This window comes from Nonomuraea wenchangensis (assembly GCF_900111685.1).
GTDB classification, from domain to species: domain Bacteria; phylum Actinomycetota; class Actinomycetes; order Streptosporangiales; family Streptosporangiaceae; genus Nonomuraea; species Nonomuraea wenchangensis.
In genome coordinates, this window is record NZ_FOHX01000015.1 from 1 (window position 1) to 54,614 (window position 54,614).

The 54,614-nt window shown below is 69.3% G+C and carries 67 protein-coding genes (1 of these 67 running past the window's edge); 57 read left to right on the forward strand and 10 right to left on the reverse strand.

From position 1 onward, the window contains the following. The 40 genes from rpoB to truA all read left to right on the forward strand — a co-directional run. Positions 1–2,933 (forward strand): DNA-directed RNA polymerase subunit beta (gene rpoB, locus BMW85_RS34580; RefSeq protein ID WP_091090088.1); only part of this gene is annotated, 2,933 nt, incomplete at its 5' end. A 17-nt stretch (positions 2,934–2,950) separates the two neighbouring features. After that, positions 2,951–6,826, forward strand: coding sequence for a DNA-directed RNA polymerase subunit beta' (locus tag BMW85_RS34585; protein WP_091090089.1), 3,876 nt, complete (start codon positions 2,951–2,953; stop codon positions 6,824–6,826). 504 nt (positions 6,827–7,330) lie between these two features. Next, positions 7,331–7,705 (forward strand): 30S ribosomal protein S12, encoded by a 375-nt coding sequence (rpsL, locus tag BMW85_RS34590; protein ID WP_020542315.1) that lies wholly within the window; start codon positions 7,331–7,333, stop codon positions 7,703–7,705. Positions 7,706–7,707: 2 nt separating this feature from the next. Then, on the forward strand, positions 7,708–8,178 hold the full coding sequence (gene rpsG, locus BMW85_RS34595; RefSeq protein WP_020542314.1) for a 30S ribosomal protein S7: 471 nt from the start codon (positions 7,708–7,710) through the stop codon (positions 8,176–8,178). 91 nt (positions 8,179–8,269) lie between these two features. Next, positions 8,270–10,318: an elongation factor G gene (gene fusA, locus BMW85_RS34600; protein WP_245775238.1), complete on the forward strand. Its 2,049-nt coding sequence runs from the start codon at positions 8,270–8,272 to the stop codon at positions 10,316–10,318. Between the two features lie 110 nt (positions 10,319–10,428). Continuing rightward, positions 10,429–11,622, forward strand: a complete 1,194-nt coding sequence (tuf, locus tag BMW85_RS34605) for an elongation factor Tu (protein ID WP_091090095.1) — start codon at positions 10,429–10,431, stop codon at positions 11,620–11,622. A 252-nt stretch (positions 11,623–11,874) separates the two neighbouring features. After that, the gene (gene rpsJ / locus BMW85_RS34610; RefSeq protein WP_012887830.1) at positions 11,875–12,183 is read left to right on the forward strand and encodes a 30S ribosomal protein S10; all 309 of its coding nucleotides are present in this window, start codon (positions 11,875–11,877) and stop codon (positions 12,181–12,183) included. 14 nt (positions 12,184–12,197) lie between these two features. Next, positions 12,198–12,851 (forward strand): 50S ribosomal protein L3, encoded by a 654-nt coding sequence (rplC, locus tag BMW85_RS34615; RefSeq protein WP_091090096.1) that lies wholly within the window; start codon positions 12,198–12,200, stop codon positions 12,849–12,851. Next, on the forward strand, positions 12,848–13,498 hold the full coding sequence (gene rplD / locus BMW85_RS34620; protein WP_091090098.1) for a 50S ribosomal protein L4: 651 nt from the start codon (positions 12,848–12,850) through the stop codon (positions 13,496–13,498). Before rplC ends, rplD begins: the two co-directional genes overlap by 4 nt. Then, positions 13,498–13,800 (forward strand): 50S ribosomal protein L23, encoded by a 303-nt coding sequence (gene rplW / locus BMW85_RS34625; RefSeq protein ID WP_020542309.1) that lies wholly within the window; start codon positions 13,498–13,500, stop codon positions 13,798–13,800. The genes rplD and rplW overlap by 1 nt, the downstream gene beginning before the upstream one ends. A 102-nt stretch (positions 13,801–13,902) precedes the next feature. Further along, positions 13,903–14,739: a 50S ribosomal protein L2 gene (gene rplB, locus BMW85_RS34630; protein WP_020542308.1), complete on the forward strand. Its 837-nt coding sequence runs from the start codon at positions 13,903–13,905 to the stop codon at positions 14,737–14,739. Positions 14,740–14,750: 11 nt separating this feature from the next. Next, positions 14,751–15,029: a 30S ribosomal protein S19 gene (rpsS, locus tag BMW85_RS34635; RefSeq protein ID WP_026214153.1), complete on the forward strand. Its 279-nt coding sequence runs from the start codon at positions 14,751–14,753 to the stop codon at positions 15,027–15,029. Between the two features lie 31 nt (positions 15,030–15,060). Next, positions 15,061–15,414 carry a 50S ribosomal protein L22 gene (gene rplV / locus BMW85_RS34640; protein ID WP_020542306.1) on the forward strand — a complete coding sequence of 118 codons (354 nt, stop codon included), beginning with the start codon at positions 15,061–15,063 and terminating at the stop codon, positions 15,412–15,414. Continuing rightward, the gene (gene rpsC / locus BMW85_RS34645) at positions 15,414–16,241 is read left to right on the forward strand and encodes a 30S ribosomal protein S3 (protein ID WP_091090100.1); all 828 of its coding nucleotides are present in this window, start codon (positions 15,414–15,416) and stop codon (positions 16,239–16,241) included. The genes rplV and rpsC overlap by 1 nt, the downstream gene beginning before the upstream one ends. A gap of 2 nt (positions 16,242–16,243) precedes the next feature. Further along, on the forward strand, positions 16,244–16,663 hold the full coding sequence (gene rplP, locus BMW85_RS34650) for a 50S ribosomal protein L16 (protein WP_020542304.1): 420 nt from the start codon (positions 16,244–16,246) through the stop codon (positions 16,661–16,663). Next, a complete protein-coding gene (gene rpmC / locus BMW85_RS34655; RefSeq protein ID WP_091090562.1) occupies positions 16,663–16,899 on the forward strand; it encodes a 50S ribosomal protein L29 in 237 nt (78 codons plus the stop codon). Before rplP ends, rpmC begins: the two co-directional genes overlap by 1 nt. Further along, on the forward strand, positions 16,892–17,200 hold the full coding sequence (rpsQ, locus tag BMW85_RS34660; protein WP_091090103.1) for a 30S ribosomal protein S17: 309 nt from the start codon (positions 16,892–16,894) through the stop codon (positions 17,198–17,200). The genes rpmC and rpsQ overlap by 8 nt, the downstream gene beginning before the upstream one ends. A 193-nt stretch (positions 17,201–17,393) precedes the next feature. After that, positions 17,394–17,765, forward strand: coding sequence for a 50S ribosomal protein L14 (rplN, locus tag BMW85_RS34665; RefSeq protein ID WP_026214151.1), 372 nt, complete (start codon positions 17,394–17,396; stop codon positions 17,763–17,765). Positions 17,766–17,773: 8 nt separating this feature from the next. Further along, positions 17,774–18,070, forward strand: coding sequence for a 50S ribosomal protein L24 (rplX, locus tag BMW85_RS34670; protein WP_245775255.1), 297 nt, complete (start codon positions 17,774–17,776; stop codon positions 18,068–18,070). Next, a complete protein-coding gene (gene rplE / locus BMW85_RS34675; RefSeq protein WP_091090107.1) occupies positions 18,070–18,645 on the forward strand; it encodes a 50S ribosomal protein L5 in 576 nt (191 codons plus the stop codon). The genes rplX and rplE overlap by 1 nt, the downstream gene beginning before the upstream one ends. 4 nt (positions 18,646–18,649) lie before the next feature. Next, on the forward strand, positions 18,650–18,835 hold the full coding sequence (locus BMW85_RS34680) for a type Z 30S ribosomal protein S14 (protein ID WP_020542298.1): 186 nt from the start codon (positions 18,650–18,652) through the stop codon (positions 18,833–18,835). 156 nt (positions 18,836–18,991) lie between these two features. Further along, positions 18,992–19,390, forward strand: coding sequence for a 30S ribosomal protein S8 (gene rpsH, locus BMW85_RS34685; protein WP_020542297.1), 399 nt, complete (start codon positions 18,992–18,994; stop codon positions 19,388–19,390). Between the two features lie 16 nt (positions 19,391–19,406). Beyond that, on the forward strand, positions 19,407–19,949 hold the full coding sequence (gene rplF / locus BMW85_RS34690; protein WP_091090110.1) for a 50S ribosomal protein L6: 543 nt from the start codon (positions 19,407–19,409) through the stop codon (positions 19,947–19,949). Between the two features lie 2 nt (positions 19,950–19,951). Next, positions 19,952–20,335 (forward strand): 50S ribosomal protein L18, encoded by a 384-nt coding sequence (gene rplR / locus BMW85_RS34695; protein ID WP_091090113.1) that lies wholly within the window; start codon positions 19,952–19,954, stop codon positions 20,333–20,335. Between the two features lie 31 nt (positions 20,336–20,366). Next, positions 20,367–20,996 (forward strand): 30S ribosomal protein S5, encoded by a 630-nt coding sequence (gene rpsE, locus BMW85_RS34700; RefSeq protein ID WP_091090115.1) that lies wholly within the window; start codon positions 20,367–20,369, stop codon positions 20,994–20,996. Positions 20,997–20,998: 2 nt separating this feature from the next. Continuing rightward, positions 20,999–21,181 (forward strand): 50S ribosomal protein L30, encoded by a 183-nt coding sequence (gene rpmD / locus BMW85_RS34705; protein ID WP_080043226.1) that lies wholly within the window; start codon positions 20,999–21,001, stop codon positions 21,179–21,181. A gap of 2 nt (positions 21,182–21,183) precedes the next feature. Next, the gene (gene rplO / locus BMW85_RS34710) at positions 21,184–21,639 is read left to right on the forward strand and encodes a 50S ribosomal protein L15 (protein WP_091090117.1); all 456 of its coding nucleotides are present in this window, start codon (positions 21,184–21,186) and stop codon (positions 21,637–21,639) included. A gap of 171 nt (positions 21,640–21,810) precedes the next feature. Further along, positions 21,811–23,118 (forward strand): preprotein translocase subunit SecY, encoded by a 1,308-nt coding sequence (secY, locus tag BMW85_RS34715; RefSeq protein ID WP_091090119.1) that lies wholly within the window; start codon positions 21,811–21,813, stop codon positions 23,116–23,118. Continuing rightward, positions 23,118–23,768 (forward strand): adenylate kinase, encoded by a 651-nt coding sequence (locus tag BMW85_RS34720; protein WP_091090122.1) that lies wholly within the window; start codon positions 23,118–23,120, stop codon positions 23,766–23,768. Before secY ends, BMW85_RS34720 begins: the two co-directional genes overlap by 1 nt. A 112-nt stretch (positions 23,769–23,880) precedes the next feature. Continuing rightward, positions 23,881–24,693, forward strand: coding sequence for a type I methionyl aminopeptidase (gene map / locus BMW85_RS34725; RefSeq protein WP_091090124.1), 813 nt, complete (start codon positions 23,881–23,883; stop codon positions 24,691–24,693). Between the two features lie 33 nt (positions 24,694–24,726). After that, positions 24,727–25,137 (forward strand): DUF1707 SHOCT-like domain-containing protein, encoded by a 411-nt coding sequence (locus tag BMW85_RS34730; RefSeq protein ID WP_245775239.1) that lies wholly within the window; start codon positions 24,727–24,729, stop codon positions 25,135–25,137. Between the two features lie 103 nt (positions 25,138–25,240). Continuing rightward, a complete protein-coding gene (locus tag BMW85_RS34735) occupies positions 25,241–25,639 on the forward strand; it encodes a hypothetical protein (RefSeq protein WP_091090128.1) in 399 nt (132 codons plus the stop codon). Between the two features lie 280 nt (positions 25,640–25,919). Beyond that, positions 25,920–26,141 carry a translation initiation factor IF-1 gene (gene infA, locus BMW85_RS34740; RefSeq protein ID WP_012887858.1) on the forward strand — a complete coding sequence of 74 codons (222 nt, stop codon included), beginning with the start codon at positions 25,920–25,922 and terminating at the stop codon, positions 26,139–26,141. A gap of 22 nt (positions 26,142–26,163) precedes the next feature. After that, the gene (gene rpmJ, locus BMW85_RS34745) at positions 26,164–26,277 is read left to right on the forward strand and encodes a 50S ribosomal protein L36 (protein ID WP_003956441.1); all 114 of its coding nucleotides are present in this window, start codon (positions 26,164–26,166) and stop codon (positions 26,275–26,277) included. Between the two features lie 215 nt (positions 26,278–26,492). After that, a complete protein-coding gene (gene rpsM, locus BMW85_RS34750) occupies positions 26,493–26,873 on the forward strand; it encodes a 30S ribosomal protein S13 (protein ID WP_020542286.1) in 381 nt (126 codons plus the stop codon). A 45-nt stretch (positions 26,874–26,918) separates the two neighbouring features. Further along, the gene (rpsK, locus tag BMW85_RS34755; RefSeq protein ID WP_091090131.1) at positions 26,919–27,323 is read left to right on the forward strand and encodes a 30S ribosomal protein S11; all 405 of its coding nucleotides are present in this window, start codon (positions 26,919–26,921) and stop codon (positions 27,321–27,323) included. 23 nt (positions 27,324–27,346) lie between these two features. After that, positions 27,347–27,973, forward strand: a complete 627-nt coding sequence (gene rpsD, locus BMW85_RS34760; RefSeq protein ID WP_091090134.1) for a 30S ribosomal protein S4 — start codon at positions 27,347–27,349, stop codon at positions 27,971–27,973. 97 nt (positions 27,974–28,070) lie between these two features. Next, positions 28,071–29,087 (forward strand): DNA-directed RNA polymerase subunit alpha, encoded by a 1,017-nt coding sequence (locus BMW85_RS34765; RefSeq protein WP_020542283.1) that lies wholly within the window; start codon positions 28,071–28,073, stop codon positions 29,085–29,087. 102 nt (positions 29,088–29,189) lie between these two features. Beyond that, the gene (gene rplQ / locus BMW85_RS34770) at positions 29,190–29,738 is read left to right on the forward strand and encodes a 50S ribosomal protein L17 (protein ID WP_091090136.1); all 549 of its coding nucleotides are present in this window, start codon (positions 29,190–29,192) and stop codon (positions 29,736–29,738) included. Positions 29,739–29,814: 76 nt separating this feature from the next. Beyond that, positions 29,815–30,714, forward strand: coding sequence for a tRNA pseudouridine(38-40) synthase TruA (truA, locus tag BMW85_RS34775; protein ID WP_091090139.1), 900 nt, complete (start codon positions 29,815–29,817; stop codon positions 30,712–30,714). Here the strand turns inward: truA and BMW85_RS34780 are convergent. The 3 genes from BMW85_RS34780 to BMW85_RS34795 form a co-directional block, all read right to left on the reverse strand. Beyond that, positions 30,679–33,066 carry a hypothetical protein gene (locus BMW85_RS34780; RefSeq protein WP_143082507.1) on the reverse strand — a complete coding sequence of 796 codons (2,388 nt, stop codon included), beginning with the start codon at positions 33,064–33,066 and terminating at the stop codon, positions 30,679–30,681. The genes truA and BMW85_RS34780 overlap by 36 nt on opposite strands. Before the next feature lie 559 nt (positions 33,067–33,625). Beyond that, positions 33,626–34,600: a hypothetical protein gene (locus BMW85_RS49930; RefSeq protein WP_177241036.1), complete on the reverse strand. Its 975-nt coding sequence runs from the start codon at positions 34,598–34,600 to the stop codon at positions 33,626–33,628. Positions 34,601–34,624: 24 nt separating this feature from the next. Beyond that, complete coding sequence (locus BMW85_RS34795; protein ID WP_143082510.1) at positions 34,625–35,332, reverse strand: CAP domain-containing protein; 708 nt, start codon at positions 35,330–35,332, stop codon at positions 34,625–34,627. Positions 35,333–35,702: 370 nt separating this feature from the next. On the opposite strand from BMW85_RS34795, the gene rplM reads away from it, so the two are divergent. The 3 genes from rplM to glmM are packed head-to-tail and all read left to right on the forward strand — an operon-like array spanning position 35,703 to position 38,043. Beyond that, a complete protein-coding gene (gene rplM, locus BMW85_RS34800; protein ID WP_091090151.1) occupies positions 35,703–36,146 on the forward strand; it encodes a 50S ribosomal protein L13 in 444 nt (147 codons plus the stop codon). 27 nt (positions 36,147–36,173) lie between these two features. Next, positions 36,174–36,692 (forward strand): 30S ribosomal protein S9, encoded by a 519-nt coding sequence (gene rpsI, locus BMW85_RS34805; RefSeq protein ID WP_091090153.1) that lies wholly within the window; start codon positions 36,174–36,176, stop codon positions 36,690–36,692. Between the two features lies 1 nt (position 36,693). Beyond that, the gene (glmM, locus tag BMW85_RS34810; protein WP_091090156.1) at positions 36,694–38,043 is read left to right on the forward strand and encodes a phosphoglucosamine mutase; all 1,350 of its coding nucleotides are present in this window, start codon (positions 36,694–36,696) and stop codon (positions 38,041–38,043) included. Positions 38,044–38,131: 88 nt separating this feature from the next. On the opposite strand, the gene BMW85_RS34815 is transcribed toward glmM, so the two are convergent. The 5 genes from BMW85_RS34815 to BMW85_RS34835 are packed head-to-tail and all read right to left on the reverse strand — an operon-like array spanning position 38,132 to position 42,487. Further along, positions 38,132–38,848 (reverse strand): ABC transporter permease, encoded by a 717-nt coding sequence (locus BMW85_RS34815; RefSeq protein ID WP_091090157.1) that lies wholly within the window; start codon positions 38,846–38,848, stop codon positions 38,132–38,134. Further along, positions 38,845–39,762 (reverse strand): ABC transporter ATP-binding protein, encoded by a 918-nt coding sequence (locus tag BMW85_RS34820; protein WP_091090159.1) that lies wholly within the window; start codon positions 39,760–39,762, stop codon positions 38,845–38,847. The genes BMW85_RS34815 and BMW85_RS34820 overlap by 4 nt, the downstream gene beginning before the upstream one ends. Further along, complete coding sequence (locus tag BMW85_RS34825; RefSeq protein ID WP_091090161.1) at positions 39,759–40,619, reverse strand: ABC transporter permease; 861 nt, start codon at positions 40,617–40,619, stop codon at positions 39,759–39,761. The genes BMW85_RS34820 and BMW85_RS34825 overlap by 4 nt, the downstream gene beginning before the upstream one ends. Further along, positions 40,612–41,520 carry an ABC transporter ATP-binding protein gene (locus tag BMW85_RS34830; RefSeq protein WP_091090164.1) on the reverse strand — a complete coding sequence of 303 codons (909 nt, stop codon included), beginning with the start codon at positions 41,518–41,520 and terminating at the stop codon, positions 40,612–40,614. The genes BMW85_RS34825 and BMW85_RS34830 overlap by 8 nt, the downstream gene beginning before the upstream one ends. A 40-nt stretch (positions 41,521–41,560) precedes the next feature. Further along, positions 41,561–42,487, reverse strand: a complete 927-nt coding sequence (locus BMW85_RS34835; RefSeq protein WP_091090166.1) for a DUF389 domain-containing protein — start codon at positions 42,485–42,487, stop codon at positions 41,561–41,563. Positions 42,488–42,562: 75 nt separating this feature from the next. Here BMW85_RS34835 and BMW85_RS49935 point away from each other — a divergent pair, with 75 nt between their 5' ends. Further along, positions 42,563–42,700 (forward strand): hypothetical protein, encoded by a 138-nt coding sequence (locus tag BMW85_RS49935; protein WP_177241037.1) that lies wholly within the window; start codon positions 42,563–42,565, stop codon positions 42,698–42,700. On the opposite strand, the gene coaA is transcribed toward BMW85_RS49935, so the two are convergent. Beyond that, entirely contained in the window at positions 42,672–43,574 is a 903-nt protein-coding gene (coaA, locus tag BMW85_RS34840) for a type I pantothenate kinase (protein WP_091090565.1), read from the reverse strand. The two genes, BMW85_RS49935 and coaA, sit on opposite strands and share 29 nt — an antisense overlap. 182 nt (positions 43,575–43,756) lie before the next feature. On the opposite strand from coaA, the gene BMW85_RS34845 reads away from it, so the two are divergent. The 13 genes from BMW85_RS34845 to BMW85_RS34905 all read left to right on the forward strand — a co-directional run bounded on the left by BMW85_RS34845 (position 43,757) and on the right by BMW85_RS34905 (position 54,542). Beyond that, positions 43,757–45,169: a PhoX family protein gene (locus BMW85_RS34845; protein WP_091090168.1), complete on the forward strand. Its 1,413-nt coding sequence runs from the start codon at positions 43,757–43,759 to the stop codon at positions 45,167–45,169. An 8-nt stretch (positions 45,170–45,177) separates the two neighbouring features. After that, a complete protein-coding gene (locus BMW85_RS34850) occupies positions 45,178–45,528 on the forward strand; it encodes a holo-ACP synthase (protein WP_091090566.1) in 351 nt (116 codons plus the stop codon). A gap of 21 nt (positions 45,529–45,549) precedes the next feature. Next, a complete protein-coding gene (locus tag BMW85_RS34855; RefSeq protein WP_091090170.1) occupies positions 45,550–47,016 on the forward strand; it encodes an NAD(P)H-hydrate dehydratase in 1,467 nt (488 codons plus the stop codon). A gap of 60 nt (positions 47,017–47,076) precedes the next feature. Beyond that, a complete protein-coding gene (gene alr, locus BMW85_RS34860) occupies positions 47,077–48,204 on the forward strand; it encodes an alanine racemase (protein ID WP_091090173.1) in 1,128 nt (375 codons plus the stop codon). Between the two features lie 14 nt (positions 48,205–48,218). After that, positions 48,219–49,268, forward strand: a complete 1,050-nt coding sequence (locus BMW85_RS34865; protein ID WP_091090176.1) for an alpha/beta fold hydrolase — start codon at positions 48,219–48,221, stop codon at positions 49,266–49,268. A 2-nt stretch (positions 49,269–49,270) separates the two neighbouring features. Further along, positions 49,271–49,729, forward strand: coding sequence for a tRNA (adenosine(37)-N6)-threonylcarbamoyltransferase complex ATPase subunit type 1 TsaE (gene tsaE, locus BMW85_RS34870; protein WP_091090179.1), 459 nt, complete (start codon positions 49,271–49,273; stop codon positions 49,727–49,729). A 159-nt stretch (positions 49,730–49,888) separates the two neighbouring features. After that, positions 49,889–50,551: a hypothetical protein gene (locus tag BMW85_RS34875; RefSeq protein WP_143082511.1), complete on the forward strand. Its 663-nt coding sequence runs from the start codon at positions 49,889–49,891 to the stop codon at positions 50,549–50,551. 3 nt (positions 50,552–50,554) lie between these two features. Then, entirely contained in the window at positions 50,555–51,094 is a 540-nt protein-coding gene (locus BMW85_RS34880) for a class F sortase (protein ID WP_177241038.1), read from the forward strand. Beyond that, positions 51,091–52,008 (forward strand): aminoglycoside phosphotransferase family protein, encoded by a 918-nt coding sequence (locus tag BMW85_RS34885; protein ID WP_091090185.1) that lies wholly within the window; start codon positions 51,091–51,093, stop codon positions 52,006–52,008. The genes BMW85_RS34880 and BMW85_RS34885 overlap by 4 nt, the downstream gene beginning before the upstream one ends. Before the next feature lie 136 nt (positions 52,009–52,144). Next, on the forward strand, positions 52,145–52,822 hold the full coding sequence (gene tsaB, locus BMW85_RS34890; RefSeq protein ID WP_091090188.1) for a tRNA (adenosine(37)-N6)-threonylcarbamoyltransferase complex dimerization subunit type 1 TsaB: 678 nt from the start codon (positions 52,145–52,147) through the stop codon (positions 52,820–52,822). Between the two features lie 10 nt (positions 52,823–52,832). After that, positions 52,833–53,282 carry a ribosomal protein S18-alanine N-acetyltransferase gene (gene rimI / locus BMW85_RS34895; RefSeq protein ID WP_281249641.1) on the forward strand — a complete coding sequence of 150 codons (450 nt, stop codon included), beginning with the start codon at positions 52,833–52,835 and terminating at the stop codon, positions 53,280–53,282. Beyond that, entirely contained in the window at positions 53,275–54,306 is a 1,032-nt protein-coding gene (gene tsaD, locus BMW85_RS34900; protein ID WP_091090190.1) for a tRNA (adenosine(37)-N6)-threonylcarbamoyltransferase complex transferase subunit TsaD, read from the forward strand. Before rimI ends, tsaD begins: the two co-directional genes overlap by 8 nt. Before the next feature lie 38 nt (positions 54,307–54,344). Further along, entirely contained in the window at positions 54,345–54,542 is a 198-nt protein-coding gene (locus BMW85_RS34905; protein WP_218156067.1) for a hypothetical protein, read from the forward strand. A 35-nt stretch (positions 54,543–54,577) separates the two neighbouring features. Here the strand turns inward: BMW85_RS34905 and BMW85_RS34910 are convergent, their stop codons facing one another. Next, on the reverse strand, positions 54,578–54,614 hold the 3' portion of the coding sequence (locus tag BMW85_RS34910; protein ID WP_091090192.1) for a hypothetical protein. 2,057 nt of this gene lie beyond the right edge of the window; 37 of the gene's 2,094 nt are visible here — the last part of the coding sequence; its start codon lies beyond the right edge, outside the window; it ends in the stop codon at positions 54,578–54,580.

Genomic DNA, 54,614 nt, shown 5'->3' on the forward strand with positions numbered 1-54,614 from the left:
ACAAGGACCTGTACGGGTGCAAGGTGATCCCGTCGCGGGGTGCCTGGCTGGAGTTCGAGATCGACAAGCGTGACAGCGTCGGTGTGCGGATCGACCGTAAGCGCAAGCAGGCCGTGACGGTGCTGCTGAAGGCGCTGGGCTGGACGAACGACCAGATTCTGGAGCGGTTCGGCCAGTACGAGTCGATGCGGGCGACGCTGGAGAAGGATCACACGGCGGGTCAGGACGACGCGCTGCTGGACATCTACCGCAAGCTGCGGCCGGGTGAGCCGCCGACGAAGGAGTCGGCGCAGACGCTGCTGGAGAATCTGTACTTCAACGCCAAGCGGTACGACCTGGCGAAGGTGGGCCGCTACAAGATCAACAAGAAGCTCGGGGTCGACTCGGAGATCACGCAGGGCACCCTGACCGAAGAGGACATCGTCGCCACGATCGAGTACATCGTCCGGCTGCACGCCGGCGAGGAGTCGATGCCGGGGGCCAACGGTGAGGTGATCGTCGAGGTCGACGACATCGACCACTTCGGCAACCGCCGCCTGCGCAGCGTCGGCGAGCTGATCCAGAACCAGGTCCGGCTCGGCCTCGCCCGCATGGAGCGGGTGGTGCGCGAGCGGATGACGACCCAGGACGTCGAGGCGATCACGCCGCAGACCCTGATCAACATCCGCCCCGTCGTGGCGTCGATCAAGGAGTTCTTCGGCACCTCGCAGCTGTCGCAGTTCATGGACCAGACCAACCCGCTCGCCGGCCTGACGCACAAGCGGCGTCTGTCCGCGCTGGGCCCCGGTGGTCTGTCCCGTGAGCGGGCGGGCTTCGAGGTCCGTGACGTGCACCCGTCCCACTACGGCCGGATGTGCCCGATCGAGACCCCTGAAGGTCCCAACATCGGCCTGATCGGCTCGCTGGCCTCCTACGGCCGCATCAACGCCTTCGGCTTCGTCGAGACGCCCTACCGCAAGGTCGTCGACGGCAAGGTGACCGAGCAGATCGACTACCTCACCGCCGACGAGGAGGACCGCTACGTCAAGGCGCAGGCCAACACGACGCTCAACCCCGACGGCTCGTTCGCCGAGGCCCGCGTCCTGGTCCGCACCAAGGGTGGTGAGACCGAGCTCGCCCGTGCCGAGGAGGTCGACTACATCGACGTGTCGCCGCGCCAGATGGTGTCGGTGGCGACGGCGATGATCCCGTTCCTGGAGCACGACGACGCCAACCGCGCGCTCATGGGCTCCAACATGCAGCGTCAGTCGGTGCCGCTGCTCAAGAGCGAGGCGCCGCTGGTCGGCACCGGCATGGAATACCGTGCCGCGACCGACGCCGGCGACGTCATCAGCGCCGAGAAGGCCGGTGTGGTCGAGGAGGTCTCGGCCGACTACGTCACGGTCATGAACGACGACGGCACGCGCACCACCTACCGCGTCGCCAAGTTCAAGCGTTCCAACCAGGGCACCAGCTTCAACCAGAAGCCCATCGTCGCCGAGGGCGACCGGGTGGAGGTCAACCAGGTCATCGCCGACGGCCCCTGCACCGACAAGGGCGAGATGGCGCTGGGCAAGAACCTCCTGGTGGCGTTCATGCCGTGGGAGGGGCACAACTACGAGGACGCGATCATCCTGTCCCAGCGCCTGGTGCAGGACGACGTGCTGTCGTCGATCCACATCGAGGAGCACGAGGTCGACGCCCGCGACACCAAGCTGGGCCCCGAGGAGATCACCCGGGACATCCCCAACGTCTCAGAGGAGGTGCTGGCCGACCTCGACGAGCGCGGCATCATCCGCATCGGCGCCGAGGTCGTCCCCGGCGACATCCTGGTCGGCAAGGTCACCCCGAAGGGCGAGACCGAGCTGACCCCGGAGGAGCGGCTGCTGCGCGCGATCTTCGGTGAGAAGGCTCGCGAGGTCCGTGACACCTCGCTGAAGGTGCCGCACGGCGAGTCCGGCAAGGTCATCGGCGTCCGGGTGTTCTCCCGCGAGGAGGGCGACGAGCTTCCTCCGGGCGTCAACGAGCTGGTCCGCGTCTACGTCGCGCAGAAGCGCAAGATCACCGACGGCGACAAGCTGGCCGGCCGGCACGGCAACAAGGGCGTCATCTCCAAGATCCTGCCGGTCGAGGACATGCCGTTCCTTGAGGACGGCACCCCGGTCGACATCATCCTCAACCCGCTGGCCGTCCCCGGCCGCATGAACGTCGGCCAGGTGCTGGAGACCCACCTCGGCTGGATCGCCGCCCACGGATGGGACATCTCCGGCATCGAGGAGGCGTGGGCCGAGCGGCTGCGCGACAAGGGCTTCGGCCAGGTCGAGCCACGCACCAACGTCGCCACCCCGGTCTTCGACGGCGCCCACGAGGAGCAGATCCTCGGCCTCCTCCACAACACCGTGCCCAACCGCGACGGCCAACGCATGGTCCAACCCACCGGCAAGGCCAAGCTCTTCGACGGCCGCACCGGCGAGCCGTTCCCCTACCCCATCGCCGTCGGCTACATCTACATACTCAAGCTGAACCACCTGGTCGACGACAAGATCCACGCCCGCTCGACCGGCCCGTACTCCATGATCACCCAGCAGCCGCTCGGCGGTAAGGCCCAGTTCGGCGGCCAGCGCTTCGGTGAGATGGAGGTGTGGGCGCTGGAGGCGTACGGCGCCGCCCACGCCCTCCAGGAGCACCTCACCATCAAGTCCGACGACGTCCTCGGCCGCGTGAAGGTCTACGAGGCCATCGTCAAGGGCGAGAACATTCCCGAGCCCGGCATCCCGGAGTCCTTCAAGGTCCTCATCAAGGAGATGCAGTCGCTGTGCCTCAACGTCGAGGTGCTCTCCAGCGACGGCATGTCCATCGAGATGCGCGACACCGACGAGGACGTCTTCCGCGCAGCGGAGGAGCTCGGCATCGATCTGTCCCGGCGTGAGCCGAGCAGCGTGGAAGAAGTCTGAGGGGGAGATCGCACATAATGCTGGACGTCAACTTCTTCGACGAGCTTCGGATCGGGCTGGCGACGGCCGACGACATCCGTCAGTGGTCGCACGGCGAGGTCAAGAAGCCGGAGACCATCAACTACCGCACCCTCAAGCCGGAGAAGGACGGGCTCTTCTGCGAGAAGATCTTCGGTCCGACCCGCGACTGGGAGTGCTACTGCGGCAAGTACAAGCGCGTCCGCTTCAAGGGCATCATCTGTGAGCGCTGCGGCGTCGAGGTGACCCGGGCCAAGGTGCGCCGTGAGCGGATGGGCCACATCGAGCTGGCCGCGCCGGTCACGCACATCTGGTACTTCAAGGGCGTCCCGTCGCGTCTCGGCTACCTGCTCGACCTGGCCCCGAAGGACCTGGAGAAGGTCATCTACTTCGCGGCCTACATGATCACGCATGTCGACACCGAGATGCGTGAGCGTGACCTGCCCTCGCTGGAGGCGAAGATCTCCGTCGAGCGGCAGCACATCGAGCAGCGCCGCGACGCCGACGTCGAGTCCCGGCAGAAGAAGCTCGAGACCGACCTGGCCGAACTTGAGGCCGCCGGCGCCAAGGGCGACCAGCGCCGCAAGGTCCGTGAGGGCGCCGAGCGCGAGATGCGCCAGCTCCGTGACCGGGCCCAGCGCGAGCTGGACCGCCTGGAGGAGGTCTGGAGCCGCTTCAAGAACCTCAAGGTCCAGGACCTCGAGGGCGACGAGCTGCTCTACCGCGAGATGCGCGACCGCTTCGGCCGCTACTTCAAGGGCGGCATGGGCGCGCAGGCGATCCAGGACCGCCTGATCGGCTTCGACCTCGACGCCGAGGCCGAGAACCTCCGCGAGACGATCCGCAGCGGCAAGGGCCAGAAGAAGGCCCGCGCGCTCAAGCGGCTCAAGGTGGTGTCGGCGTTCCTCAACACCACCAACTCGCCGCGCGGCATGGTGCTCGACTGCATCCCGGTGATCCCGCCGGACCTGCGTCCGATGGTGCAGCTCGACGGTGGCCGCTTCGCGACCTCCGACCTCAACGACCTCTACCGCCGGGTCATCAACCGGAACAACCGCCTCAAGCGACTGCTCGACCTCGGCGCGCCCGAGATCATCGTCAACAACGAGAAGCGGATGCTCCAGGAGGCCGTGGACGCGCTGTTCGACAACGGCCGGCGCGGCCGTCCGGTCACCGGCCCCGGCAACCGCCCGCTCAAGTCCCTGAGCGACATGCTCAAGGGCAAGCAGGGTCGTTTCCGCCAGAACCTGCTGGGCAAGCGAGTCGACTACTCCGGCCGTTCGGTCATCGTCGTCGGCCCGCAGCTCAAGCTGCACCAGTGCGGCCTGCCCAAGCAGATGGCGCTGGAGCTGTTCAAGCCGTTCGTGATGAAGCGGCTGGTCGATCTCAACCACGCCCAGAACATCAAGTCGGCCAAGCGGATGGTTGAGCGCGCCCGCCCGGTCGTGTGGGACGTGCTCGAAGAGGTCATCACCGAGCACCCCGTGCTGCTCAACCGCGCTCCGACGCTCCACCGCCTGGGCATCCAGGCGTTCGAGCCGCAGCTGGTCGAGGGCAAGGCCATCCAGATCCACCCGCTCGTCTGCACCGCGTTCAACGCGGACTTCGACGGCGACCAGATGGCCGTGCACCTGCCGCTGTCGGCCGAGGCCCAGGCCGAGGCGCGCATCCTGATGCTCTCGACCAACAACATCCTCAAGCCGGCCGACGGCAAGCCCGTCACCATGCCGACCCAGGACATGGTCATCGGCCTCTACTGGCTGACGACCATGAAGGAAGGCGCGAAGGGCGAGGGCCGGGTGTTCGGCTCGGTGGCCGAGGCGCAGATGGCCTTCGACCGCCGCGAGCTGGACATCCAGGCCAAGATCCAGATCCGGCTCAAGGACGTCCTGCCGCCGCGCGCCTGGGTTGCTCCCGAGGGCTGGGAGCAGGGCGACCCGGTCCGGCTGGAGACCACGTTCGGGCGGTGCCTGTTCAACCAGACGCTGCCGATCAGCTACCCGTTCGTCGACTTCCAGGTCGGCAAGAAGCAGCTGTCCCAGATCGTGAACGAGCTGGCGGAGACCTACCCCAAGATCGAGGTCGCCGCTTCGCTCGACGCGCTCAAGGACGCCGGCTTCCGGTGGGCGACGCGCTCCGGCGTCACGATCTCGATCGAGGACGTCGTCGCGCCGCCGAACAAGACCGACATCATGGAGAACTACGAGCGCCGGGCCGACAAGGTCCAGCGCGAGTACGAGCGCGGTCTGATCACCGACGAGGAGCGCCGCCAGGAGCTCATCGAGATCTGGACGCACGCGACGGCCGACGTCGAGACCGACATGGTCAACGCCTTCCCGGCGACCAACCCGGTCTGGATGATGGTCAACTCCGGCGCCCGAGGCAACAAGATGCAGGTCCGGCAGATCGCCGGCATCCGTGGCCTGGTGTCCAACACCAAGGGTGAGACGATCCCGCGGCCGATCAAGGCCTCGTTCCGCGAGGGCCTGTCGGTGCTGGAGTACTTCATCTCCACCCACGGTCAGCGGAAGGGTCTGGCCGACACCGCGCTGCGCACCGCCGACTCGGGCTACCTGACCCGTCGTCTGGTGGACGTCGCGCAGGACGTCATCGTGCGTGAGATCGACTGCGGCACCGACCGCGCGGTCCCGCTGCACGTCGGCGACCGGGACAGCTCGGGCAACCTGGTCAAGGCGGAGAACGCCGAGTCCAACGTGCACGGGCGCATCCTGGCCGAGGACGTCGAGGTCGACGGCAAGGTCATCGTCCCTGCGGGTGTTGACATCAACGACATCCACGTCACGAAGCTGGTCGAGGCCGGCGTCGAGACCGTGCGCACCCGCAGCGCGCTGGTGTGCGAGGCGAAGATCGGTGTCTGCGCCACCTGCTACGGCCGCTCGCTGGCGACCGGCAAGCTCGTGGACGTCGGCGAGGCGGTCGGCATCATCGCCGCTCAGTCGATCGGTGAGCCCGGCACGCAGCTGACGATGCGGACCTTCCACACCGGTGGTGTGGCGGGCGCCGACATCACCCACGGTCTGCCCCGTGTCACGGAGCTGTTCGAGGCGCGCATCCCCAAGGGTGTCGCCCCGATCTCCGAGGCCGAGGGCCGGGCCAGGATCGACGAGACCGACAAGACCAGGAAGATCGTCATCACTCCGGACGACGGTTCGGAGGAGATCGCCTACCCGGTCTCGATGCGTTCGCGCCTGCTCGTGCAGGACGGCGACCGCGTCTCGGTCGGCACCCAGCTCGTGGCCGGTGCGGTCAACCCCAACGAGGTGCTGCGCATCCTCGGCCCGCGGGCCGTGCAGCTGCACCTGGTGGCGGAGGTCCAGCAGGTCTACCGCTCGCAGGGTGTGTCGATCCACGACAAGCACATCGAGATCATCGTCAGGCAGATGCTCAAGCGGGTCAACGTCCTGGAGTCCGGTGACACCGACCTGCTGCCCGGCGAGCTCGTCGAGCGGCCGAGGTTCGAGCAGATGAACCGCGAGACGGTGGCCGAGGGCGGCGGCCCGGCCGCGGGCCGTCCGGTGCTCATGGGCATCACCAAGGCGTCGCTGGCCACCGAGTCGTGGCTGTCGGCGGCCTCCTTCCAGGAGACCACCAGGGTCCTGACGGACGCGGCGATCCACGCCAAGTCCGACTCGCTCCTGGGCCTGAAGGAGAACGTCATCATCGGTAAGCTCATCCCGGCCGGCACGGGCATGCCCCAATACCGCAACATCCGGGTGGAGCCGACCGAGGAGGCCAAGGCGGCCATGTACACCGTCGGCGGTTACGACGGCTCGGCGGCCGACTACACCTTCGGCACCGGCAGCGGCGAGGCCGTGCCGCTGGAGGAGTACGACTTCGGCCAGTACAACCGGTAAATCCGCGACGTACGACGCGCCCGGGTCCCTCAGCCGAGGGGCCCGGGCGCGTCGCTTCTCCGGGGACTTCAGGCCCCCGGAGGCGTGGTTTCTGGTCGCGGTCCGGTGACGGTTCGCCGTACCGCGAACGAAAGCTCCCCGGGGCCTATATCATTGGCCGGGAGCTGTGGACGGGCCGCATGCGAGACGCCTATGAAACAGGGCCCCGACGACCCGGAGCGGCATGGCTTGCTGGTCATGCTGCGCCGTTTTGACGTGTCGCTCGGGCCTGGGTAGTCTTGAGCATCGTGCCCGTTCTCTTGCGGGCTCTCGACCGTGCGCTCATGACAAGCGCAGGACGGTCTTCCGGCTCGTAAACCTCGTGGGAAGTCTGCGTGAACAGCGCGACACGCCCGAGCGCGGGGGCACCGGGGCGGAGAAAATCAGCAGGTCATGACACCGGCAGTGCCTGCGAAAAGCACCACCAATGACGTGACACCGGCCAAGGCACGAAACGGAGTGGCAGTGCCCACTATTCAGCAGTTGGTCCGCAAGGGCCGGCAGGACAAGGTCTCCAAGACCAAGACTCCTGCCCTCAAGGGGAGTCCGCAGCGCCGCGGCGTCTGCCAGCGCGTTTACACCACGACTCCGAAGAAGCCCAACTCGGCACTGCGCAAGGTGGCCCGCGTTCGGCTCACGAACGGCATCGAGGTCACGGCTTACATCCCCGGTGTGGGTCACAACCTTCAGGAGCACTCCATCGTGCTCGTGCGTGGCGGTCGTGTGAAGGACCTGCCTGGTGTTCGCTACAAGATCATCCGCGGTTCGCTCGACACCCAGGGTGTCCGCAACCGCAAGCAGGCCCGCAGCCGCTACGGTGCGAAGAAGGAGAAGAGCTAACAATGCCTCGTAAGGGTTCTCCTGGCCGTCGGCAGCTCATGGCCGACCCGGTCTACAGCTCGCCCCTGGTCACCGCTCTGATCAACAAGGTCCTCCTCGACGGCAAGCGTTCCATCGCCCAGTCGATCGTGTACGGCGCTCTTGAGGGCTGCAGGGAGAAGACGGGCAACGACCCGGTCGTCACCCTGAAGCGCGCGCTCGACAACGTCAAGCCCACCCTTGAGGTCCGCAGCCGCCGTGTCGGTGGCGCGACCTACCAGGTGCCGGTCGAGGTGCGCGCCGCGCGCAGCACCACCCTGGCCCTGCGTTGGCTGGTGCAGTACTCCCGCGCCCGCCGCGAGAAGACCATGACCGAGCGCCTCATGAACGAGCTCCTCGACGCCAGCAACGGCCTCGGGGCGAGCGTCAAGAAGCGTGAGGACACCCACAAGATGGCCGAGTCCAACAAGGCCTTCGCCCACTACCGCTGGTAACCCCGGCGGGTCCGACGAGACGACGAGGACGCGAGTTACAGTGGCCGCTACGACCGCTCTTGACCTGGCCAAGGTCCGCAACATCGGGATCATGGCCCATATCGACGCGGGCAAGACCACCACGACCGAGCGCATCCTGTTCTACACCGGCATCAATTACAAGATCGGTGAGACCCATGAGGGCTCTGCCACCATGGACTGGATGGAGCAGGAGCAGGAGCGCGGCATCACGATCACGTCTGCCGCGACGACCTGCGAGTGGCTCGGTCACACCATCAACATCATCGACACCCCGGGTCACGTCGACTTCACCATTGAGGTGGAGCGGTCGCTTCGTGTCCTCGACGGCGCCGTGGCCGTGTTCGACGGCGTCGCGGGTGTCGAGCCGCAGTCGGAGACGGTGTGGCGCCAGGCTGACCGCTACGACGTTCCGCGCATCTGTTTCGTGAACAAGATGGACCGGGTCGGCGCGGAGTTCCACCGCTGCGTCGACATGATGATCAGCCGTCTGGGCGCGACCCCGGCCGTCCTGCAGCTTCCGTGGGGCGTCGAGGCCGACTTCAAGGGCGTCATCGACCTCATCCAGATGAAGGGTTTCATCTGGAGCGCCGAGGCGGCCAAGGGCGAGATGTACGACACCGTCGACATCCCGGCCGACCACGCCGAGGCCGCGCGCGAGTGGCGGGACCGCCTCATCGAGACGGTCGCGGAGAACGACGACGAGCTGATGGAGCTCTACCTCGAGGGCACCGAGCCCACCGAGGAGCAGCTGGTCGCGGCCATCCGCCGCGCGACGCTGAGCAGCGCCGTCAACCCGGTGCTGTGCGGCACCGCGTTCAAGAACAAGGGCGTGCAGCCCCTGCTCGACGCCATCGTCGCCTACCTGCCGGCGCCGACCGACATCCCGGCCTTCAAGGGCCACGCGGTCGGCAACGAGGACAAGGTCATCGAGCGGCACGCGGACCCGTCCGAGCCGTTCTCCGCCCTGGCCTTCAAGATCGCCAGCGACCCGCACCTGGGCAAGATCACCTACATCCGCGTCTACTCGGGCACGCTCGAGTCCGGTTCACAGGTCATCAACTCTGTGAAGGGCAAGAAAGAGCGGATCGGCAAGATCTACCAGATGCACGCCAACAAGCGCGAAGAGCGCCCGTCGGCGATCGCCGGTCAGATCGTCGCGGTCATGGGTCTGAAGGACACCACGACCGGCGACACCCTGTCCGACCCGTCCAACCAGGTCGTGCTCGAGTCGATGACGTTCCCGGCCCCGGTCATCAACGTCGCGATCGAGCCCAAGACCAAGGGCGACCAGGAGAAGCTGTCCACCGCGATCCAGCGGCTGGCCGAGGAGGACCCGTCCTTCCAGGTCCGCCGTGACGAGGAGACCGGTCAGACGGTCATCTGGGGCATGGGCGAGCTTCACCTCGAGATCCTCGTCGACCGGATGCGTCGCGAGTTCAAGGTCGAGGCCAACGTCGGTCGCCCGCAGGTCGCCTACCGCGAGACCATCCGCCGCAAGGTGGAGAAGGTCGACTACACCCACAAGAAGCAGACCGGTGGTTCCGGTCAGTTCGCGCGGGTGATCATCGACCTCGAGCCGCTCGGTGAGGGCAACGACGGCTACGAGTTCGAGAACAAGGTCACGGGTGGCCGCGTCCCGAGGGAGTACATCCCGTCGGTCGACGCCGGCGCCCAGGAGGCCGCCGAGTTCGGCGTGCTGGCCGGCTACCCGATGGTGGGCGTGAAGGTGACGCTCCAGGACGGTGCCGCGCACGACGTCGACTCCTCGGAGATGGCCTTCAAGATCGCCGGCTCGATGGCCTTCAAGGAGGCCGCGCGCAAGGCGGACGCCGTTCTTCTCGAGCCGATGATGGCCGTCGAGGTCACCACGCCCGAGGACTACATGGGTGATGTCATCGGTGACCTCAACGGTCGCCGCGGGCAGATCCAGGCGATGGACGAGCGGGCCGGCGCCCGTGTCGTCCAGGCGCTCGTGCCGCTGTCTGAGATGTTCGGCTACGTGGGCGACCTGCGTAGCAAGACGCAGGGGCGCGCGAGCTACAGCATGCAGTTCGACTCCTACGCGGAGGTGCCTCCGGGCATCGCCAAGGAGATCGTCGCGAAGGCCCGGGGCGAGTAGGTTCCGGTCCCTGGCGGGGTGGTGCGAGCCACCCCGCCGCCTAGGGGTCTGGGTTCTCCCGGGCCCGAGTGTGTAGACGAAAGTCAGTCAGATTCTCAAGGAGAGAACCAGTGGGCAAGGCCAAGTTCGAGCGGACCAAGCCGCACATGAACATCGGCACCATTGGACACATCGACCACGGCAAGACCACGCTGACCGCGGCGATCACCAAGGTGCTTCACGACCGTTACCCCGAGCTCAACAAGGCGACCCCGTTCGACAAGATCGACAAGGCGCCGGAGGAGAAGGCTCGCGGCATCACGATCTCCATTTCGCACGTCGAGTACCAGACCGAGAAGCGCCACTACGCCCACGTGGACTGCCCCGGTCACGCCGACTACGTGAAGAACATGATCACCGGTGCCGCGCAGATGGACGGCGCCATCCTGGTGGTCGCCGCCACTGACGGCCCGATGCCGCAGACGAAGGAGCACGTCCTCCTGGCCCGCCAGGTCGGCGTCCCCTACATCGTCGTGGCCCTCAACAAGTCCGACATGGTGGACGACGAGGAGATCCTGGAGCTCGTCGAGCTCGAGGTTCGCGAGCTCCTGTCGGCGCAGGAGTTCCCCGGCGACGACGTGCCCGTGGTGCGCGTGTCCGCGCTCAAGGCCCTCGAGGGCGACGAGAAGTGGGCCGACAGCATCATCGAGCTCATGACCGCCGTGGACGAGAACGTCCCCGAGCCGCCGCGTGAGACGGAGAAGCCGTTCCTCATGCCGGTCGAGGACGTCTTCTCGATCACCGGTCGCGGCACGGTCGTCACCGGCCGTATCGAGCGCGGCATCGTCAAGGTCAACGAGCAGGTCGACATCATCGGCATCCGGCCGGAGAAGACCACGACCACCGTCACCAGCATCGAGATGTTCAACAAGATGCTCGACGAGGGTCACGCCGGTGACAACGCCGCCCTGCTGCTCCGCGGCATCAAGCGCGACGACGTCGAGCGCGGCCAGTGCATCATCAAGCCGGGCACGACCACTCCGCACACCGAGTTCGAGGGCCAGGTCTACATCCTGTCCAAGGACGAGGGCGGCCGGCACACGCCGTTCTTCAACAACTACCGCCCGCAGTTCTACTTCCGTACGACGGACGTGACCGGCGTGGTGAACCTCCCCGAGGGCACCGAGATGGTCATGCCGGGCGACAACACCGAGATGCGCGTTGAGCTGATCCAGCCCATCGCCATGGAGGAAGGCCTGAAGTTCGCGATCCGTGAGGGTGGCCGCACCGTCGGCGCCGGTCGGGTCACGAAGATCATCAAGTAGCCAGACCGTCGGGGCGGCGGTCGGGCCCCGAATCCCGGGCCCGACCGCCGTTCCACGTGGACCTCGCGCAAGGCGCCGTGATCCAGCAGTGAATTCGGCCCCAGTGACCGAAGTCACTGCCGGATCACGGAAGAAAAGGCAGATCGACTACGTCTGCCTCGTGGGGTCAAGCAGGCTTCGGCCTGCACTGACATAGCGGCAACAGGCCGCACGATACTTTTTCAGACGACAGCGAAGGACACCGAGGCCACTATGGCGGGACAGAAGATCCGCATCCGGCTTAAGGCCTATGACCACGAGGTCATCGACAGCTCGGCCAAGAAGATCGTCGAGACGGTGACGCGGACTGGCGCGAAGGTCGCGGGCCCGGTGCCGCTGCCGACCGAGAAGAACGTGTACTGCGTCATCCGCTCGCCGCACAAGTACAAGGACAGCCGCGAGCACTTCGAGATGCGCACGCACAAGCGGCTGATTGACATCATCGACCCGACCCCCAAGACGGTCGACTCGCTCATGCGGCTCGACCTCCCCGCGGGTGTCGACATTTCGATCAAGCTCTGAGGGAACGCACTGACATGGCTAAGACGATCAAGGGCGTCCTGGGCAAGAAGCTCGGCATGACCCAGGTCTTCGACGCGGACAACCGGATCGTACCGGTGACCGTGGTCGAGGCCGGTCCGTGCGTGGTGACCCGGGTCCGCACCGCAGAGAAGGACGGCTACGCCGCCGTCCAGCTCGGTTACGGGCAGGTCGACCCCCGGAAGGTCAACAAGCCGCTCGGCGACTACCTGCGCAAGCACGACATCACCCCGCGCCGTTACTTCGCGGAGATCCGCACCGACGACGCGAGCGACTACACCATCGGCCAGGAGCTGCTGGCCGACACCTTCGAGGCCGGCCAGTTCGTCGACGTGACGGGCAAGAGCAAGGGCAAGGGCTTCGCCGGTGTCATGAAGCGGCACGGCTTCGGTGGTCTGGGCGCGTCGCACGGTACGCAGCGCAAGCACCGCTCGCCGGGTTCCATCGGTGGCTGCGCCACCCCGGGCCGCGTTTTCAAGGGTCTGCGCATGGCTGGCCGGATGGGTAACGTCCGCACCACCGTGCAGAGCCTCAAGGTTCACGCCGTGGACGCCGAGAAGGGTCTCATCCTCATCAAGGGTGCGATTCCCGGCGCCAACGGCAGCCTGGTCCTCGTCCGTACCGCTGCCAAGAAGGGGGCTTCCAAGTGAGCACCACTATCGACGTCCTCGACGCCAGCGGCGCGAAGACCGGCACCGTCGACCTCCCCGAGGACATCTTCGGGGCCAAGGTCAATGTTCCGCTGATCCACCAGGTGGTCGTGGCCCAGCTCGCCGCTCGCCGGCAGGGCACCCACAAGACCAAGACCCGCGGTGAGGTCTCCGGCGGCGGCAAGAAGCCGTACCGCCAGAAGGGCACCGGCCGCGCCCGTCAGGGCTCGACCCGCGCGCCGCAGTTCGCCGGCGGTGGCGTCGTCCACGGCCCCGTGCCGCGCGACTACTCGCAGCGCACGCCCAAGAAGATGAAGGCCGCCGCGCTGCGTGGCGCGCTGTCCGACCGCGCGAGCGGCAGCCGCGTGCACGTGGTCAGCTCGCTGGTCCAGGGGGAGACCCCGAAGACCAAGGCGGCGCTGGAGGCCCTGCGCAAGATCACCCAGGCTCCGCGCGTTCTCGTCGTGGTCGACGAGGCCGACGAGCTGACCTGGCTGAGCCTGCGCAACGCTCCCGAGGTCCACCTGTTGGACTCCGGGCAGCTCAACACCTACGACGTGCTCGTGCACGACGACGTGGTCTTCACCCAGGAGGCCTACGACCAGGTCGTCGCTCGCCTGAGCAACAGCGGGAAGGAAGAGGCCTGATGGAGAAGATCGCCGACCCGCGCGACGTCATCATCAAGCCGGTCGTCTCCGAGAAGAGCTACGGCCTGATCGATGAGAACAACAAGTACACGTTCCTGGTGAAGAAGACCGCGAACAAGACCCAGGTCAAGATCGCCGTCGAGCAGATCTTCGGGGTCAAGGTCACCAGCGTGAACACGATCAACCGGCAGGGCAAGCGCAAGCGCACCCGCACCGGCTACGGCAAGCGTCCCGACACCAAGCGCGCGATCGTGAGCCTGGTCGAGGGCGATCGGATCGACATCTTCGGTCAGATCGGCTAGCAGCCAGAGGAAAGAGCGGGCCCCCGAGGTCCGCGGGGTGAGACCGCCGCACGCTCGTGCGGCGGGCTCAGCCATGTAACCGACGAAGGATGAACGAAAAAGATGGGCATCCGTAAATACAAGCCGACGACTCCCGGTCGCCGCGGATCGAGTGTCTCGGACTTCTCCGAGATCACCCGCAGCGAGCCCGAGAAGTCGCTGCTTGCGCCCCTTCACAACAAGGGCGGCCGTAACGTTCACGGCCGGGTGACCGCACGCCACCAGGGCGGCGGCCACAAGCGCGCCTACCGGATCATCGACTTCCGTAGGCATGACAAGGACGGCATCCCGGCGAAGGTCGCTCACATCGAGTACGACCCCAACCGCACCGCCAACATCGCTCTGCTGCACTACGCCGACGGTGAGAAGCGCTACATCATCGCGCCGACGGGCCTCAAGCAGGGCGACCGCATCGAGAACGGCCCCGCGGCCGACATCAAGACGGGCAACTGCCTGCCGCTGCGCAACATCCCGACCGGTACCTTCATCCACGCGGTGGAGCTCCGTCCGGGCGGCGGCGCCAAGCTCGGTCGTTCCGCCGGCGCCCAGATCCAGCTGCTCGCCAAGGAAGGCCAGTACGCCACGCTGCGTATGCCGTCCGGTGAGATGCGCATGGTCGACGTGCGCTGCCGGGCGACGGTCGGCCAGGTCGGCAACGCCGAGCAGGCCAACATCAACTGGGGCAAGGCCGGCCGTATGCGGTGGAAGGGCAAGCGCCCCACCGTCCGCGGTGTCGCGATGAACCCTGTCGACCACCCGCACGGTGGTGGTGAGGGCAAGACCTCCGGTGGTCGCCACCCGGTGAACCCGAAGGGCAAGCCCGAGGGCCGCACCCGCCAGGCGAACAAGGCCAGCGACCGGCTGATCATCCGGCGTCGCAGCAAGAGGAAGAAGCGGTAGGAGCAGCCGATATGCCACGTAGCCTTAAGAAGGGTCCCTTCGTGGACGACCACCTGCAGAAGAAGGTGGACGTCCAGAACGAGAAGGGCACCAAGAACGTCATCAAGACGTGGTCGCGGCGCTCCATGATCGTTCCCGACATGCTCGGGCACACGATCGCCGTGCACGACGGCCGCAAGCACGTCCCGGTGTTCATCACCGAGTCGATGATCGGCCACAAGCTCGGAGAGTTCGCGCCGACGCGGACGTTCCGCAGCCACGTCAAGGAAGACCGGCGCAGCCGGCGATAGACGCCTTCAGAAGCATTCAGAGGAGTAAGCGATGGAAGCCAGGGCTCAGGCGCGGTTCGTCCGCGTCACGCCCCAGAAGGCCCGCCGTGTGGTGGACCTCATTCGCGGGCTGCCCGCTTCGGAGGCGCAGGCCGTGCTGCAGTTCGCTCCCCAGTCGGCGAGCGAGCCGATCTACAAGGTGCTCAGCAGCGCCATGGCGAACGCCGAGCACAACTTCGACCTCGACCCGCAGACGCTCGTCGTCAGCCGGGCCTGGGTCGACGAGGGCCCGACGCTGAAGCGGTTCCGCCCGCGTGCACAGGGTCGTGCCTATCGGATCAACAAGCGGACGAGCCACATCACCGTGATCGTGGAGTCCCGCGAGCCGAAGGGAAGGACCCGATAGTGGGCCAGAAGGTTAACCCGCACGGGTTCCGCCTCGGCATCACGACCGACTTCAAGAGCCGGTGGTACGCCGACAAGCTTTACAAGTCGTACGTCGCCGAGGACGTCGCGATCCGCCGCATGCTCCAGAAGGGCATGGAGCGGGCCGGCATCTCCAAGGTCGAGATCGAGCGCACCACGGACCGCGTACAGGTGGACATCCACACCGCGCGTCCCGGCATCGTGATCGGCCGCCGTGGCGCCGAGGCCGACCGCATCCGCGGTGACCTGGAGAAGCTGACCAAGAAGCAGGTCCAGCTCAACATCCTCGAGGTCAAGAACCCGGAGATCGACGCGCAGCTCGTCGCGCAGGGCGTGGCCGAGCAGCTGTCCAGCCGTGTCTCGTTCCGCCGCGCCATGCGCAAGGCGATGCAGTCGGCCATGAAGTCCGGCGCCAAGGGCATCCGTGTCCAGTGCTCCGGTCGTCTGGGCGGCGCCGAGATGTCGCGGTCGGAGTTCTACCGCGAGGGCCGCGTGCCGCTGCACACCCTCCGCGCGGACATCGACTACGGCTTCTACGAGGCCCGTACGACCTTCGGCCGCATCGGCGTGAAGGTCTGGATCTACAAGGGCGAGGCTCCGACCAGCCGCGCCGAGCGCGAGGCGGCTGCCGCCGGCGCCCGGGCCGGCCAGCGTCGCGAGCGTGACGACCGTCGCGGTGGCGGCGACCGTCCGCGCCGTGGCGGCGACCGCGCTCGCCGCGGCAGCCGCGCCCCCCGCACCGAGGCGGCCGCGCAGGCCGCCCCCGAGACCGGCCCGGCCGCGCAGCCGGGTGCTGAAGGGAGCTGACCATGCTGATCCCGCGCAGGGTCAAGCACCGCAAGCAGCACCGGCCCGACCGCAGCGGAGCCGCCAAGGGCGGCACCAGGGTCGTGTTCGGCGAGTTCGGCATTCAGGCCGTTGAGCACTCCTACGTGACCAACCGCCAGATCGAGTCGGCTCGTATCGCCATGACCCGTCACATCCGCCGTGGCGGCAAGGTGTGGATCAACATCTACCCCGACCGTCCGCTCACCAAGAAGCCGGCCGAGACCCGCATGGGTTCCGGTAAGGGTTCGCCGGAGTGGTGGATCGCCAACGTCAAGCCCGGACGCGTGATGTTCGAGCTGTCCGGCGTGGCGGAGCCGGTCGCTCGCGAGGCGCTTCAGCGTGCGATCCACAAGCTCCCGATGAAGTGCAAGATCGTTAAGCGTGAAGTGGGTGAGGCGTGATGGCTAAGGGCCTGACCGCTGGCGAGCTGCGGCTCGAGGACCAGGACACCCTGGTCCAGAAGCTGAAGGAGGCGAAGGAGGAGCTGTTCAACCTCCGCTTCCAGTCGGCGACCGGTCAGTTGGAGAGCCACGGGCGGCTGCGGGCCGTCCGCCGCGAGATCGCCCGTATCTACACCGTGATGCGCGAGCGGGAGCTCGGCATCGTCACGGTCGAGAAGGAGTCGAGCGATGGCTGACGAGACCACCACCACCACCGAGGCCGGCGCGGCCGAGGCCGAGGGCACCGAGCGGAACTTCCGCAAGGTGCGCGAGGGCCTCGTCGTCAGCGACAAGATGGACAAGACCGTCGTCGTCGCCGTCGAGGACCGCGTCAAGCACCGCCTGTACGGCAAGGTCATCCGCCGGACGACCAAGTACAAGGCGCACGACGAGGCCAACGCCTGCGGCGTCGGCGACCGCGTGCTGCTGATGGAGACCCGCCCCCTCTCCGCCACCAAGCGGTGGAGGGTCGTGGAGATCCTCGAGAAGGCCAAGTAAGGCTCTCTCGTACATACCGCGCCCCGTGGGGGCTCTCCCAGAGCCCCCATGACGGCGTCCAAGGACGCGGGGTCCTCCGGGGCCTCGCGTCGCCTGCGGTGCGGCCCCAGCGGGGCTGTGGCCGTGGGAACAAGACAACATCAGGTTCCGCCAGGCTCAGCGATGAGAACCGGCGCGACTAACAGGAGTTAACGTGATCCAGCAGGAGTCGCGGCTCAAGGTCGCCGACAACACGGGCGCGAAGGAGATCCTTTGCATCCGTGTGCTCGGTGGCTCCGGCCGCCGCTACGCCGGTATCGGCGACGTGATCGTCGCCACTGTCAAGGACGCGCTGCCGGGCAGCACGGGCGTCAAGAAGGGCGACGTGGTCAAGGCCGTCATCGTCCGCACTGTCAAGGAGCGGCGCCGGCCCGACGGCTCCTACATCCGCTTCGACGAGAACGCCGCCGTCATCATCAAGGACAGCGGTGACCCTCGTGGCACTCGTATCTTCGGCCCGGTCGGCCGCGAGCTGCGTGACAAGAAGTTCATGCGCATCATCTCGCTCGCCCCGGAGGTGCTGTAATGCCGAAGCTGCATGTGAAGAAGGGTGACCTGGTCGAGGTCATCGCCGGTAAGGACAAGGGCGCCAAGGGCAGGGTCATCGCCTCGCTCCCGAGCGAGGACCGCGTGGTCGTCGAGGGCGTCAACATGATCAAGAAGCACGCGAAGGAGACCCACCAGGGTCCGCGCGGCGCCAAGACCGGCGGCGTGCAGACCATGGAGGGCCCCATCCACGTCTCGAACGTGAAGAAGCTCAAGGACGACAAGCCCGCCGACAAGAAGGCCGACGAGAAGAAGGCCGACGAGAAGACGGGTGAGGACAGCTGATGACCGCCACCACGACTGAGACCGAGCGCCCGACGCCCCGGCTCAAGACGAAGTACCGCGAGGAGATCGCCTCGCAGCTGCGCGAGCAGTTCGACATCAAGAACGTCATGCAGATCCCCGGTCTGACCAAGATCAAGGTCAACATGGGTGTCGGCGAGGCGGCTCGCGACTCCAAGCTGATCGAGGGCGCCGTGCGCGACCTCACCGCGATCACCGGCCAGAAGCCGGCCGTCGTCCGGGCCCGCAAGTCCATCGCGCAGTTCAAGCTGCGCGAGGGCATGCCGATCGGCGCGCACGTCACGCTGCGCGGCGACCGCATGTGGGAGTTCCTGGACCGGCTGCTGGCGCTCGCGCTGCCCCGTATCCGGGACTTCCGTGGCCTTTCGCCCAAGCAGTTCGACGGCAACGGGAACTACACCTTCGGTCTGACCGAGCAGGTCATGTTCCACGAGGTCGACCAGGACAAGGTCGACCGGCCGCGTGGCATGGACATCACGATCGTGACCACCGCGACCAACGACGACCAGGGCCGGGCGCTGCTGAAGCTCCTCGGCTTCCCGTTCAAGGAGGCCTGATCCAATGGCGAAGAAGTCGCTGATCGCCAAGGCGGGGCGCAAGCAGAAGTTCGAGGTCCGGGCCTACACTCGGTGCTCGCGGTGCGGCCGTCCCCGCGCCGTCTACAGGAAGTTCGGGCTCTGCCGCGTGTGCTTCCGCGAGATGGCGCACCGGGGCGAGCTGCCCGGCATCACCAAGTCGAGCTGGTAGGTAACCTGGTGGGCGGCCGTGCCGCTCACCAGGCACTCATATTTTCGTACGACAAGAATCAGGACGCCCGGTGCGGGCGTCCGTGACCGCGCCGAAGGTCCACCGGCAGAGCGCTGCTTGGCCGACTGGAAACCGCGGCGAGGAAGGCCACTGGCCATGACGATGACCGATCCGATCGCAGACATGCTCACGCGTCTGCGCAACGCGAATTCGGCGTACCACGACAGCGTGTCGATGCCGTACTCGAAGATCAAGGCGCACATCGCCGAGATCCTCCAGCAGGAGGGCTACATCCAGGCCTGGACCGTCGAGGACGCCAAGGTTGGCAAGAACCTTGTGGTGGAGCTCAAGTTCGGTCCGACCCGTGAGCGGTCGCTCGCGGGTCTGCGCCGGGTCTCCAAGCCCGGCCTGCGGGTCTATGCGAAGAAGGACAATCTGCCTCGAGTCCTGGGCGGGCTGGGCGTCGCGATCATCTCGACGTCCCACGGCCTCATGACCGACAAGCAGGCCGGCAAGCGTGGCGTGGGCGGGGAAGTCCTCGCCTACGTCTGGTAGAGGGGAGGAACCCAGCATGTCGCGTATCGGACGGCTGCCCATCCCTGTGCCCAGTGGCGTGGACATCACGATCGACGGCCAGAGCGTTCAGGTGAAGGGCCCTAAGGGCACGCTTACTCACGACGTCGCGGAGCCCATTCAGGTGGGTCGCGACGACGACGGCTCCATCGCCGTCACCCGTCCCAACGACGAGAACAAGGTCCGTGCCCTGCACGGCCTCTCGCGCACGCTCATCGCCAACATGGTGCAGGGCGTGACCCAGGGCTACTCGAAGTCCCTGGAGATCGTCGGCGTCGGTTACCGCGTCCAGGCCAAGGGCCCGACGCAGCTGGAGTTCTCCCTGGGCTTCAGCCACCCGGTCATCGTGGACGCCCCCGAGGGCGTCACCTTCCGCGTCGAGAAGCCGACGCTGTTCCACGTGGACGGCATCGACAAGCAGAAGGTCGGCGAGGTCGCCGCCAACATCCGCAAGTTGCGCAAGCCTGACCCGTACAAGGGCAAGGGCGTGCGTTACCAGGGCGAACAGATCCGCCGCAAGGTCGGAAAGGCTGGTAAGTAGGCATGGCTCCGAAGACTGCGTTCAGCAAGCACACGGCTGCCCGCACCGTCTCGCGGGCCCGCCGTCACCGCCGCGTCCGCAAGTTCGTCGTCGGTACGGCCGAGCGTCCGCGCCTGGTCGTCAACCGCTCGACCCGTCACATGTTCGTCCAGATCGTGGACGACTCCGTCGGCCACACGCTGGTGAGCGCGTCCACCATGGACCCCTCGCTGCGCACGCTGGAGGCGGACAAGACCGAGAAGGCGAAGAAGGTCGGCGAGCTCCTCGCTCAGCGGGCCAAGGAAGCCGGGATCACCAAGGTCGTCTTCGACCGCGGTGGCAACCGCTACGCGGGGCGCATCGCCGCGCTGGCGGACAGCGCCCGCGAAGGTGGGCTCGAATTCTGATGACCGCAAATGCTGAGATGAGGAACCACTGATGGCTGCAGCTCCGCGTCGCGGTGGCGGCACCGGTGGCGAGCGGCGGGACCGTCGTGACGATCGCCGCGGTGGCGCCGCCGACAAGGGCGTCTCGTACATCGAGCGCGTAGTGAAGATCAACCGAGTGGCCAAGGTCGTGAAGGGTGGTCGTCGCTTCAGCTTCACCGCCCTCGTCGTCGTCGGTGACGGCAACGGCCTGGTCGGCGTCGGTTACGGCAAGGCCAAGGAAGTGCCCGCGGCCATCGCCAAGGGCGTCGAAGAGGCCAAGAAGCACTTCTTCAAGGTGCCCCGCATCCAGGGCACCATCCCGCACACCGTGCAGGGCGAGGAGGCGGCCGGTGTCGTCTTCCTGCGTCCGGCCTCGGCCGGTACCGGCGTCATCGCCGGCGGCCCGGTGCGCGCGGTGCTGGAGTGCGCCGGCATCCACGACGTCCTGTCGAAGTCGCTCGGCTCCGACAACCCGATCAACATCGTGCACGCCACCGTGGCGGCTCTGAAGGGCCTCTCGCGCCCCGAGGAGATCGCCGCCCGCCGTGGCCTGCCGATCGAGGACGTCGCTCCGGCCCGGATGCTGAAGGCTCAGCGCGAGGGTCTCGCCGAGGCCGCGGCCGCGAAGGCGGTGAGCTAGTCATGGCACGCCTGAAGATCACTCAGGTTCGCTCGAAGATCGGTGGCAAGCAGAACCAGCGTGACTCGCTGCGTTCGCTTGGCCTGAAGCGAATCGGCGACGTCGTCGTCAAGGAGGACCGTCCCGAGATTCGCGGGATGGTCTCCGTGGTGACGCACCTCGTCGAGGTGGAAGAGGTCGACTAGTCATGACTGACAAGGCTCCGCTCAAGATTCACGACCTCCGTCCGGCTCCGGGCGCCAACAAGTCGAAGATCCGCAAGGGTCGCGGCGAGGCGTCCAAGGGCAAGACGGCCGGTCGGGGCACCAAGGGCACGCACGCCCGCACCACGATGCTCCCGGGCTTCGAGGGTGGCCAGGTGCCGCTGCAGAGGCGTCTGCCGAAGCTCAAGGGCTTCTCCAACGCCCTGTTCAAGACGACCTACCAGGTCGTCAACCTGGACCGGCTCGGTGAGCTGTTCCCCGAGGGTGGCGAGGTCACCGTCGAGGCGCTGGTCGCCAAGGGTGCTGTCCGCAAGAACCAGCTCGTGAAGGTGCTCGGCACCGGCGAGATCTCCGTCGCGGTCAACGTGCAGGCGCACGCCTTCTCGTCCGCGGCGAAGGAGAAGATCTCCGCCGCCGGTGGCTCCGTTACCGAGCTGTAGTAACGCTATGACGAGGCGTGGGGGCCCTGACAATGGGCTCCCACGCCCGTAGTGCGTTAGAGTTCGCGAGACGGCAGGCTTCTGTCCGGCTCGTTCTGACAATGAGACTCAGATGGCAGATCCCCGCACCATCGCATACTCAATTCGCCTTATAGGCGCGCAGGAGGGACCGTGCTGACCGCGTTTACCCGGGCGTTCCGGACGCCGGACCTGCGCAAGAAGTTGCTCTTCACGCTGGGCATCATCGCGCTTTTCCGTCTCGGCTCGGTTCTTCCGACTCCGGGAGTTCACGTACAGAATCTGGCCGCCTGTTTCAACCAGGCGCGCGCTGACCAGGAGACCGGCAACATCTACGGGATGGTGCAGCTGTTCAGCGGTGGCGCCCTCCTGAAACTTTCAGTGTTCGCGCTGGGCATCATGCCCTACATCACCGCGAGCATCATTCTCCAGCTGCTCGTCGTGGTCATTCCACGGCTTGAGGCGCTGAAGAAGGAAGGCCAGGCCGGTCAGACCAAGATCACGCAGTACACGCGTTATCTGACCATCGGCCTCGCGGTCCTGCAGTCCACGGCCTTCATCGCCCTGGCGCGCACGGGTCAGCTCTTCCCGAACTGTCAGCAGAGCGTGCTGCTCGACCCCGACGACATCTTCAGCATCGTCACGATGGTCGTCATCATGACGGCGGGCACCTCGGTCATCATGTGGCTGGGTGAGCTGATCACCGACCGCGGCGTCGGCAACGGCATGTCGATCCTGATCTTCACCCAGGTCGTGGCGGTCTTCCCGTCCGAGCTGGTCAACATCTTCAAGGCCAACCCCTTCACCTTCACGGTGGTCATGGTGGTCGGCGTGTTCATGATCGCCGCGGTGGTCTTCGTCGAGCAGGCGCAGCGCCGCATCCCGGTCCAGTACGCCAAGCGCATGGTCGGCCGCCGGATGTACGGCGGCACCTCGACCTACATCCCGCTGAAGGTCAACCAGGCCGGCATCATCCCGGTGATCTTCGCGTCCTCGCTGCTCTACCTGCCGCAGCTGCTGACCTCGCTCTTCCAGACGAGCGACAACGCGGTCATCAGGTGGATCTCGACGAACCTCGCCACCGGCGACACGCCGATCTACATGGCGACGTTCTTCCTGCTGATCATCTTCTTCACGTACTTCTACGTGTCGATTACGTTCAACCCCGCTGAAGTCGCCGACAACATGAAGAAGTACGGTGGGTTCATTCCGGGCATCCGCCCGGGTCGCCCGACGGCTGAGTACCTCAACTTCGTGCTCACCCGCCTGACGGCTCCGGGTTCGCTCTATCTGGGTCTCATCTCCATGGTCCCGATCGTCGCTCTCGCGGTGTCCGGTGCGAGCCAGAACTTCCCGTTCGGAGGGACGAGCATTCTGATCATGGTAGGCGTCGGCCTGGACACCGTTAAGCAGATCGAGAGCCAGCTGCAGCAGCGTAACTACGAAGGCTTCCTGCGGTAGTGCGTCTCGTTCTGGTGGGGCCTCCCGGAGCGGGTAAGGGGACTCAGGCCCAGTACATCGCATCGAACCTGTCCATCCCGAAAATCTCGACAGGTGACATCTTCCGTGCCAACGTCTCCGGCGGCACGGACCTCGGCAAGCTGGCCAAGACCTACATGGACCGTGGCGACCTGGTGCCCGACGAGGTCACCATCGCCATGGTCCGCGACCGCCTGTCCGAGCCCGACGCGCAGGACGGTTTCCTGCTCGACGGGTTCCCGAGGAACGTCGCGCAGGCGGAGATCCTGCGCGACATGCTCAAGGACTGGGGCCAGGCGCTCGACCTGGTCCTGGAGCTGGTCGTGGACGACGACGAGGTGGTCCGGCGGCTGGCCGGCCGCCGCACCTGCAGCCAGTGCGGCCGCATCTGGCACGTCGACTTCGACGACAAGAAGGACGACAGGTGCGACGCGTGCGGGGGCCAGCTGTTCCAGCGGGACGACGACAAAGAGGAGACCGTCCGGCACCGGCTGGAGGTCTACCAGGAGCAGACCGCGCCGCTGGTCTCCTACTACGCGGAGGAGGGCATCCTCGTGGGGGTCGACGCGACCGGCCCCGTGGAGGAGGTCACCGGGCGGGCCATGGAGGCGATCAGCCCTTACATGGGCTAGCTGCGGCGGCATCGACAAGGCGGAGGTGGCACGGGTTTCCGTGCCACCTCGCGGCTATTGTGGGGGAATTGGGCCCCCAACGTGGCCCGTTGAGACCCATGGGGGGCACAACATGTTCAAGAGGAACCGGCACGGCATCCAGATCAAGTCGCCGGAGCAGCTGGAGAAGATGCGCGCGGCCGGGCTGGTCGTCGGGCGCACGCTGGACCTGCTGAAGCGCTCGGTCGAGCCGGGGATGACGCCGCTCGACCTCGACTCCATCGCCGAGAAGGCGATCAGGGACGAGGGCGCGATCCCGTCCTTCAAGGGCTACCAGGGCTTCCCCGCGACGATCTGCGCCTCGGTCAATGACGAGGTGGTCCACGGCATCCCCACCGCCGCCCGCAAGCTGCGTGAGGGCGACGTCATCGCCATCGACTGCGGCGCCATCCTGGACGGCTGGCACGGCGACTCGGCCGTGACGGTCCCGGTCGGCGAGGTGGACCCGAAGCTGACCGAGCTGATCCGGGTGACCGAGGAGGCCATGTGGCGCGGCATCGCGGCGCTGCGGCCCGGCCGGCACCTCTCCGACATCGGCCACGAGATCGAGAAGTACGTCAAGTCGCAGGGCCGCTTCGGCATCCCGCCCGAGTACGGCGGCCACGGCATCGGCACCGAGATGCACATGGACCCGTGGATCGCCAACCACGGCCGGCCCGGCCGCGGCCCGGTGCTGGAAGAGGGCATGTGCCTGGCCATCGAGCCCATGGTCAACCTGGGCACCGAGCGCACCCGGGTGCTGTCGGACGAGTGGACCGTGGTGACGGTGGACGGGAAGTCGTCCGCGCACTTCGAACACAGCGTCGCCGTGACACATAATGGTCCTTGGGTGCTTACTGCCCTGGACGGGGGCGAATCACGCCTCGGAGGACACCCGCAGAACTGAACCGGGAGTGGTGGGATGCCGAACAGTCCTGAGATGCGAGCCTCCGACGGCGATCGCGACCGGGTGGCCGCCGTCCTGCGCGAGCACACGGCCCAGGGCCGCATCACCATGGACGAGTTCAACGAGCGGCTCGAACAGCTCTACAAGTCCAGGACCTATGGTGAGCTGGCCAGGTTGACCGCGGACCTGCCTGACGTCGACCTCCGCCACCGCCCCAAGACCTCCAAGGAGGTCGAGAAGAAGCACGACACGCACGCGGGCATGAAGGCGGCGTGGGGCGCGTGGGCCATGGCCAGCGGCATCAACTGGGTGATCTGGTTAATCGTGAGCATGAGCTCGGGTGGCGACGTCTATCCCTGGCCGATGTGGGTCATGGGCCCGTGGGGCGTGATCCTGCTGGTCAGCACCATCTTCGGGAACAACCAGCCCAAGCGGCAGCAGTAGGGCTCTGTGCACTAGTGCACTGTGTGCATTCATCCGCAGTACGGATAAGTCCGGATTCCTAACGTGAGCGGTGTCGGCAACACCACTCACCGGAGGAACCCAGATGCGCAAGATGTTCGCGGCCGCCGCCCTCGCCGGCTCGCTCGCCGTCACCGGCCTCACCCTCGCCGCCCCCGCCGCCCAGGCCGCCACTCACACCACGGCGAGCTCGGTGAAGAGCTGGGGCAAGTACTACTCCAGCAACCGCAAGGCCTACACCTACGGCAAGACCTGGAAGTCGGGCAACCGGGTGTACACCCACTGGTACGGCAAGGAGTCGACGCCGAAGAAGGGCTACGTCTGGTTCAAGTACTACTCGGGCGGGAACTGGCACTCCTTCTACCGCGGCTGGAACGGCTCGTACCACGAGACCTGGTCGCAGCCGGGCATCAAGAAGCTGTACACCTACACCTGCTGGGGCGGCCCCACGAAGTACTGCGGGCCCACGCACCGCATCTACTGATCATCGCTTCTCCCGAAAAGTCGGAAAGGTCCGCCGGGCTCTCGCCCCTGGCGGGCCTTTCGGGCTGTGCGGGTGGGGTACACTCTTACATGGTTGTGTCAGGACACCTGGCACGCGTTTCGCGTTTTTGGCTCAGGTGTCGTACACTCCTTAGTCGGCTCACTATGACTTGTCACGCGTCGGCGGTCCTCGCTGATCGCCGCTCTCTCCGAAGCGTGAAGGTCGCGGCTGCGTAGTGAACCGGAGCCTCAGACGACCGATCAGTGAAACGCGAGGAATTTTGGCCAAGAAAGACGGCGCCATCGAGATCGAGGGCACTGTGGTCGAGTCGCTCCCGAACGCCATGTTCCGGGTGCAGCTCGACAACGGCCATAAGGTCCTGGCCCACATCAGCGGACGGATGCGGATGCACTACATCCGGATCCTGCCGGACGACCGGGTTGTCGTTGAACTGAGCCCCTACGACCTCAGTCGTGGGCGGATCGTCTACCGATACAAGTAAGACGTCTGAGGAACAAAGGACAATGAAGGTAAAGCCGAGCGTCAAGAAGATCTGCGACAAGTGCAAGGTGATCCGCCGGCACGGTCGCGTCATGGTGATCTGCGACAACCTGCGCCACAAGCAGCGCCAGGGCTAAGTCGCCGCAAGGCTCCTCCGAGTCCGCCCCGATAGCGGGAGCGGGCTCGACGCATGAGGAGCCTCCAGTCAGTTAGCGCGTTTCACGCCTGAGCAGGCGACCTCCGGTCGAACCACTCAGGAGACCCCCGGTCGGAGGCCGGGGCCCTCACCCCGGGCATGGGGAGGGGAAGTGCGGCGCAAGACCTCCGCCACAGAAAAGGAGAATGCCCGACCATGGCTCGCCTGGTTGGCGTCGACCTCCCCCGCGACAAGCGGCTGGAGATCGCTCTCACCTACATTTACGGGATCGGCCGCACCCGCGCCCAGGAGATCCTCGAGGCCACCGGTGTCAGCGGGGACCTTCGTGTCCACCAGCTCAGCGACACCGAGCTCGTCCCGATGCGTGACTACATCGAGGCGAACTTCAAGATCGAGGGTGACCTGCGCCGCGAGGTCCAGGCCGACATCCGTCGCAAGATCGAGATCGGTTGCTACCAGGGCATCCGGCACCGCAAGGGCCTGCCCGTGCACGGTCAGCGCACGCAGACCAACGCGCGCACCCGTAAGGGCAAGAAGAAGACCGTCGCCGGCAAGAAGAAGCCCGGTAAGAAGTAGTCCTCGCAGCCGCTGGACCGAAGACCTCAGGAGTAACGGCAAACAATGCCTCCTAAGAGCCGTCAGGGCGCCCCGAAGAAGGTGCGCCGCAAGGAGAAGAAGAACGTCGCTCACGGGCACGCCCACATCAAGAGCACGTTCAACAACACGATCGTCTCGATCACCGACCCCACCGGGAACGTGATCTCCTGGGCCAGCGCCGGCCACGTGGGTTTCAAGGGCTCCCGCAAGTCCACCCCGTTCGCCGCCCAGATGGCCGCCGAGAACGCCGCCCGCCGCGCCATGGAGCACGGCATGCGCAAGGTCGACGTCTTCGTCAAGGGTCCCGGCTCCGGCCGTGAGACCGCGATCCGCTCGCTGCAGGCCACCGGCCTCGAAGTGGGCTCGATCCAGGACGTCACCCCGGTTCCGCACAACGGTTGCCGGCCGCCCAAGCGCCGCCGCGTCTGAGATAGCGCAGGAGATAGAGACACATGGCTCGTTACACGGGCGCGGACTGCAAGCTCTGCCGCCGCGAGAAGACCAAGCTCTTCCTCAAGGGCAGCAAGTGCGAATCCGCCAAGTGCCCCATCGAGATCCGTCCGTACCCGCCGGGTGAGCACGGCCGCGGACGTCCGAAGGAGACCGAGTACCAGCTTCAGCTTCGCGAGAAGCAGAAGACCCGCCGCATCTACGGCGTCCTCGAGAAGCAGTTCCACAACTACTACGAGGAAGCCTCCCGCAAGTCCGGCAAGACCGGTGAGGTGCTGCTCCAGATCCTGGAGAGCCGCCTGGACAACGTGGTCTACCGCGCCGGCTTCGCCCAGTCGCGCGACGCCGCCCGCCAGCAGGTCCGTCACGGGCACATCCTGGTGAACGGCAAGAAGGTCGACATCCCGTCCTACCTGGTGCGCGAGCACGACATCATCGAGGTCCGCGAGAACAAGCGCAACCTCATGCCGTACGAGGTCGCGCGGGCCACGGCCGGCGACCGTACGATCCCGGCCTGGCTCGGGGTCGTGCCGGACAAGCTCCGCGTCCTGGTGCACCAGCTGCCCGTCCGGCAGCAGATCGACACCCAGGTCCAGGAGCAGCTCATCGTCGAGTACTACTCGAAGTGAGCCTTGGCCGAGGTGCGGTTCGCCGTACCTCGGCTACGCTTTTCATCGGAGTGGTGTCATATAGCGGGCGCCACACGAAAAAGGGGAGAACCCGCACATGCTGATCGCTCAGCGCCCGACTCTCCTGGAAGAGTCGCTCGACGACACCCGGTCCCGGTTCGTGATCGAGCCGCTGGAGCCGGGCTTCGGTTACACCATCGGCAACTCGCTGCGTCGCACGCTGCTGTCGTCCATTCCGGGCGCGGCCGTGACGAGCATCCGCATCGAGGGCGTGCTGCACGAGTTCTCGACCGTTCCCGGGGTCAAGGAAGACGTCACCGACATCATCCTCAACCTCAAGGAGCTGGTCGTCTCCTCGGAGCACGACGAGCCGGTCGTGATGTACCTCCGCAAGCAGGGCCCGGGTGAGGTCACCGCCGCCGACATCGCGCCTCCGGCCGGTGTCGAGGTGCACAACCCCGAGCTGCGCATCGCCACGCTCAACGGCAAGGCCAAGCTGGAGATGGAGCTGACCGTCGAGCGCGGCCGCGGCTACGTCTCCGCCGCCCAGAACAAGCAGCCGGGCCAGGAGATCGGTCGCATCCCGATCGACTCGATCTACTCCCCGGTGCTCAAGGTCACCTACAAGGTCGAGGCCACCCGAGTCGAGCAGCGGACCGACTTCGACCGGCTCATCCTCGACGTCGAGACCAAGCCCGCCATGAAGCCCCGCGACGCGGTGGCCTCCGCCGGCAAGACCCTCGTCGAGCTCTTCGGCCTGGCCCGTGAGCTCAACGTCGAGGCCGAGGGCATCGACATCGGCCCGTCGCCCACCGACGCCGCCCTGGCGGCCGACCTGGCGCTGCCGATCGAGGAGCTCAACCTCACCGTCCGCTCGTACAACTGCCTCAAGCGCGAGGGCATCCACACCGTGGGCGAGCTCGTCGCGCGGAGCGAGCAGGACCTGCTCGACATCCGCAACTTCGGCGCCAAGTCGATCGAAGAGGTCAAGCAGAAGCTGCACGAGATGTCGCTGTCGCTCAAGGACTCCCCGCCCGGGTTCGACCCGAGCGCGGTGGCCGGCGGCGGCTACGACGACGACGACAGCGCGTACGTCGAGACCGAGCAGTACTGATCACACACTGATAGCGCGGGCCCCCTGGCGAACAGGGGGCCTGGCGGCCCGACTCCGGTACCTGGCACGGCCGGGGCGGGTTGACTCCGAGGAGAGAATCCCATGCCCAAGCCCACCAAGGGTGCCCGTCTTGGCGGCAGCCCGGCGCACGAGCGGCTGATCCTGGCCAACCTGGCGACGGACCTGTTCCGGCACGGCAAGATCCGTACGACGGTCGCGAAGGCCAAGCGCCTGCGTCCGGTCGCGGAGCGCCTGATCACCAAGGCGAAGAAGGGCGACATCCACAACCGTCGCCAGGTCCTGACCGTCGTCAGGGACAAGGGCGTCGTTCACCACCTCTTCACCGAGATCGCGACGACGTTCGCCGAGCGTCCCGGTGGCTACACCCGGATCACCAAGATCGGTGCGCGTAAGGGCGACAACGCCCCCATGGCGATCATCGAGCTGGTGACCGAGCCGCTGAACGGCGTCACGACGCGCCGCACCGAGGCCGCCGCTGCCCCGGCCGCCGCTCCGGCGACCGAGGAGGCCCCGAAGGCCGAGGCCGCTGAGGCCGCCGAGGCTGAGGCCGCCGAGGAGCCCAAGGCCGAGGCCGCCGAGGCTCCGGAGGCTCAGGCCGCCGAGAGCGCGGAGAAGAAGGACGAAGCCTGATCTTTCAGGCAGGACGCATCGGGCCCGGACCCCTCCACGGGGGCCGGGCCCTTTGCTCTCTCAGGGAGGGTTCATCGTGGTACGGCTCCGCCTCGACCTCGCGTACGACGGGAGCGAGTTCTCCGGCTGGGCCCGGCAGCCCGGCCGGCGTACGGTCCAGGGCGAGCTCGAACAGGCGCTCGGCCGGATCCTGCGCCTCGGCGAGCCCGCGACGCTGACCGTGGCCGGGCGGACGGACGCCGGGGTGCACGCCCGCGGCCAGGTCGCCCATCTGGACGTGCCGGACGACGCCCTCGCCGAGCTGGACGGCAACCGGGGGCCGCTCGGCGTGGCGGAGCGGCTCGCTGCGCTCGTGCGGCGGCTGGGCGGGGTTCTGCCCCTCGATGTACGGGTTCATCGCGTCAGCGTGGCTCCTGAGGGCTTTGACGCCCGGTTCTCGGCGACGTTCCGGCGGTACGCGTACCGGGTGTGCGACACGGCCGGCGGCGTGGACCCGCTGCGGCGGCACGAGATCGTCTGGCACAACCGGCCCCTCGACCTCGACGCGCTCAACGCGGCGGCGGCCCGGCTGCTCGGCGAGCACGACTTCGCGGCCTTCTGCAAGAAACGCGAGGGCGCCACGACCATCCGGGAGCTGCGCCGGCTCGACTGGGCCCGGGAGCCCGGCGGCGTGCTGGTGGCCACCGTCGTGGCCGACGCGTTCTGCCACTCGATGGTGCGGGCGCTGGTCGGGTCGCTGCTGGCGGCCGGCGACGGGCGGCGGCCGGTGGACTGGCCCGGACAGGTGCTGGTCCGGGCCGTACGCGACTCGGGCGTGCACGTCGCACCCGCCCACGGGCTGTGCCTGGAGGAGGTGGGCTACCCGCCGGACGCCGAGCTCGCCGCGCGGGCGGCGGCCACGCGGCGGGTGCGCACCCTGCCGGTCACCGGTGACGCGGCCTCAGCCGCCGGTGACGCGGCGCTCCAGGACGAGTGAGGTCTGGTCGCGGAAGGCGCCGCTGACCTTCGGCAGCGTCTTCTCCTTGTCGGTCGGGGTGCGGCCGTCGGCGTACGTGGCGTAGCTGAAGACGATGTAGCGGCCCCAGACGAGGCCGGCCGCGTACCCGCCGGCGATCTGCACCCGATCGCCGCCCGAGCCCTCGGGGCCGGGAAGCGGGCGGAACCAGCTGTTCTTCCCCAGGTCCTTCGACTGGTCGACGGTGGTGGCGGCGTCCCTGGTCGGCAGGACCGCGATGCCCGTGGTGACCGCGTAACGCTTCTTGCTGTCCACGTAGGTGGCGCGGAGGACGCGGGTGCAGCTCTGCGCCTTCAGCGCGTCGGCGAAGGCGCCCACGGCGGCCTTGTCGCAGGTCGTCTCCATGCCGGCCTTGACCCGCTTGAACGTCGTGCCCGCCGCGCTCACCTTCTTCTTCGGGAACGCCTCCGACAGCGACAACTTCTGCGGGTCGCTCTGCTCCGAGTCGAGAACGGACGCGCCCGGGTCCTCGCTGCTGAGCGCCGTCTGCTGGGGCTGCCCTTGCCCCTGACCCTGGCCCTGCCCGTCCGGGCCGGACGGGGGCCCGGTGCGGGCGGCGGCCGTGGTGGGGGCGGGGTCGCTCACCGCCTGATAGGCGAAGAAGCCGCCGGTGGCGACGCCCACCAGGGCGAGGGCGCCCAGGGTGACCAGCAGCGCCCGCTTCCCGCCGCCTGACGGGGGTGGGGGCGGGGGCGGGATCTGGAACGGGGCCTGCTTGAACGCCCCCGGCGGGAACGCCGGGCCGCCCGCCGTGGTGGCCGCCAGGCCGTGGGGCGGGGTCGGCAGGTCCAGGCTGGTGGACTGGCGCTGGCCCCAGGTGTCGCGGGAGAAGGGCAGGTCGGGGATCCTCTGCGGGGCCGTCGTGCCGGTCGCGCCCGGCGGGAGCGGCGGCCAGACAGGGACGTCCCCTGGCTCGGCGGGGCGGACCGGGGTGGGGGCGTTCGGGTCGAAGGGGGTGGCGGGCGGCTGGTCGTCGTGCGGGCTGTCGGCGTCCTGGGACTCGGCGGGTGCTCCGGAGGGGGTGATCGCGGGCGGTTGGTGGGCGGGGGCGGGGCGGGTCTCCTCGGCCTCGGCCACGGGGGCGGCGAGGGGCATCGCGTGCCCGCCGCTCTGCCGGGCGTCGCCGGAGGGGTGCGGGCCAGGACCCTCGGGGGGAACGGGGACAGCGCCGGGACGGGTGGCGTCCGGGTCGGTGGGCGCGCCGCCCCCCTGCCGGGGGTCGTCACCGGGCGCGGAGGCGTTCTGGCCCGGGACCGGGGCGCCCGGTCCGGGTGTGGAGATGCCCGGGGCGGTGGCGGGGAAGGCGGTGTTCCCGCCGGTGGCGGGCTGTGAGAGGCCGGCGGGCCCCTGGACGGGGTGCGGACCGCTCGGTCCTTGCGGGTCGCTCAGCCCTTGTACGTGGCTCGGGCCCTGTGGGTGGCCAGGCTGTTGGAGCTGGTCCGGGGTGGGCGCGGCGACGTGGTGGGGTGGGCGAACGATGCCCTCCGGGTCGGTGGCGTCGGCGGCGAAGGCGGTCGGTTGAGGCTCGTCGGGCTCGGCCACCAGCTCTCCGGTGGCGGCGGGCCACGGGGGCATGGCACGCGGGTCGGAGGGCGGGGCCGGCCATACGGGCATGCCCGCCGCCGCGGCGGTGAACGCGGGAGGCGGCTCCCACGGGGGCACACCGGGTACGGCGGGATCCACGGGCCAGGACGGAAGGTCCTGCGCGGCCGGCTGCTGGGGGGCGGGGGACGGCCAGGGTGCGCCTTCGGCGGGCAGGCGGCCGATCACGCCCTGGAGGTCCGCCTGGAGCGGCCCGACCCACGGGGTGTCGGCGGTCGGCTGCCCGGGCTGCGGCCCAGGGGCCTGCGGAGAAGCGGCATCCGGAGAGCCGCCGTACGGGGAAGCGCCGTGCGGGGAGGCGGGATGCGGAGGAACGGGCTGTGGGCCACTGACCTGTGGGTATGCCGTCTCCGCGCCGGGGGCCTGCTCCATCGCGGGCGGGTAGGAGGTGTGCGGTCCGCTTGTGGGCTGCGGGCCGCTCGGCTGCTGGGCCGGGTACGGCACCGTCGGCGGGTGCTCCGGGGCACCGGCGGCCTGGGAGGGGCCGGGGTACGGGTTGGCGCCGGAGTGGGCCGAGCGACCGTAGCCGGAGTGCGGCTGGGCGGCGGGCCCGGATTGCGTGGCACCAGGGTGGGGCTGGTTCAGGCCGTAATGAGGCTGGTCGGAGCCGAAGTGACCGAAGTGAGCGGCGCCGGGGTCGGGCTGGGCGGTGCCGTAGCCGGACTGGGTGGCGTCAGCGCTGGGGTGAGCGGCGCCGTGGCCGGACTGCACAGGGTCGGGGCCGGGCTGGACAGGGCCAGGACCGGGCTGGACCGGCCCAGGCTGGACAGGGCCAGGGCCAGGACCGGGCTGGACAGGGCCAGGGCCAGACTGCGCAGGGCTGGGGCCGGGGTCGGGTGGGGTGGGAGGGGCGGGGTGGCGGGGGGTGTGGGATGGGGGGTCGGCGTCGGCGTGGTCGGCGTACCAGTCGTACGGTGTGCCGGCGCCCGCCGGCACCTCCCACGGCTGTACGGCGCCCCCTGCCCCCGACGGCGGCTCGGTGGGTACGGACCCGAGGATCGGGGGGACGACGGACACGGTCTCGTCGCCGGGCTCCTCCGCTGGGGAGGAGAGCGCCGGCGGAAGGGCTCGCCCGTTGGTCTGGCCGAAGCTAGGCGGCGGCGTCGCAGGTCGGGCAGTGTTGCCGGTGCCCTTGCGATCGTGTTCAGACCCGGGTTCCTGACCACGCATAGGGGGAGCCTAGCGAGAGAGGCGAGATCGTTACGTCGGTATGGGCGTTCCCAGAGACAGCGGGCATCCCGTTTGGGCGGTTAAGACGGCAGAAGACGGGTTACGTCAACGCGCTGCCGGTCAGCGTCCGGTTGTCCAGAGCCTTGAAGACCGTCGTCTTCGTGATGTCGTCAATCGCCTGCGAAATGCGCTTTTGTCCCTTGGAATCGGGCTTGGTGCCGTCCTTGTTCTGGAACCAGACGAGGATCGCGTAGTGGCCGTGGGTCCAGATCCGCGCCCCGCCGCTGCCCGACCCTAGAAACTTGGTGACACTGTCCTTACCGGTCAGCGGCTTCACGTAGTTGTGCTCGTCGCTGACCTTGGCCACCTTGCCGGCGTTCTTGCCGGTCGAGAGGTTGGCCAGGCCGACCGTGCCGATCACCGTGCCCGCCTTGTCGCGGAAGCTCGCCCGGACGAGTTGCGTGCACTTGGCGGCTTTGAGCGCCTTCTGCAGCTTGTCGCCGAGTGCGCCGTCGGTGCACTTCTTGTCCTTGCTGGTGATCGTCATCTCGTAGCCGCGGCCGGCCGCGGTGAACTTCCGCTTCTTGCCGAAGACCTCCTTGACCGAGATGGGGTCGGGGTCGGTCGAGCGGTTCTCGGCGTAGCCGTACTTGCCGGGCGGCACGGACGGCAGCGGGGCCGAGGTGCGCTGCGGCTCGGCGGTCTCGGCGCTGGTGGGGCCGCCCGCGTTCCACATCAGGGCGATGCCGCCGCCGAGCGCGCCGAGCAGCAGGACGCCGCCGATCGCGGCCCACAGCGGCGCGCGCGAGCGCGGCCCCTCGTCGTAGGGGCTCCAGCCGATCCTGCTGTTGACCTGCGTGATCGCGCCGGAAGCGGGCTCGCCGCCGGCCTCCGCGCCGGGGTCGCCGGGAGCGCCGGCGTCGCCGGGGCCGCCGGGCGCGCCGAAGGCGCCGGGGGCGCCAGGTCCGCCGGGGATCGGCTGCGGCGCGGGGGCGGCGTCGTCGAAGGGGCGGGCGCGGCGCGAACGTCGCGGCGCGCGCTCCTGGGCGTTCTCAGGCTGCTCGGGAAAACCCATGCGGCGACATTACCGCGACGTGGCTCACTGAGTTCCGAAGTCCTGGGTCCACCAAGGGCCGTCGGGGCCGGAGGCGACGCCGACGCCGATGGCCTTCAGCCGGCAGTCGAGGATGTTCCTGCGGTGGTCGGCGCTGTCGAGCCAGCCGCGCACCGCCTCCTCGGCCGTGCTGTAGCCGGCGCCGATGTTCTCGGCCGCGCCGTAGCGGTATCCGGCGCGTTCCATGCGGTCCCAGGGGGAGTCGCCGCCAGGGGAGTTGTGGGTGAGCCGGCCGGTACGGGCCATCTCCAGCGCGTGCGTACGAGCCGAGCGGGTCAGGCCGGAGTCCACCCGCAGCGGCCCGCAGCCCCGCCTGGCTCTGGCCGCGTTCGTGAGCGTGACGACACGCCCGGCGAGGCCGGGGATCAGCGCCACCTCGGCGCCCTCGTCGCCGCCGAGCACCTGGGTGGGGTCGCCCTGGCTGTCGAAGAAGCCGGGGATCTCGCCGTTGGGGCGCGAGGCGGTGGGCTTGGGGGTCGCGCCGCCAGGGAGCCGGTTGGTCGTGACCTCGCGCGGGATGCTCTCGAGTTGCTGGTACGCCTTCTTCTCCAGGGTCGGCGCGGGATTGGCCGTGGCCGCGGCGGGCGGGGCGGTGCCGTTGAGGTAGATGTGGGGGTCGGACTCTTGATCGTCCGTCAATCGACCGATCAGCACCCCCGTGAACAGCACGGCGAGCATGAGGCAGGTCAACACTCCCAGATGGCTCCGGCGCCGAGCGCCCCGCTGGGATGGCCGGGTGTGAGAGGTCTGCCACATACCGCAAACAACGATAGGGATGAAAGGTCGTGGGAAAGAAGGGGTCCCAGGGAAACGAAATCGAACCGTTCTGAGTCGGGTAGACTCTTCCGCGGGTACCGGTCTTTTGACCTGCAGACAGGTGGGCGGGTAACCTAATCGTTCGTTGTGTGCATAGGTCCCGCGTGACCAATGCGCGGCGCGTCCGGCGTCATCTCCCGTAGCGAGGAGACGGAAGGTCCGGGCTGCCGTGTGCCCGCACCGACCGACCAATGCTGCTGTCGCATCCGACAGCGCCGAAGACGCGAGCATAAAGAAGGCTACGACCGTGCGCACGTACTCACCGAAGCCCGCCGACGTCCAGCGTCAGTGGTACGTCATCGACGCGACCGATGTCGTGCTGGGCCGGCTGGCCAGCCACGTCGCGACCCTGCTCCGCGGCAAGCACAAGCCGATCTTCGCCAACCACGTCGACACCGGTGACTTCGTCATCGTCATCAACGCGGACAAGATCGCGCTGAGCGGCAACAAGCTTGAGCAGAAGAAGGCGTACCGCCACTCGGGCTACCCGGGCGGTCTGCGTTCCGTCTCGTACGGCGAGCTCATGGAGAAGCGGCCGGAGAAGGCCGTCGAGAAGGCCGTCAAGGGCATGCTGCCCAAGAACTCCCTCGGCCGGAAGATGGCGAAGAAGCTGAAGGTCTACGCGGGCGCCGAGCACCCGCACCAGGCGCAGAAGCCCGAGCCGTTCCAGATCACCCAGATCGCCCAGTAGTAGTTCCGAAAGATTTAGAGGAGAACCGTGGCTGAGCCCACTGGTGTCGAGACGGTCGAGGCCGAGCTGGAGGAGTTCTCCGGCGAGGACTTCCCTTCCGAGTACACCACCGAGTCCACCGCCAGCGCCGACGCGCCTGTGCGTAAGCCCGTCACCACGGGCAACTCGTACGGCACCGGTCGCCGCAAGGAGGCGATCGCCCGCGTACGCATCGTCCCCGGCACCGGCAAGTGGACGATCAACGGCCGTTCGCTGGACGTCTACTTCCCGAACAAGGTCCACCAGCAGATCGTCAACGAGCCCTTCGTCGTGCTCGGCGCCGAGGAGGCGTTCGACGTCATCGCCCGCATCGACGGCGGCGGCGTGACCGGCCAGGCCGGTGCGCTGCGCATGGGCCTGTCCCGCGCGCTGGCGATCCTGGACGTCGAGGTCAACCGCCCGCCGCTGAAGAAGGCCGGCTTCCTCACCCGTGACGCCCGCGCCACGGAGCGGAAGAAGTACGGCCTCAAGAAGGCCCGCAAGGCTCCGCAGTACAGCAAGCGCTAAATTGGCGCGCCTTTTCGGCACCGACGGGGTACGAGGGGTCGCGGGCCGCGATCTCACGGCCCAGCTCGCCATGGATCTTTCTGTGGCGGCGGCCCACGTCCTCGGCGATGCAGGCGCGTTCGCCGCCACCGGGCGTCACCCGGTGGCGGTGGTGGGCCGGGACCCGCGCGCCTCGGGGGAGTTCCTCGAGGCGGCCGTGGTCGCCGGCCTCGCGGCGTCCGGGGTGGACGTGCTGCGGCTCGGGGTGCTGCCCACGCCCGCCGTCGCCCACCTCACGGCCGCGCTCGGCGCCGACCTCGGCGTCATGTTGTCGGCCTCGCACAACCCGGCGCCGGACAACGGCATCAAGTTCCTGGCCCGCGGCGGCTTCAAGCTGTCCGACGCGGTCGAGGACGAGATCGACCGGCGGCTCGGCGAGGAGTGGGGTTTCCCGGTCGGCTCCGGCGTGGGCCGGGTGCGCGACGCCTACGGTGAGGCCGACCGTTACATCTCGCACGTGCTGACCACGATGAACCACCCGCTCGACGGGCTCAGCGTGGTCGTCGACTGCGCCCACGGCGCCGCCCACATGGTGGCCCCGGAGGCGCTGGTGCGGGCCGGTGCCCGTGTCGAGGCCATCGGGGCCCGCCCCGACGGTCTCAACATCAACGACGGCTACGGCTCTACCCATCTCGACCGGATCCGCCAGGTGGTCGTCTCGCGCGGCGCGGACATGGGCGTGGCCTACGACGGCGACGCCGACCGCTGCCTCGCCGTCGATCACACGGGCGAGATCGTGGACGGCGACCGGATCATGGCGATCCTGGCCGGCGCCATGCACGACGAGGGCCTGCTGGCCAAGGACACCGTGGTCGCGACCGTGATGTCCAACCTGGGCTTCAAGCTGGCGATGCGCGAGGCGGGCATCTCCGTGGTGGAGACCGCGGTGGGCGACCGCTACGTGCTCGAACGCATGAAGGCCGACGGCTACAACCTCGGCGGCGAGCAGTCGGGCCACGTGATCATGCTGGACCACGCCACCACCGGCGACGGCCTGCTCACCTCCCTCCACCTGCTGGGCGTGGTGGCGAAGGCGGGCGTGCCGCTGAAGGAGCTGGCCGCGGTGATGACGCCGCTGCCGCAGATCCTCATCAACGTCAAGGACGTCGACAAGGCCAAGGCCGGCGTCGACGAGCTGACGGCCGCCGTGCGGGCGGCCGAGGCGGAGCTGGGGGAGACCGGCCGGGTGCTGATCCGGCCGAGCGGCACCGAGCCGATGATCAGGGTCATGGTCGAGGCCGCGTCGGAGGAGCACGCCACCCAGGTGGCCAACCGCCTCGCCGACGTGGTCCGCAGGGCCTGCGGCAACTGAGGGACGAAATGAGAAGGGCCCACGGGGAGCGTTCCCGTGGGCCCTTCTCGTACCCCTGGACTCTTGGCTCTGCCCAGGAGTCCGGAGATTATTCGTCTCCGGTCAAGGAGTAGCCGCGCAGACGGCGGCCGGCCCAGAAGACGCCGGCGAGGGTGACGATGATCAGGGCGGGGACGGCGAAGCCGAGGGTGACGTCCGTACGGAAGAACGGGGAGTCGGTGATCTGTCCGGCGACGGACTGGCCCCACGCCTGGATGGAGAACCGGCGGGCGCCCGGGACGAGGTTGCCCACGAGGCTCTCCCAGACCAGGGCGTAGATGACGCCGATCGTGACCGCGTGCCGGGTGATGACGCCGAGCAGCAGGAAGAGCGCCGCGTAGGCGATGCCCGCCACCAGGGCGCCGACGGCGAACCCGGCCGCGATGCCGGCCTCGTTCCCGACGAGGAGCCAGCCGGCGACGTACGTCGGGACGGTCGCGAACAGCGCGAGCAGCGAGACGGCCACCACGAACTTCGTCCGGATGATGACCGGGCGGGAGATCGGCTTGGACATCAGGTGGATGATCGTGCCGTCGTCGATCTCGGGGGCGATGACGCCGGTGCCGGCGATCAGGCCGAGCAGCGGCAGCATGGTGCTGAGCGCGAAGCTCTGCAGCAGCAGGACGGTGGTGCGCTGGTCGCCCTCGCCGACCAGCTTGAACAGCACCGCGAGCGCGATCAGGGCGAGGGGCAGCAGCAGGAGCAGCACGATCCGCCGCCGCCCGAGCAGGGCGCGGTAGGTGATGGCCGCGACGACGGTGTTCATCCGGTGCTCCTGTTGATCAGGTAGGAGAAGACGCTCTCCAGGTCCTCGTCGGCGGGGGAGACCTGGTGCAGGCGGACACCTTCGGCCTGGGCGAGCTTGGGCAGCAGGCGGGCGAAGCGCCGGAACTCGGTCGCCTGGACCTCCAGGCCGTCGGGGCGCAGCGTGATGCCGCCGGCCGAGGGGTCGCGGATGAGGGCGGCGGCGAGCTTCCTGTCGTCGCTGGAGCGGATCATGAACAGGTGGGGGCGGTCGGTCATGAGCCGGCGGATGTCGCGGAAGTCGCCGGAGGCGGCGTGCCGGCCGGCGACCAGCACCTCGATGTGCTGGGCGACGCGCTCGACCTCCTCCAGGATGTGCGAGCTGAACAGGATGGTCTTGCCGGCCGTGCCCATGGCCCTGATCAGGTCCATGAGGTGCAGGCGCTGGCGCGGGTCCATGCCGTTGAACGGCTCGTCGAGCAGCAGCACGGGCGGGTCGTGGACGAGCGCGGCGGCGACCTTGACGCGCTGGCGCATGCCCTTCGAGTACGTCTCCACCCGCCGGTCCTTCGGCTCCTCCATCTCGACCGTGGCGAGGGCCTTGCGGGCGGCCTGCTCGGGGTCGGACAGGCCGTGCAGCCGGGCGGCGGACAGGACGAACTGCCAGCCGGTGAGGAAGCCGTAGACACCCTCACGTTCGGGGACCAGACCGATATTTCGGTAAATCTGGTGGTTCTTCCAGACGCGGTCGCCGTTCAGCGTGACCGTGCCGCCCGACGGGGCCAGGAAGCCCGCCATCATGTGCAGGAGCGTCGACTTGCCGGCGCCGTTGGGGCCGAGCAGGCCGGTGACGCCGGGGCCGATCGTCATCGTCACGTCGTTGACGGCGACAACGTTGCCGTACCAGCGGGACACCTGGGAGAGCTCGATCTTCATCGGGCGGCCGCCTTCCGGTAGCGCAGCGCGAGCGCGCCGAGGCCGGCGGCGATCAGCAGGACGAGGACCGCCAGCGAGGCAGGGCCGCTGGGGTAGGCGGCGCCCTCGATGGAGTGCGGCGGAGTGCCGAACAACCAGGACTGTACGGAGTCGACCAGCCAGAACGGGTTGAGCAGCCACGCCCAGGAGGCCGCGGCCTCGTTGCCGGTCGAGTAGAGGGTGCCGTAGACCATGGGCACGGACGCGGACGACAGCAGGTAGACGACCATCACCGAGGCCACGCCGAGCCCGCGCCGCGGCGTGAACGAGGCCAGCGCCAGCCCGAACGCCGCCAGCAGCAGCGCCAGCGCCAGCGCCATGAGGATCGAGCCTGCGTACTCGCCGGTGGCCGGGTCGCCCGGCAGGTCCACGACCACCTCGCCCACGTACATGAGGGTGAGGGGCACCGCGACGAGCGCGAACACCGCCACGGTCATGGCCGCGACCTTGGCGGCAACGTAGTCGGCGACCGAGACCGGCCGTGACAGGTAGAGCGGGAGCACGCGGTGGCGCAGGTCGGGCGCGACCACGGTGGGCGACTGCGAGGCCAGGAAGATGGCCACCACGGCTTGCATGATCACCGCGTACGCGCTGTAGGCGATGCCGCGCTCCTTGATCAGGGCCATGAGGGCGATGCTCACCACGGCGGGCATCAGCATGATGGCGACCAGCGCGAACGGCACGATCTTGCTGCGCGCCGGACGGCCGATGCCGAAGATCCCGCGCAGGCTGTGCACGGCCAGCGCGCGGAACGAGTGCGCGCGGCCGAGCCGGGGCCCGTCGTAGTGGCGGTAGCCGATGTCGTAGATCTCAGACATGCGCCACCTCCTCCCTGAAGACGTCCTCGATGCGGTGGCGGCCCTGTTCCAGCCGGATCAGGCACAGGTCGAGGTCGGCGGCGGCGTCGCGGACGGCGTCGTACGTCTCCGGCCCCCGCACCTGCACCACCAGCAGCCGCCCCTGCGGCGAGACGGTGTGCCCGGTCTCGGACAGGCGGGCGGCCAGCGCCTCCATGCCCTCGTCGACCTCGACGGTGACGGTCTGCGTGCTCTGGGTGAACTCGCCGATGGCCGACGAGCGCAGCAGCCGCCCGGCGTCGATGACCACGACGTGGTCGCAGATGCGTTCGAGCTCGCCCAGCAGGTGGGAGGTGACCACCACGCTGATGCCGAACTCGGTGCCGATGCGCCGGACGAGCGCCAGCATCTCGTCGCGGCCACGTGGGTCGAGGCCGTTGGTGGGCTCGTCCAGGAAGACCACCTTGGGGTCGTGGACGAGCGCCTGGGCCAGCTTGACCCGCTGCTTCATGCCGGTGGAGTAGCCGCCGATCGGGCGGTAGCGCTCTTCGGCGAGGCCGACGTGGCGCAGCACGTCGGCGGCGCGCTCGCGGGCGGCCGTACGCGGCAGCCCGGACATCTGGGCGAGGTGGACCACCAGCTCGGTGGCGGAGACGTCGGGGGGCAGGCATTCGTGCTCGGGCATGTAACCGACGAGCCTGCGGATCCCTGCGCCCTGGGAGGTGACGTCCAGGTCGAGTACGCGGGCCGTGCCGCCGCTGGGCGGCAGCAGGCCGAGCAGGATCTTGATCAGCGTCGACTTGCCCGCGCCGTTGGCCCCCACCAGCCCGGTGACGCCGGGCCCGACGGTGACCGTGAGCTGGTCGACCGCTGTGACGGTGGGGAAACGTTTGGTCAGCCCCTCGGTGGCGAGGATGTGCATGAGCCGGACCCTACCTGGGCGGCCCGCGCCGTGGCCTCGGTCAAACGGATGAACGTCGTCCTACTTGAGGCCAGAATCTGCGCTGGATCTGCAGGGTGACGGTGCCCGCGATCACCATGCCGAGGATGTTGACCGCGAGCTGGGACACCGAGCCCGCGACCTCCTTCCAGTCGGCAAGCGCCAGGGCCACGGCGGCGTAACCGGCCGCCGGGACCGTGGTGACCGAGATGAACACGCCGACCAGGGCCGATGACTTGCCGGCGGTGACGGACAGCACCCCGGCCGCGCCCGCCAGCAGCGCCACGATCAGCGACCACCGGTCGGGCTTGACGATGAACTGCACCTCGGCGTTGCTCCGCAGATTGCCGATGTCGATCCAGCCGAGCAGGTGGATGGCCAGCGTGCAGGCGAAGGTGACGACGATGGCCACGAGGAAGCCGATCACCAGCGTGCGCAGGGAGGCGACGATGAGGTGCCAGTGCCGGTTGAGCAGGCCGAAGCAGATGGCGGCGATCGCGCCGAACTCGGGCCCGAGCACCATCGCGCCGACCATGAGGATCGGCGAGTTCTGCAGCACGGCGACGCCCGACAGCATGGTGGCGATGACGAAGAAGGTGAGGTACGACCACGTCATGCGGGAGTCGGCCCACACCCGCTGCGCCAGCTCCTCCCAGATGACCGCGTCGTCGGGCTCGCCGGGCGCCTCCTCGACCGCCTCGTCGGCGACCTCGGACAGCGACAGGTCGACCCGCTCGGCCGCGATCGAGCCCTCGCTCCTGAGCCAGCCGAGGCGGCCGATCACCTCGTTGGCCGACTCGCGGGCCGCGTCGCAGAGGATGACGTCACCTCGGGGTACGCGGCCCGCGCCGGCCAGGACGACGATGTTGGTGACGCCGGGGCAGTCCTCCAGCACCGCCGTCACCTCGTCGGTGCGGGAGGCCGGGCTGATCAAGCGCAGATGCAGCACGAGCCCATTGTGATCGATCGCGGCGTCGATCGGACGTTGACGGGGTTTTGATACTTATGCCGGAAGCTCCCTGCCATGATCCGGTACAGATGCCACGAACACGGCGAAGAGTGCTGGTTCGCCGATCTCGACGACCAGGAGTGCGGGGGCAGGTTCGCCCTCTACCTGTTCGGGGAGGTGGCGTTCAGATCCGGCGAAGCCGTACCCGCCTGATGGCGTGGTCGACGCCCTTCTTGAGCACGAGGTCGGCCCGGCCCCGGGTGGGGGCGATGTTCTCGACCAGGTTGCGCTCGTTGATGTCGCGCCAGACGTTCACGGCGAAGGCGGTGGCCTCGTCGTGGGAGAGCTCGGCGATGTGCCGGAAGTACGACTTCGGGTCCTCGAAGGCGGTGCGGCGCAGCTTGTGGAAACGTTCGACGTACCAGGTGCGGATGCTCTCCACCTTGGCGTCCACGTAGATGGAGAAGTCGAAGTAGTCGTTGACGGCGAGGGAGGTGGGCGGGGCGGGCTGCAGGACGTTGAGTCCTTCGATGATGAGGATGTCGGGCTTTTTCACGGTCTGGACCGCGCCGGGGACGATGTCGTACTCAAGGTGGCTGTAGACGGGCGCCCGCACCTCGGCCGCCCCAGCCTTGACCTCCGCCACGAACCTGACCAGCGCCCGCCGGTCATAGCTCTCGGGGAACCCCTTGCGGTGCATGATCCCCTTGGCCTCCAGCACCGCGTTGGGGTGGAGGAAGCTGTCGGTGGTGACCAGCTCCACATGCGGATGCTCGGGCCAGCGGGCCAGCAGCGTGTGCAGCAGCCGCGCCGTGGTGGACTTGCCCACCGCGACGCTCCCGGCGATGCCCAGGATGTACGGCACCCGTTCCTCGGGATGGCCGAGGAACGCGCTCAGCACGCTGCTGCGTTGCTTGGATCCGGTGAAGTGCAGGTTGAGCAGCCGGGTCAGCGGTAGATAGATGTCCGTGACCTCGGTCAGGTCGATGGGGTCGTCCAGACCGCGCAGCTCTTCCAGCTCTTCGGCGGTGAGAGTCAAGGGCGTGTTCTTGCGGAGCTCGCTCCACTGCTCCCTGCTCAGTTCCACGTAGCCGTTGTTCACCTAGGCAGCGTAGCGATGCGCCGCAAAGGGGATCATGGGCGGCCCCTGGTTCGGCGTCCACAGCCTGTGGATAAAACATGGGGATTATCGAGAGCCAGTTCGGGGAACTATGATCGATTCGGCGAAATCGTTATGCAAGGGTTGGCAGGCGACTAGCCTCTCGTGGCGTGGACCGTCGCCGCTTCCTCGCCGCCATGACCGCCGCCGGCGTCGCCGGGCCGTTCGCCGGGGTCGCCTGCGCGGGACGCCAGGGCGGCGCCCAGCCCGCGCCCAGCGGCTACGGCCCGCTGCGCCCCGCCCGCGACCTGCGCGACGGCAAGGTGCGCCTGCACCTGCCCGAAGGCTTCCGCTACCGCTCGTTCAGCGCCGCGGGCGAGAAGTTCAGCGACGGCGGCGAGGTGCCCGGCCGGCACGACGGCATGGCCGCCTTCTCCGGGCCCGGCGGCAGCGCGATCCTCGTACGCAACCACGAGATCGGCGGGGCGGTCGGCGCGTTCGGCGACCGCGAGCGCGCCTACGACCCGATGGCCGGGGGCGGCACCTCCACCCTCCGCGTCACCCGCCAGGGCGAGGTCATCCGCGCCACCCCGTCGCTCACCGGCACCATGCTCAACTGCTCGGGCGGGCCCATGGCCTGGCGGGCCTGGGTGAGCTGCGAGGAGACCGTCAACGGCCCCGACGTGGCCGACGCGCCCGGCGGCGAGGGCAACGCCCGGCTCACCCAGAAGCACGGCTACATCTTCGAGGTGCCGCTCGACCGCGCCGCGACGGCCAGGCCCATCCGGGCGGCGGGCCGCTTCGCGCACGAGTCGGCCGCCTTCGACCCCTCCTCCGGCGCCATCTACCTCACCGAGGACAACTTCGCCCATCCGTCCGGGTTCTACCGCTACCTGCCGCCCAAGCACCCGGTGCTGGCCGGCAAACTGCTCGACGGCGGGCGGCTGCAGATGCTGGCCGTCGCGGACGCCGAACGCGCGGACCTGTCCCTGGGGCAGCGGCCGGGGGCCGCGTACCCCACGGAATGGGTGGACATCGACGACCCCGACCCCGGCTTCCGCGGGCGGCCCGCCTACGACGAGGCGGTCCAGGCCGTCGGCCGCCAGGGCCGGGCCAAGGGCGCGGCGATCTTCGCCAGGCTGGAGGGCGCGGTCTATCACCAGGGCGTGGTCTACTTCGTCTCCACGCAGGGCGGCGACACCTCGCCGGCCGACCCCATGCCCGACGGGTTCGGCAAGGGCCGCGGCCAGGTGTGGGCGTACGAGACCTGGAGCGGCACGCTCAGGCTGGTCTACGAGTCGCCGCGCGCGTCCGTCCTCGACCTGCCCGACAACATCACGGTGAGCAGGCGCGGCACGCTCGTCCTGTGCGAGGACGGCGACGGCGACAACTACCTGCGCGGGCTGACCAAGGCCGGGAAGCTGTTCGACTTCTGCCGGCTCGCGCCCATCGCCGGCGATCCCGGGGCCGAGTTCGCGGGCAGCACCTTCGGGCCCGGCGGCCACACGCTCTACGTGAACGTGCAGGCCAAGCAGGGCAGGTCGTTCGCCATCTGGGGTCCCTGGGAGCGCGGGCTGTTCTAATGGACGGCATGATCCTGGGCATCGGCGTGGACGTGGTGGACATCTCCCGCTTCGAGCGGGCGCTCGAACGCACCCCGGGTCTGCGCGAGCGGCTGTTCACCGAGGACGAGCAGGCGCTGCCCGCGCCGTCGCTGGCCGCCAGGTTCGCCGCCAAGGAGGCCGTGGCCAAGGCGCTGGGCGCGCCCCGGGGGCTGGGGCACCGGGAGGCCGAGGTCTGCCGCGGCGAGCTGGGCAAGCCCGAGCTGCGGGTGACCGGGCGGGTCGCCGAGGTGGCGTACGAGCTGGGCGTCAAGCGCTGGCACGTCTCGCTCAGCCACGACGCGGGCGTGGCCGTGGCCTATGTGATCGCCGAGGGATAGCGCGGGGGATAGCTTCGGATCATGCGCACCGCCTACACCGCCGACCAGATCCGCGCCGCCGAGCACGTCCTCATGGCCGGGCTGCCGCCGGGCACGCTCATGCAGCGGGCCGCCGCCGGGCTCGCCGCCGCCTGCGCGGGACTGCTCGGCCGCGTCTACGGCAGCCGCGTTGTGCTGCTCGTCGGCAGCGGCGACAACGGCGGCGACGCGCTCTACGCGGGCGAGCGGCTGGCGCGGCGCGGGGCGCGGGTGGAGGCGATACTCGCCGGGTCGAAGGCGCACGAGGCGGGGCTGGCCGCGCTGCTGCGGGCCGGCGGGCGGGTGGCCGGGCCCGGCGCGCTCCCGCGGGCCGACCTGATCATGGACGGGATGGTCGGGATCGGGGTGTCGGGGGCGCTGCGGGAGCCGTACGCGGCGCTGGCCGAGGCGGCGAACGCGGCCCGCGCCCCCGTCGTCGCCGTGGACGTGCCGAGCGGCGTGGACGCGAGCACCGGCCGCGTCCGGGGCGCGGCCGTGCGCGCCCTGGTGACCGTGACCATGGGCGCGATCAAGACCGGCCTGCTGGTCGATCCGGGGGCCTGGCACGCCGGCCGGGTCGAGCTGGTGGACATCGGGCTCGGCCCCTGCCTGCCCGACCCCGACGTGGCCGCGCTCACCGGCGGCGACGTGGAGGACCTGCTGCCGCACCCCGGCCAGGAGTCCGACAAATACCGCAGAGGCGTGCTCGGCGTGCTGGCCGGCAGCGACCTCTACACGGGCGCGGCCGTGCTGGCCGTGGGCGGGGCGCTGCGCGCCGGGGCCGGGATGGTCCGCTACGCCGGGCCGGCCGCGCCCGTGGCGCAGGTCCGCGCCGCCTGGCCGGAGGCCGTGATCACCACGCTCGACCGGCCGACCGTCGAGGACGTCGGACGGGTGCAGGCATGGGTGCTCGGGCCGGGGCTCGGCACCGGCGACTGGGCGCACGAGCTGGCCGCCCAGGTGCTCGGCACCGGTCTGCCGGTGCTCGTGGACGCCGACGGGCTGACCGTGGTCGCGCGCGACCGCTCGCTGCTGCGCCGCACCGCGCCCACGCTGATCACCCCGCACGCCGGCGAGCTGGCCAGGCTGATCCGGGCCGAGCGCGCGGACATCGAGGCGGCCCGGCTGGAGCACGCCCGCGCGGCGGCGGCCGAGCTGGGCGTGACCGTGCTGCTCAAGGGCTCGACCACGGTCGTGGCCGAGGAGTCCAGGCCGGTCCGGGTCAACCCGACCGGCACCTCCTGGCTGGCCACCGGCGGCACCGGCGACGTGCTGTCCGGCGTGGCGGGCGCGCTGCTGGCCCAGGGGCTCGGGGCGTACGACGCGGGATCGTGCGCGGCTTATCTGCACGGGCTGGCCGGCCGGCTGGCCGCCGACGGCGCCCCGCTGACCGCCGCGGACGTCGCCACCGCCGTGCCCGCCGCCATCCGCGCGGTGACGGCAGGAGGGGAGAAGGCAGGGGGCGCCTGAGGGTGAAAAACGCGCTCGACCACGCCCGTGAGCTGCCACACTAGAAGGATGTACTCCTCGATGGCCACGCCCGCGGAGGCACGCGTCGATCTGGCCGCCATCCGGCACAACGTCGCCCTGCTCAGGGAGCGCACGGGCGCCGAGCTGATGGGCGCCGTCAAGGCCGACGCCTACGGGCACGGGCTGGTCCCCTGTTCGCGCGCGGTGCTGGAGGGCGGCGCGAGCCGGCTCGGCGTCGCGTTCGTCAGGGAGGCGCTGGAGCTGCGCGCGGGCGGCGTGACCGCGCCGGTCCTCGCCTGGCTCATCACCCCGGGCGAGCCGCTCGACGAGGCGCTGACGCACGACGTCGAGCTGTCGGCCGCCGACGTGCGGCTGCTCGACGAGATCGCCGCCGCCGCGCGCCGCACCGGCCGCACCGCGCGGCTGCACCTGGAGGCCGACACCGGCATGAGCAGGGGCGGCGCTCCGCTGGCCGCCTGGCCGGGGCTGCTGGCCAGGGCGCTGGAGTTGCAGGCCGAGGGGGCCGTCGAGATCGTCGGCCTGTGGTCGCACTTCGCCTGCTCCGACATCCCGGGCCATCCGTCGGTGCAGCAGCAGCTGGAGGCTTACCAGACGGCGCTGAAGCTCGCCGAGCAGGCGGGCGCGGCCGGCTCGCACGTGATCAGGCACCTCGCCAACTCCGCCGCCGCGCTCACGCTGCCCGAGGCCCGCTACGACCTGGTCCGCTCGGGCATCGCGATGTACGGCCTCAGCCCGATCCCCGAGCAGGGCGACTTCGGCCTGCGCCCGGCGATGACCCTGGTGGCGCAGGCCGCGCTGGTCAAGCGGGTCCCGCAGGACTCCGGGGTCTCCTACGGCCACCTCTACACCACCGAGCGCGAGACCCACCTGGCGCTCGTCCCTCTCGGCTACGCCGACGGCATACTCCGGCACGCCACGGGAAGAGCCGAGGTGCTCGCGGGCGGGCGGCGCAGGCGGGTCGCGGGCCGCGTGTGCATGGACCAGTTCATGATCGACCTAGGTGACGACCTGCTCGCCGCCGGCGACGAGGTGGTGCTGTTCGGCCCGGGCGACGGGGGCGAGCCGACCGCTCAGGAGTGGGCCGATACCCTCGGCACGATCACGCATGAGATCGTGACCAGGATCGGCTCGCGGGTGCCGCGGGTCCACGTGAGCACGGGCGCTTGAGAAGGATCGGGGAGATGACGACGACAACACGGCGCAGGTTCGGGATCGCCGGCGCGCTCGTCGGCGCGGCGTCGGCGGGGGTCGCGGCGGCGGCCATGGCCAAGCGCTACGCGGTCGGCCGGATCAGGCTGCGCCCCGACACCGAGGCCAGCGAGCCGTTCGGCGAGCTGCGGGGCAGGGAGCGCACGCACATCACCTCCGACGGCGTGGCGCTGCACGTCGAGCTCGACGGCCCCGACGACGCGCCGCTGACCATCGTGTTCTGCCACGGCTACTGCCTCAACATGGAGTCCTGGCACTACCAGCGCAAGGACCTGCGGGACAACTACCGGCTGGTGCTGTGGGACCAGCGCTCCCACGGCCGTTCGCAGCGCGCCCAGGCCGACGACGGCATGATCGACCGGCTGGGCGACGACCTGGCCGAGGTGATCGAGGAGTTCGTGCCCGGCCCGTGCGTGCTGGTCGGCCACTCCATGGGCGGCATGACGATCATGGCGCTGGCCGACCGCCACCCCGGGCTGTTCGGCGACAAGATCCGCGCCGTGGCGCTGCTGGCCACCTCGGCGGGCAAGCTGGCCGAGCTGACGCTGGGCCTGCCGGCCATGCTGTCCAAGGTCGTCCACAAGGTCGCGCCCGGCACGGTGTCCATGCTGGGCAAGCGCGGCGCGCTCATCGACCGCACCCGCAGCGTCGGCAGCGACATCGCCTTCCTCATCACCCGCCACATGGGCTTCGGCGACTCGAAGAACGTCAGCCCCACCGTCGTCGACTTCGCCGAGTCGATGATCAGGGCCACCCCCACCGAGGTCTTCGCCGACTTCTACCCGGCCCTGATGAACCACGACAAACTGGCCGCGCTGGACGTCCTCGACTCCGTGCCCACCGCGATCATGGTGGGCGACGACGACTGGCTCACCCCGCCCGACCACAGCAGGGCCATCGCGGCCGCGCTGCCCAAGGCCCAGCTGACCGAGGTGCCCGACACCTCGCACCTGCTTCAGCTCGAACGTCCCGGCGTGGTCAACGACGCGCTGCGCGACCTGGCCAAGAGGGTGGAGCTGTAACGATGAGAGCCCCGACCGCCGAGGCCATGCGCGCGTTCGGCGCCCGCCTGGCGGCCCACCTGCGGGCCGGCGACCTGATCGTGCTGTCCGGGCCGCTCGGCGCCGGCAAGACCACACTGGTGCAGGGCATCGCCGAAGGGCTCAAAGTACGCGGCCCGATCACCTCGCCCACGTTCGTCATCGCCCGGGTGCACCCGTCGCTGACCCAGGGGCCGCCGCTCGTGCACGCCGACGCCTACCGTCTGGGCGGCGACCTGGAGGTCGACGACCTCGACCTCGACGCCTCGCTGGAGGAGTCCGTCACCGTCGTCGAGTGGGGCGAAGGGCTGGTCGAGGGCCTGGCCGACGACCGGCTGGAGATCCACATCGACCGCGAGGCCGGCGACGAGGCCCGCGTGCTCACCGTGCGCGCCGTGGGGCCCCGATGGGCCGACACGCCGGTTGATCGGCTCGAAGGCTAAAACACCGGTCACGTCCCCGCAAAGCTGGCACCCTTGACGTACCGGGCCAAAGACATGATCGTTGGCAGGGATTCGCCCAGAATTTCTGGGTATCAGGGTGGGCGACATCCACGATATGGGTGGATGCTGGTGGCAAGACGGCAAAGTGGGGTGCGGCCGGTGCTCAGGGTCAGGCGTGTCGCGTACGCGGGAGCTCTCGTCATCGTAGGTCTGACCGGCTGCACAGCCTCGGCCGAGACCGAACCCACGGCAACCCCGACGGCCACCGCGCCGGGCACGCCGTTATCCAGCGCCACCGGCACCCCGGCGCCCACGGGCACCAGGCCCAAGATCCAGGTCCAGCTCAACCCAGACCGGGTCACCGCGGGCCAGACCAACACCGTGTGGATCCTCGCCAACTGCCCCGTCCCCACCGGCGGCCCGGCCCACACCGGCACCGCCACGTCCCGGGCGTTCGTCAGCGGCGCCACGCTCAACCCCGTGCCCTCCGGCGCCGGCTCCCCGACCCCCACCGGCTCGGCGGCCGGCTCGCCCTGGGTGCGCGGCTCCGCGCAGGTCTCAGGAACGGTCCCGCGCGGCACCTACACCGTCAGCGTCAAGTGCGACGGCACCAACGACGCCGGCAGCGCCAAACTGCGCGTCGTCGCCGGCGAGGCGCTGCCCACCCACGTGCCTACCCGGGCGCCCCGCGCGGGCGGCGGCGGCACGTACGCCAAGGACATGGACGAGGGCTCCTCCATCCCCTTCGGCCCGGCGGGCGTGCTGGTCGGCCTCGCCCTCGCGGGGGGCATCGGCTGGGCGGTCAAGCGGCGCAAGGCGTAGACGATGGCACGACCTGGACGGGTCGTCGTCGCGGGGGTCGTCACGGGGCTGGTGCTGTTCGCCTTCGGCAAGGGGGCTCAGGAGCAGGCGTCCACGCCCGCCGCGAACGTCGTGCCCGAGAGCCTCGACATCCCCTCGATCGACCTGGAGGCCCCGCTCATGAAGCTGGGCCTCGCCAAGAACGGCGACGTCGAGCTGCCGCCGTACGAGAAGCCCAAGACGGCCGGCTGGTACGAGGGCAGCGCCGTGCCCGGCGAGAAGGGCGCCTCGGTCATCATCGGCCACGTGGACACCAAGACCGCCCCCGCCGTGTTCTACAAGCTCAGGGACCTGCGCAAGGGCCAGACCGTCAAGGTGCGGCGCAGCGACGGCAAGACGGTGACGTTCAAGGTCGACTCGATCGAGCAGGTGCACAAGGACAGCTTCCCCACCCGGCGGGTCTACCTGGAGGACGGGCTGAGGCTGGTCACATGCGGCGGCGAGTTCGACCGCGCGCGCGGCGAGTACCTCGACAACGTCATCGTCTACGCTTCACGTGCATGAGCCATCCTCCTGCCGTCGGCGGCAGCCGGGTGCCCTGGTCGCGGGTGCCCCAGGAGGTCCGCGCGGCGGTCGAGGAGTTCCTCGGCGGGCGTGTGGCCGAGGCGCGCACCCAGGAGGGCGGGTTCTCGCCCGCGGCCGCCGTACGGGTGCGCACCGAGCACGGCCGGCGGGCCTTCGTCAAGACCGTCGGTCCTGAGCCCAACCCTGACACCCCGCACATCTACCGCGCCGAGCTCAGGATCGCCGCGGCCCTGCCGGAGTCGGCGCCCGCGCCCCGGCTGCTGACCGGGTTCGAGGTGGCCGGCTGGGTGACGCTGGTCTTCGAGGACGTCGAGGGCGAGCACCCCGAGCTGCCCTGGAGACGCGACCAGCTCGACCTGGTGCTTGAGGCGCTCGCGCGGATGTCGCGGGCGCTGACTCCCTCGCCCGTCGCCGACGCGCCGACGGTCGCCGAGATCTTCGGCGACTCCTTCCACGGCTGGCGCAGGCTCACCGGGGAGGACACCGCCGGGCTCGACCCGTGGGCGCTGCGCCACCTCGGCGAGCTGGCCGAGCTGGAGGCCGGCTGGGAGTCGGCCGCGGCCGGCGACAGCCTTGCGCACGGCGACCTGCGCGCCGACAACATCCTGCTGGCCGGCGAGCGCGTCTTCGTCGTGGACTGGCCCTGGGCCTGCCGGGCGGCGCCCTGGTTCGACCTGCTGTGCATGCTGCCGTCCGTCGGGATGCAGGGCGGGCCGCCGCCGTGGGAGCTGTTCGCCGACGCCGAGCCGGCCGTGGTCGCGGCGGTGGCCGGATATCTGGCCAGGCAGTCGCGGCAGCCTGCTCCGCCGGGGCTGGCGACGGTACGGGAGTTCCAGCGGGCGCAGGGCGTGGTCGCGCTGGAGTGGCTGCGGCGGCGTACGGGCTGGGCCTGACGGCGTCACGGAGCGGGGCGGACGGCGTCGCGGAGCGGGGCGGACGGCGTCGCGGGCCGGGGCGGGCGGCGTTACAGGCCCGTGCTGACAGCATTACGGACAGGTGCGTGGTCCGCTACGGGTAGGCTAATCAGTCGTGCTGGTCCTGGCTTTTGATACCGCGACACCCGCCGTCACCGCCGCGCTCCACGACGGCGAGCGGGTGCTCGCCGAGCACACGACGATCGACGCCCGGCGCCACGGCGAACTGCTCGCCCCCACCATCGAGCTCGTGCTGGCCGAGGCCCGCGCGACGCTCCGCGACGTGACCGCGGTCGTGGCCGGCAGCGGCCCCGGCCCTTACACGGGGCTGCGCGTCGGGCTCATGACCGCGCAGGGGCTCGCGACCACGCTCGGCGTGCCCTCCTACGGCGTCTGCACGCTCGACGCGCTCGCCTACGGCAGTGGCCTGACCGAGCCGTTCCTCGCCGCCACCGACGCCCGGCGCAAGGAGGTCTTCTGGGCCCGCTACGCCGACCTGCGCACCCGGCTCGACGGGCCGGCCGTCGACCGGCCCGCGGACGTCCCCGCTGACGGGCTGCCGGTCATCGGCGCCGGCGCCGACCTCTACCGCGACGTGCTGGAGGCCAAGGGCCACGAGGCGCCGCCCTACCCGTACGCCGGATCGCTGGCCGCCCTCGCCGTCGAACGGCTGGCGACCGGCGCCCCGCTCGACCCGGCGCGCCCGATCTACCTGCGCCGCCCCGACGCCGTCGTGCCCGGCGCCCCGAAGAAGGTGCTCACGCCCGGCGAGAGCGGGCGGGCGACGGCGTGAGGCGGCGGACATGGTGACACTGCGGCCCATGACGATCGCCGACCTGCCGGCGGTGATGGCGATCGAGCGGGCCACGTTCCCGCTCGACGCGTGGAGCGAGGGCATGATGCGCGGCGAGCTGGACGACATGCCGCGCACCCGCCACTACGTGGTGGCCCTGGACGAGGACGAGATCGTCGCCTACGCCGGCCTGGCCGCCGCCGTCGACCAGGCCGACGTGCAGACCATCGCGGTGCTCGACAAGCACCAGGGGCGCGGCATCGGCAGCGCCCTGCTCACCGAGCTGCTGGCCGAGGCCCGGCGCAGGGGGGCGCGCGAGATCTTCCTGGAGGTCCGCGCCGACAACCCGCGCGCCCAGGCGGTCTACCGGCGCTTCGAGTTCGAGGAGATCGGCACCCGCCGCCGCTACTACGACGACGGCACCGACGCGATCATGATGAGAAGGAAGCTGGATGGCTGACGAACCCCTGGTGCTCGGCATCGAGACGTCCTGCGACGAGACCGGCATCGGCATCGTCCGCGGTCACACGCTGCTGGCCAACACCATCGCCTCCAGCATGGACGAGCACGCCAGGTTCGGCGGCGTGGTGCCCGAGGTCGCCTCACGCGCCCATCTGGAGGCCATGACGCCCACCGTGGAGGCGGCGCTGGCCGCGGCCGGGCTGCGCTTCACCGACATCGACGCCATCGCCGTCACCGCCGGGCCCGGCCTCGCGGGGGCGCTGCTGGTCGGGGTGGCGGCGGCCAAGTCGTACGCGCTCGGGCTCGGCGTCCCTCTCTACGGCGTCAACCACCTGGCCGCGCACGTGGCCGTGGACGAGCTGGAGCACGGGCCGCTGCCCAAGCCGTGCATCGCGCTGCTGGTCTCCGGCGGGCACTCCTCGCTGCTGCTCGTGCCCGACGTGACCGGCGACGTCATCTCGCTCGGCTCGACCGTGGACGACGCGGCGGGGGAGGCGTTCGACAAGGTGGCGCGGGTGCTGGGGCTGCCGTTCCCCGGCGGGCCGCACATCGACCGGGCCGCCCGCGAGGGCTCCGGCACCGCCGTCACGTTCCCGCGCGGCAAGATCGACGATGGCACGCTCGACTTCTCCTTCTCCGGGCTCAAGACCGCCGTGGCACGGTGGGTGGAGTCGCGTGAGGCGGCGGGGCAGAGCGTGCACGTTCCCGACGTGGCCGCCTCCTTCCAGGAGGCCGTGGTCGACGTGCTGACCCGCAAGGCGCTGCAGGCCTGCCGCAAGTACGGTGTGTCCGACCTGCTCATCGGCGGCGGCGTGGCGGCCAACTCGCGGCTGCGGGCGCTCGCCCAGGAGCGGTGCGAAGCCGCCGGGGTGCGGCTGCGGGTGCCGCGGCCGGGGCTGTGCACCGACAACGGGGCGATGGTGGCCGCGCTGGGCTCCGACCTGATCGCGGCTGGCGTCTCGCCGTCCAGCCTGCAGATCCCGGCCGACTCGTCCCTGCCGATCACCACCGTGCACGTCTGATCTCCCCGGACGGCGACGCCCAGCACTACGGCACCGGCGTGCTGCCCGAGCACCGCGGGCACGGCCTCGTCCGCTGGATGAAGGCCGAGGCCGTCCGGCAGGCACGCGAGCGCTACCCGTACCTCGACGGCCTGCTGACCGACACCGCCGACAGCAACCGTCACATGCGCGGCGTCAACGACGCGCTCGGCCACCTGCCGACCCGCAAGATGCTGACGCTCCAGCTCGACCTTTAGAGACCCCTTGCACACCTCTGCGGTGATGCTCCTGGTCAGTCCTTGGTCCGGGTGGGGCGGAGGAGGGCCTCG

Coding starts and splice junctions, on each gene's coding strand:
- BMW85_RS49930 (WP_177241036.1), bottom strand. CDS start 34,600: ATGGGTTTTCCCGAGCAGCCTGAGAACGCCCAGGAGCGCGCGCCGCGA.
- BMW85_RS34815 (WP_091090157.1), bottom strand. CDS start 38,848: ATGAACACCGTCGTCGCGGCCATCACCTACCGCGCCCTGCTCGGGCGG.
- BMW85_RS34850 (WP_091090566.1), top strand. CDS start 45,178: ATGATCCTGGGCATCGGCGTGGACGTGGTGGACATCTCCCGCTTCGAG.
- map (WP_091090124.1), top strand. CDS start 23,881: ATGTTCAAGAGGAACCGGCACGGCATCCAGATCAAGTCGCCGGAGCAG.
- BMW85_RS34830 (WP_091090164.1), bottom strand. CDS start 41,520: ATGCACATCCTCGCCACCGAGGGGCTGACCAAACGTTTCCCCACCGTC.
- rpsG (WP_020542314.1), top strand. CDS start 7,708: ATGCCTCGTAAGGGTTCTCCTGGCCGTCGGCAGCTCATGGCCGACCCG.
- BMW85_RS34585 (WP_091090089.1), top strand. CDS start 2,951: ATGCTGGACGTCAACTTCTTCGACGAGCTTCGGATCGGGCTGGCGACG.
- rimI (WP_281249641.1), top strand. CDS start 52,833: ATGGTGACACTGCGGCCCATGACGATCGCCGACCTGCCGGCGGTGATG.
- rplQ (WP_091090136.1), top strand. CDS start 29,190: ATGCCCAAGCCCACCAAGGGTGCCCGTCTTGGCGGCAGCCCGGCGCAC.
- BMW85_RS34885 (WP_091090185.1), top strand. CDS start 51,091: ATGAGCCATCCTCCTGCCGTCGGCGGCAGCCGGGTGCCCTGGTCGCGG.
- rplW (WP_020542309.1), top strand. CDS start 13,498: ATGGAGAAGATCGCCGACCCGCGCGACGTCATCATCAAGCCGGTCGTC.
- rplB (WP_020542308.1), top strand. CDS start 13,903: ATGGGCATCCGTAAATACAAGCCGACGACTCCCGGTCGCCGCGGATCG.
- BMW85_RS34730 (WP_245775239.1), top strand. CDS start 24,727: ATGCGAGCCTCCGACGGCGATCGCGACCGGGTGGCCGCCGTCCTGCGC.
- BMW85_RS34820 (WP_091090159.1), bottom strand. CDS start 39,762: ATGAAGATCGAGCTCTCCCAGGTGTCCCGCTGGTACGGCAACGTTGTC.
- BMW85_RS34855 (WP_091090170.1), top strand. CDS start 45,550: ATGCGCACCGCCTACACCGCCGACCAGATCCGCGCCGCCGAGCACGTC.
- rpsM (WP_020542286.1), top strand. CDS start 26,493: ATGGCTCGCCTGGTTGGCGTCGACCTCCCCCGCGACAAGCGGCTGGAG.
- BMW85_RS34765 (WP_020542283.1), top strand. CDS start 28,071: ATGCTGATCGCTCAGCGCCCGACTCTCCTGGAAGAGTCGCTCGACGAC.
- BMW85_RS49935 (WP_177241037.1), top strand. CDS start 42,563: ATGATCCGGTACAGATGCCACGAACACGGCGAAGAGTGCTGGTTCGCC.
- rplF (WP_091090110.1), top strand. CDS start 19,407: ATGTCGCGTATCGGACGGCTGCCCATCCCTGTGCCCAGTGGCGTGGAC.
- rpsE (WP_091090115.1), top strand. CDS start 20,367: ATGGCTGCAGCTCCGCGTCGCGGTGGCGGCACCGGTGGCGAGCGGCGG.
- BMW85_RS34825 (WP_091090161.1), bottom strand. CDS start 40,619: ATGTCTGAGATCTACGACATCGGCTACCGCCACTACGACGGGCCCCGG.
- rpsD (WP_091090134.1), top strand. CDS start 27,347: ATGGCTCGTTACACGGGCGCGGACTGCAAGCTCTGCCGCCGCGAGAAG.
- rplV (WP_020542306.1), top strand. CDS start 15,061: ATGGAAGCCAGGGCTCAGGCGCGGTTCGTCCGCGTCACGCCCCAGAAG.
- rplO (WP_091090117.1), top strand. CDS start 21,184: ATGACTGACAAGGCTCCGCTCAAGATTCACGACCTCCGTCCGGCTCCG.
- tsaD (WP_091090190.1), top strand. CDS start 53,275: ATGGCTGACGAACCCCTGGTGCTCGGCATCGAGACGTCCTGCGACGAG.
- rpsQ (WP_091090103.1), top strand. CDS start 16,892: ATGGCTGACGAGACCACCACCACCACCGAGGCCGGCGCGGCCGAGGCC.
- rpmJ (WP_003956441.1), top strand. CDS start 26,164: ATGAAGGTAAAGCCGAGCGTCAAGAAGATCTGCGACAAGTGCAAGGTG.
- BMW85_RS34865 (WP_091090176.1), top strand. CDS start 48,219: ATGACGACGACAACACGGCGCAGGTTCGGGATCGCCGGCGCGCTCGTC.
- rpmC (WP_091090562.1), top strand. CDS start 16,663: ATGGCTAAGGGCCTGACCGCTGGCGAGCTGCGGCTCGAGGACCAGGAC.
- fusA (WP_245775238.1), top strand. CDS start 8,270: ATGGCCCATATCGACGCGGGCAAGACCACCACGACCGAGCGCATCCTG.
- rpmD (WP_080043226.1), top strand. CDS start 20,999: ATGGCACGCCTGAAGATCACTCAGGTTCGCTCGAAGATCGGTGGCAAG.
- rplE (WP_091090107.1), top strand. CDS start 18,070: ATGACCGCCACCACGACTGAGACCGAGCGCCCGACGCCCCGGCTCAAG.
- rplP (WP_020542304.1), top strand. CDS start 16,244: ATGCTGATCCCGCGCAGGGTCAAGCACCGCAAGCAGCACCGGCCCGAC.
- rpsS (WP_026214153.1), top strand. CDS start 14,751: ATGCCACGTAGCCTTAAGAAGGGTCCCTTCGTGGACGACCACCTGCAG.
- rpsH (WP_020542297.1), top strand. CDS start 18,992: ATGACGATGACCGATCCGATCGCAGACATGCTCACGCGTCTGCGCAAC.
- BMW85_RS34680 (WP_020542298.1), top strand. CDS start 18,650: ATGGCGAAGAAGTCGCTGATCGCCAAGGCGGGGCGCAAGCAGAAGTTC.
- rplC (WP_091090096.1), top strand. CDS start 12,198: ATGGCTAAGACGATCAAGGGCGTCCTGGGCAAGAAGCTCGGCATGACC.
- BMW85_RS34880 (WP_177241038.1), top strand. CDS start 50,555: ATGGCACGACCTGGACGGGTCGTCGTCGCGGGGGTCGTCACGGGGCTG.
- tsaE (WP_091090179.1), top strand. CDS start 49,271: ATGAGAGCCCCGACCGCCGAGGCCATGCGCGCGTTCGGCGCCCGCCTG.
- rplR (WP_091090113.1), top strand. CDS start 19,952: ATGGCTCCGAAGACTGCGTTCAGCAAGCACACGGCTGCCCGCACCGTC.
- rpsK (WP_091090131.1), top strand. CDS start 26,919: ATGCCTCCTAAGAGCCGTCAGGGCGCCCCGAAGAAGGTGCGCCGCAAG.
- alr (WP_091090173.1), top strand. CDS start 47,077: ATGGCCACGCCCGCGGAGGCACGCGTCGATCTGGCCGCCATCCGGCAC.
- BMW85_RS34735 (WP_091090128.1), top strand. CDS start 25,241: ATGCGCAAGATGTTCGCGGCCGCCGCCCTCGCCGGCTCGCTCGCCGTC.
- rpsJ (WP_012887830.1), top strand. CDS start 11,875: ATGGCGGGACAGAAGATCCGCATCCGGCTTAAGGCCTATGACCACGAG.